The following is a 43,570-nucleotide window of genomic DNA, read 5'->3' on the forward strand; positions in this document are numbered from 1 at the left end:
CGAGCTGCGCTCCCTGACCGGCCACACCCACTGGGTGTGGTCGGTGGGGTTCTCCCCAGACACCACCATGATCGTCTCTGGGGGTGACGACGGCACGGTCCGGCTGTGGGACACCGCCACCGGCCGTGAACTGCGCACCCTGACCGGCCACACCCACTGGGTGTGGTCGGTGGGGTTCTCCCCAGACACCACCATGATCGTCTCTGGGGGTGTCGACGGCACGGTCCGGCTGTGGGACGTCGCGACCGGCCAACAGATCGCGACCGTCATCAGCGTTCGGAACGGGTGGGCGGTGCTGCTGGCGGACGGCCTGTACAAGCTGGTCGGTGAGCCGGCCGGCTCCTTCTGGTGGATGATCAAAAACGTCCGGTTCGAGCCTGGCGAGCTGGACGGCTACGACCCCACCATCCGGCGCCTTCCGCCGGACGCGCCGCTGCCCCTGCCCGCCGACTGACATCCCGTCACGCCCTGGGTAGCTCCGCCCGGCCCACGGCCCTCCCGCCGGGGCGGTATCTTCCGCCCGCGCTGACCGCCGGCCTCCGAGCCCCACGGTAGGAGCCGGCTCAGCTGTACATCAGGGACCCCGGGGTGGCGAGCGGCTCGCCGGTCTCCAGCCACGTCTTCAGACCCGACAGAATCATCGGCCAGCCGCCGTAGAGCTCCTCATTCGCGTCCTCGCGCAACTGGTCATGGGTGACGGTCAGGCGGCACGAGTCGCCGATCGGTTCGATCTCCCAAGTGATTCTGGAGGTGCCCTCACTTTTCACCTCGTCGCTCCAGAGCATGGTTGCGCTCTGGACGAGCCGGCGCGGCGGGTCGATCTCGAGGTTCTCCCCCTCGCCGAGCGGACCGGGAGCGCCCGGAGCACCCATCTCGTAGCGCGAGCCCGGTGTCCAGTCCGAGATGGCCCTTGCACCGAAGTTGTACTTGCTCCTGATCTCGGGATCGGTGATCGCCTCCCACAGCCGCTCCGGGGTGGTGCGGATGTAGATTTCGAAAACCTTCTCCATGGAATTCTCCAGTCGCTGCTTGATGCCACTGAGCGCAGCGGCCCAGGGCTCGGCGTACTTGCTCACCCACCGGTCGTGGACGAGCCGGATCGGGACCGGGTTCAGGAAATGGAGCTTCTCTCGTCCGCGCCGCCTGGTGACCACCAGGCCCGCCTCCTCAAGCTGCTTGAGGTGCTTCATCACGCCGAAACGGGTGATGTCGAACCGCGCCTCGAGCGCGCTCAACGTCTGCCCGTCCTCGCGGAAGAGCTCGTCGAGCAGCGCCCGCCGCGTCGGATCAGCCAGCGCTCTGAACACCGCGTCCACGCCCTCGAAGATAGGTGACCATTTAGTCACCCGTCAACAGATGATCACGCCACGCAGTGGAGCCTTACTGGCCTGACTCGGCTGACTCACACCCCTTCAGCCGCAGGCGTTCATGCGGGCCTGCCCCGCGCCGGCTTCGGCGGGCGGGGCAGGCTGGCGTTGATCGTCAGTGGGCGAGCAGGCGTGTCAGTGGGCGAGCGGGCATCAGTGTGCGAGCAGTGCGTCAAGCTTGGTGAACGAGCTGCTCCAGCCCTCGCGTGTCATGTTTTCCATCTTCTCGGTGAAGGGGCCCTGACGCAGCACCAAGCGGGTCTTGCCGCCCTCATCATGGAACTCCAGGCGCATGTACATCTGGGCGATCCCCTCGAAACCGGGAATACCCTCCACCTCCTCGGTGCCCACGAGGAGCTCGTTCTCGACGACCTCGGTGAACGTCGCGTTGACCGGCGAGCGCATGGTCGGGTCATCGTCGCTGACCATTACCAACCGCTGATAGCCGCCTACCCGGGCGTCGACCTCGACGGTGTCGCGGGGCACAGAAAACCCCACCGGGCCGAACCACTGCGCGATCTGATCGGGGTCGACGAACGCCCGGTAGACGAGCTCCCGGGGCGCGTTGAAGATCCGGGTGATGACCAGTTCGTTGGTTGCCGGGGAATCTGCCATGGCGCTGTTCCTCTCTCGCTTATGTGACTTATGAATGGCTGATGTCTGGGTGATGTCATGTCACTGCTGTTGCTGGTCCTGTTGTTGGTCCTCCGCGGATGGCGCCTGCGCCTGCTGGATGTGTCGAAGGTGCGCGTCGAGCCGCTCGAAGTTTGCATCCCAGAACTGGCGATAGCGCTCCATCCACGTTGTGGCCTCCTGCAACGGCCCGGCGGTGAGAGCGCTCGAGCGCCACTGGGCCGTCCGACTTCGAGAAATCAGCCCAGCCCGCTCGAGCACCTTGAGGTGTCGGGAGATCGCCGGCAGGCTGATCGAGAAGGGCTCAGCAAGCTCCGTGACGGTCGCGTCCCCCTCCGCCAACCGGGCCAGGATCGCCCGCCGGGTCGGGTCCGCCAGCGCCGCGAAGATCGTACTGAGTCGATCAGCTGCCATCGTATTTCACCCTGACGTTAATTAACTGATGGGTTAAACGTAGAACAGGGGCCGCCGCGCCGTCAAGCGCCGGCTGCCCGCGACCGCACGCGCTGATCGGCGTGGACGATCCATGACGGGTGCGCCGACATACGCAAACCGTGACCGTCGTCGACAGAGACCACCGCCGCGACGTCCACCACCGGTGAGCCACCCTGCCAGCTGCTGGCCCGCATACCCAAGGCGGTGCTCGAACGCGCGCTGGAAACAGGCCGCCGCTCTACGTCCAGATCCGCTGCCACCAGGACCACACACGGTCGCTTGCTCGTCGTCGCGTCCTCCTACCCGGTTGGCATACCTACATAATGTAGGTACATTCGGAGAGTGGAGACCATCGGGCTGCGGGAACTGAACCAGAACCCATCGAAAGCGGTGGCACGGGTGCGTGCCGGTGTTTCGATCCTCGTCACAGACCGCGGTAAGCCGATTCTGCGCATGGTGCCCGAAGTCGAAAACCCGGGCACCCTGGCGCAGATGGTCGCCGTCGGCGAAGCCAGGGCGCCTGCCGAGCGAGGCATGCCGGACGTGGTCCCCGATCTGGCACCCGGTGTCGAGAGCCTGGCCGACCTTCTCATCGCCGACCGCGACAGGGAACGACACCGTTGATCTACCTGGACGCCTGCGCCCTGTTGAAGTTCATCAGGCAGGAGAAGGAGACCGAAGCCCTGCGGGCTTGGCGCCGAGCGCTCCCGGACGGAGCCGAGTTGGTCACCAGCGAGCTGGCCACGCTCGAGATCACCCGTACTCTGGTGCGCGCGTGCGCGGACGTCCAACGCGTCCCCTACCTCACTGGGCTGGCCCTGCGCGGCGTGTATGTCGTGGATCTCTCCAGTGCCGTGCTCGCCCGCGCCGTGGCCTACCGGCTCCGGCAGCTGGGATCACTCGACGCGATCCACTTGGCCACCGCTGACCCGTTTCGCACCGAACTGACGGATTTCGTCACCTACGACCAGGAATTGGCGGCGGCTGCCACCGACCTCGGCCTTCCGGTGAGCGCACCATCATGAGGCCGGCTCCGCACCTGATCCTGCGGGACTTGGACACCAGGTCGACATGACGGCCGACGATCTCCTCCAGATCATCACGAAGGTCGACGATCTCGAAGCCAAGAGTCGAGTCGGGCGCCAGCACATACAGCAGGTCGACGTCCGATCCATCGGTGTCCTCACCGCGAGCCACCGAACCGAAGACGGACAGCTCGGCGACACCGTAGCGCCGGCACAGCTCGGCGATCCGGCTGTCACGAAGATCGACAGGCGCGTAGCCATTATCCCCGTCGGACAGCCACAACGGCACGGCTCAGGTCCCGCCTTCGCCCGGCATAGGCAGAATCCTCCAAGCCGCCGGACCCGCACGTATTCCCTATCGGCCGAGTGGAGAACCCGGAGCGGCGCGGCCTGGTCAGGTGAACCGCAGGACCAGATGGCCGCGGCTCCGGGTTGGTCTACCCTGGCTCCGCCAGCGGGTGCGGGCAGATCAGAAGGGGGGACGTCGTGTCCGAGGCGTTGATGAGTACGGCGGTTCGCTTGGGTTCGTCGTTGGACGCGTTGGCGGCATTGGCCGCCCATGTGCGCATAGAGACCGAGAATCTGCCGGCCGATCCGCGGGTACGTGCATTGCTGGCCGACATCGCCGTCGAAATGCTCGGCGAACGCGGCGGGTACGGCGGCGATGCCGCCCCGGTGGTGGGGCTGGCTCGTGCGTTCGTGCGGCAGGCAGCGGAGTTAATCGAAAATCCCGGCCGTGTCGGGAGCTGGGACCAAATCGACGTGCCGCTGCTGCAGAGCATCGGCCGTCTTTCGATGGCGATCTGTGACGCCGTGCGGATCGCTGCGGGCATGCTGCCTGACCTGGGTAGGCGCCTGGCTGCTCCCGGTGCGGACTTCCTTGATGTCGGGACGGGGACCGGCTGGTTGGCGATCGCTATGGCCCGTTCCTATCCCGAGCTGCGCGTAGTGGGTATTGACATATTTGAACCCGCGCTGAACCTGGCCCGCAGCAATATCGAAGCGGAACGCATGACCGGTCGCGTCGAAGTTCGACGACAGGACGTAACTGCCCTCGACAACGAGGCGGGATTCGACGTGATCTGGCTTCCGATGCCGTTCCTGCCTGCGGATGTCGTCCCTGCGGCGCTGGCTGCTGTTTCCGGTGCGTTGCGGCCGGGCGGCTGGCTGCTCGCGGGTACGTTCACCGGCCTTGATGACCGGTTGTCCAGCTTACTGACCGACCTGCGCACCGTTCGCTGCGGCGGCCATCCGTGGCGCTCGGACGAGCTCGTCCCGACGATCGCGGCGGCAGGCTTCAGCGACGTCGCTGAGGTTCCTCGGACTTGGCCGGCGCCTGCCCGCCTCTACGTGGGGCGCCGCCCCTGACCGGCGCGAGGCTCGGATACGAGGGCTGCCGCTGCTGGATCGTCGCCGTCCTGCTGGAACCGGGGCTTGGCCTGGCATGCTCGGGCCGCTGGCGCGGGATTGGGCGGGTCTCGGTTGCTGTGGGCGGCAGGTTCCTTGCCGTTTCCATTTTCCGCATGAAGCGGCCCGACCGTCGCCGCCCAAGTGTGGTTCGACGCCCGAGAACTCCCGCCACCGTCTCAGCGCTGGGCGACCCACCCCGGCTTTCGATCTGCGCGGGTCCCGATGTTCGCCGCCCGCGCGTTGCCCTCGGACTATGATGGCCGCGTCGTATGCTAGTGAGGTTCACCGCATGGTGGACCAGCTCACCCCTGCGCAGCTTGAAGCGCTCTACGTGCTCCTGCACAGCATGATGGGCCGCCTCGGCGGGGCCATCCCGTCCGAGACCGCCGCCGCCGCGGTGGTCGGCGCCGCGTCTCCGTTCGCAGCTGCGGGGCACCGCTTCCCCTTCATCGGAATCATGGATGGTGAGCCCGACCTGGCCGAACGGTCCGCCCAGATCCTCCGCGAGGAGTTGGGGAACCCATCCACGCGATCGTCGCCCGGCGGTTACGGCTTGGGATTGGATAGCGGAAGGCGCCCTGGTGGTGGGCGCCGACTGACGACAACGCGGCCGGGCGGGATGCCGGGGAGCCGCGAGCCGGACAGTCCTGTCCTCGGGCGCTCTTATGCGGTCACGGTGCCGTCGACAGGGTCGGCTTTCTGCGGCGGTGTGCGGTCCTGGGCGGCCTCGTGTTCGTAGCTCTGCCACCGGCCGAGGATGTCGCGCTGCGCGAGCGCCCCAAGCCGGTCGGCCTCCTCGGGGTTGGCCATGCCGAGCCGGGCGAAGCGGGACTCGGTCGCGGCGAACTCGCTGAACGGGATCGACGGCGCCCGGGAATCGAGCGAGAACGGCTGCTCCTCCGTGCGCGGATCGAACCGGTACAGGGGCCAGTAACCGGACCGTACCGCGGCCTTCTGGTGCGCCATGCCGTTGGTCATGTTGATGCCGTGGGCGATGCAGTGGCTGTAGGCGATGATCAGTGACGGGCCGTCCCAGCTGGCCGCCTCGTTGAAGGCCTTCACCGTGTGCGCGTCGTTGGCACCGAGCGCCACCTGGGCGACATACACGTCGCCGTAGGATGCCGCGACGAGGCCGAGGTCCTTCTTGCGGGTCCGCTTGCCGCCGACGGCGAACTTCGCGACGGCTGCCCGCGGCGTCGACTTCGACGCCTGCCCGCCGGTGTTGGAGTATCCCTCGGTGTCGAGGACGAGCACATTGACGTTGCGCCCGGAGGCGAGCACGTGGTCGAGGCCGCCGAAGCCGATGTCGTACGCCCAGCCGTCGCCGCCGACGATCCACACGCTCTTCGCGACGAGGTCGTCGACGAGGGCGTCCAGCCGGGCGCTGTGGTCGACGCCCCCCAGCCGGCGTCGTAGTTCGGCCACCCGGGCCCGCTGGTCGAGGATGCCGGCCTCGGTGGACTGGTCGGCGTCCAGGATCGCGTCGACGAGCTGGTCGCCGAGCAGCGCGCCCTCGGCGCGCAGCAGGCGGCGGGCCTCCCGGGCCCGGGCGTCCAGCGCGAGGCGCATGCCCAGACCGAACTCGGCGTTGTCCTCGAACAGGGAGTTCGCCCAGGCCGGGCCGCGGCCGTCGGCGTTGGTCGTCCACGGTGTGGTGGGCAGGTTCCCGCCGTAGATGGACGAGCAGCCGGTGGCGTTGGCGACCACGATGCGGTCGCCGTACAGCTGGGTGAGCAGCTTCAGGTAGGGCGACTCGCCGCAGCCGGCGCAGGCGCCGGAGAACTCGAACAGCGGTTCCCGCAGCTGCGAACCGCGGACAGTGGTCGCCGAGGCCAGCCCCGGCTCGACCGCCGGCAGGGTCTCGTGAAAGGCCCAGCTGATCCGTTCCTCGTCGAAGCGGGAGGCGGCGTCGACCATGTCGAGGGCCCGGTGGTCGGGCATCTCGCGGCTCTTCGCCGGGCAGGCCTCGATGCAGACACCGCAGCCGGTGCAGTCATCCGGCGCGACCTGGATCGTGAGCCGGTACTCGCCAAGCCGGGGATCCTTCGGGCGGGTGTGGCGGAATGGTGCGGGGGCGTCGGCGAGGCGGGCCGGGTCGAACAGGGTCATCCGGATCGCCGCATGCGGGCAGACGATCGCGCACTTGCCGCAGCTGACACACAGGTCGGGATCCCAGACCGGCAGTTCGCGGGCGATGCCGCGCTTTTCGTACCGGGCCGTGCCCACCGGGAAGGTGCCGTCGGCCGGCAGGGCACTGACCGGGAGCTGGTCACCCTCACCGGCCATGATCCGCGACGTGACCTGCCGGACGAACTCAGGCACGTCGCCGACCAGACGTCGGCGCGCGGTTCCGCTGACCGCACAGCCACGCAGGTCGACCTCGCACAGTGCGTTCAGCGCCGCGTCGATGGCCGCGGCGTTGCGACGCAGCATCTCCTCACCGCGCTTGCGCTGGCTGGCGAGGACGCCCTTCTTCACCGCGGCGACCGCCGCGTCCGCCTCGAACAGGCCGGACAACCACAGGTAGCAGGTCTGCAGCACGGGGCTGACGATCCCGGGGATGCCGGCCGCCGCCGCCACCTGGTCGGCGTCGACGACGAACAGCCGGGCGTCCCTGTCCAGCAGGTGCTGCTGGGCCTCGGTGGGCAGGTGCCTCCACACCTGCTCCGGAGGGTAGGAGGTGTTCAGCAGAACGGTGGCGCCCTGCCCCGCTGCCGCGAACACGTCGACCCGGTCCAGCAGCGACGACTGGTGGCAGCCCACGAACTGGGCGTCGCGGATCAGCCACGGCGCATCGACCGGCCGCGGCGCCAGCCGCAGGTGCGACACCGTCATCGAGCCGGACTTCTTGGAGTCGAACACGAAGTAGGCCTGCGCATGCAGCGAGGTGTGATCGCCCACGATGCCGGCGGTGGTGCGGGTGGCGCCCACAGTGCCGTCGCTGCCGAGCCCGTAGAACACGGCGCGCAGGACGTCGTCCGGTTCGGGGAAGGCCGCCTCGTTCACGGTGAGGGACAGGTGGGTGACGTCGTCGTCGATGCCGACCGTCGTCTCGCGCCGCGGGCGGTCCCGGGTCAGCTCCTCGAACACCGCCGCCGCCATCGCGGGGGTGAACTCCTTCGAGGCCAGCCCGTAGCGGGTGCCGATCACCCGCGGCATGCGCTCGGGTCGTTCCGCGAGCGCTGCCAGGACGTCGAGCCGCAAGGGCTCGCCCAGCGCGCCCGGCTCCTTCGTCCGGTCGAGGACTGCGATCGAACGCACCGTCGGTGGCAGGCAGGCGAGGAACGCCTCACCGTCGAAGGGACGGTACAGCCGGACCTGGACGAACCCGACCCGCTCCCCACGCCCCACCAGCCGGTTGACCGCAACGCGTACCGCCGACCGGCCGGAACCCATGATCACTACGACTCGGTCGGCTTCCGGGTGACCGTGGTACTCGAAGATCCGGTACGTTCGGCCGGTCGCGGCGGCCAACTGGTCCATCGCACGCTGGACGGCCCCCGGGACCGCCGCGTAGTAGGCGTTGGCCGCCTCGCGGCCCTGGAAGAAGGTGTCGGGGTCCTGCGTGGTGCCGCGGATCACCGGATGGTCCGGCGACAGCGCGCGGCGGCGATGGGCGTCGATGGGCCCGTCGGGCAGCAGGCCGGCCAGGGCCGGGTCATCGAGCAGCGTGACCTCGTTCAGCTCGTGCGAGGTGCGGAAGCCGTCGAAGAAGTGCAGGAACGGAACACGGGTGTGCAGCGTGGCCGCATGCGCGACCGCGGCGAGGTCGTGCGCCTCCTGCGGTGACGCCGAGGAGAGCATGGCGAAGCCGGTCGACCTCGCGGCCATCACGTCACTGTGGTCACCGAAGATCGACAGGGCCTGGGTGGCCACGGTCCGGGCGGCCACATGGAGCACCATCGGCGTGAGCTCACCGGCGATCTTGAACATGTTCGGCAGCATCAGCAGGAGCCCCTGCGACGCGGTGAAGGTGGTGGACAGTGCACCCGTCTGCAGAGCACCGTGGACGGCGCCGGCGGCACCGCCCTCGCTCTGTAGCTGGACCACCTCGGGTACCCCGCCCCACAGGTTGGGGCGCCCCGCGGCTGCCCACACGTCGGCGAGTTCGCCCATGCCCGAGGCAGGGGTGATCGGGTAGATGGCGACGACCTCGCTTGCCCGATATGCCACCGAAGCAGCTGCCTCGTTGCCGTCGATTGTCCACTGCTTCATAAACCAAGACTGCACGGGCGCAGGCCCATGCGGCGAAGGAGGTCGTCCCGTCCACCCAGGACGTAGATCATGGCGACTCGACAGTCGAACGTCACGGGCTCGCGGGCTGCCTCACCGCCGTCTCCGGGGCCGGCGGGATCCGCACGGGCCCCGCCGGCCCGTGGATCAACCGCCGGGTCGGCCGTCCGTCTCCGGGCCGGGCATTGCGGGGATGACTCCGTGGTCGGCAGGTAGAGGGCGTGCTCGGCCGCGGTGAGGTCACGGCCGGCGAGGGTGCAGGCCCGGGCTGCCCACGCGGCCATCGACAGCGGCCAGCTCAGGGCCTCGGGCCACCTGCCACGGCCAGCTGGCAACACCCGCAGGAGGGTGGAACGCCGCGCGGCCCTCCCAGCCTCCGGTCAGGCCTGACGCCGCAGCGGTTCGGCTACTCTGCGCTCCCCCACCGGGTACAGACCGGGGGCCGGCGGACATTGAAGATCATCCGAGTGCGCGCATATGAGCGAGTTTATGAACTTGAGATTATACTGAGCCGGCGTTGATCGACTGGTCCCGTGAGTTCGACCTGTGGCTCAGCGGGATCGAGGAGCAAGGCGGCCCGGCGCTGCGCTGGACCACCGCATGCTCGCCGAACTTCAGGATCTAGAGAAGAAGCCGGTCGACGATTCGGCGACGTTCAAGCGCATACGCCAAGCCCGCCGGCACGAACTGTGGCGGGTCAGCCATCCCTTCGACAAGCAGGTCGCTGTACGGATCGTCTGCTGGTTCCCGGACGAGGCGACCGTGGTGATCGCACTTGTCGGCTTCAACAAGGCCACGCACGGCGACGTCTGGTACTCCAGCGCGGCCGTCCGCGGGGAGGTGCTTGTGGACCAGTGGCTTCGCGAGCACAGACAGGAGGGCACATGACTACCAGCCGCAGTACCGAGACGTTCGTCTCCGGCGACGAACGGGTCCGGCGCCTCCGCGAGAGGGCCGACCTCGCCAACCAGGTAGAGTCCGCCCGCGCCCAGATGCGTGACGCGGACCGCGCCCACGCCATGGGACTCTCCGCGATCCGCCGGGCGGCGGATCTCACCCAGACCGAACTTGCCCGGCAACTCGGGGTCAGCCAGGCAGCTGTGGCGAAGACAGAACAGCGGCACGACCTGCTGCTGTCGACCCTGCGAGCCTACCTGGAAGCCATCGGCGGCCACGTGCGGATCGTGGTCACCTTCCAAGGCGGAGGCGAGGTCGAGCTCGACCTCAGCCAGCTGGGGTCGACGCCCTCCAGCGCACAGCCGGCGACAGCCTGACACCAGCGGACGCCACCTTGTCTTCATCAGCGTCGTAGGTCCGATCGGGGTCGGACCAGTTCAGATGGACAGGCAGGCATACCCGTGCCAACGCCTGCCGTATCGGGAGCCGGGGCAGCCGATCCGGCACGGTGAACGGTCGCCCCCGCCCGTCCACCACCACCTCGAACGAAGGCACCGGCACGGCGTCGAGCCGGAAGCCCGCCGCCGCCAGCAGGCGCGTCGCGGTCTCCAACGTCGGTGACTTCACCCCGTGCTCATAGGCCGCCAACGTCGGCCGCGATGTGTGCGCCCGCCGCGCGAGCTCGGCCCCGGACAGGCCCGCCTCCAGCCGTGCCGATTCGATCAGCCGGCCTGCCGGCGAATCCGCCATGCCCCCTCCACTACGACCCTCTCCCTCTCCAGCACGACGCCAAACGCATCCGATGAGATACGCTACTCGGACTTCCGTCCGTCCGCCGGCTCATTCGGCGTGGACTCGTCCTGAGCCCCGCAGCCAGGCGGCCCGAGCAGTCGAAAGATCTCTGTCCAGCGGCGTGGTAAACCTGGCAACCTCGCCGGACTGCCAGGTCCTCGACAAGCGAGACCGAGGCCGTGTCCACGCGCAGCGCACGGCGGAGGTGCCAACCGACCTGGCCGCCGAGAACCAGCTGCGCGAACGCGGTCATCAGCTAGAGTTTCCGAACAGCTCCTATGTCGCTTGCTTCCTTCGGGATGCCTATGGCGCTTTCTGCTCCTACAGTCGACTGGTGAACCGGAGATTCTCATGACAGTAGGGCGGTCTCCAACGGCCAGTGCATCATCCGGGCGTCCGCATCGTGCCAGAACCCCGTGGATCCCAGCATAATGCGGGTGGTGCACCGACCGGTTGAGACCACCCTTCCGTAATAGAAGCGCTTGGGCCCGAGACTTCGTCACCTGCATCGCAGGGATTCTCTGTCACCAGTTCGGGTCGAGGCTGAGCACCGCGTCGCGATCCGCCATCCAGCGGTCGAACTCGTCCATCGTCGTAAAGATCGGCTGGCCTCCGAAAGCTCGGGTCACCTCGGCCAGCTCGACCAGCGCCTGCGCCGGGTCGGCGGTCGCCAGCGTGGCCTGCACCCGCGCCAGCCGTGGCAGCACGATCTCGGCGACGTAGGCGTTGCGCTCCCGGCCCAGCGCCTCGGCGGCGTCACCGAGCGCGGCAGTGGTGGCCACCGCGGTCATGAGCTCGTGTTCGAGGAGCTGGAGGCGGGGCTCGTCGACGCCGTCGGCCCGGGCGGCCACGATCGCGACCTGCAGCCCCTGGACGACCAGGGTGCCGACAGCCTGGCCGACAAGGCCGCCCACAAGAGCACCGACCACCGGTATCGGAATGACGGTCTGCCCGACAGCACCGCAGGCCCAAGCCAGACCAGCCGCAGTCGTAACCGTGGCACTGCGGGCAGCGAACTCGCCGGCGTCGATCCGCCCCCGGGCGAAATCGAACCCGGCATCGGCCACCCCACACGCGGCGCCCGCCATGGCCATCGGCAGTGTGCCGCCACCGAACACCTCGGGCAGCAGCCCGGCCCGAGCCGCGACCCGCACGGTCTGACCAAGACCCGCCATAGCTCCAGACCGGGCAGCGTTACGCGCCGCGCTCCCGGCGACGGTGACGGCAGCGGCCCCCGCCGCCGTCTCCCCCGCCCGAGCCCGCGCCGCCACCGTGGCCGCCCCGACCACGGTTCCGATCAGAGCCCCGCCGGCCGCTCCGGCCAGCCCCGCAGTGACAACCTCGCGCCCGGCAGCCCCCACGACCTGTGTGTTAGCCCAGCGCCCGGGATGCTGTGCCGCCCGGTCCGCCTCACGGCGGCTGATGCCGCGGCTACGCACCGACCCGTGGTGAAGCTCGTCGGTGAGATGAGCTCGGGTATCGCGGTAGTCGTCGAACCGCACCCCTTCCGGCGGCATCCGCAGCCGCCGATCCAGCAGGTTGTCGACGGCGGCACGTTTGTCGGTCGCCACCAGCCGCTGCATGCCGGCGTAGCGGGGCCGGGCCAAGTCGTGCGCCAGGGCGGCCGTCCGGTTGACCAGCTTGGCCTGCGCCTCGGCGACCAGCCGGCCACCGTCGTGGAGGTGAATGTCCGCCGGTGCCGTCTGGGAACCACCAGCGGCCCACTCCGTGACCTGGGCCCGTACCGACGCCCCGGCCCGGATGGCGTTGCGGTTGAACGCCAGCGCGTGCATGACCTCGAACAGATGCCCCGCCCGCTGCGGATTCCCATGGTTCACATACCGCTCGGCAAGCCGCTGGACAGTGGCCCGGGTATCCAGGGTCGCCAACGTCTCCGCGGCCGCCCGCCGGGTAGCGTGATCCACATACGCCCAGACAGCCGCATCCACCCCACCAGGCAACAACCCACCGCCGGGCAGAAACCTGGAGCCGGCGGACTGTTCGTCCTCGCCCGGACTCATGCCGCGGCCGAACCCATGGTGTTCAGCCGCCCCTGGGCGTCGTCCACCACCCGCCCGGACAGGTCCGTCACCATGCCGTCCTCGTCGGTGAGCCTCGCGCTCATCACGGTCACCGCAGTGGTAGCCAGGCCGACGAGCAGCGCAACCAGCCGACGCTGCTCCGGCGTATACGTGGCGTAGTTGTCGTTGGCGTCCAGCAGAACTTCCAACCGGGGCAGCCGGTCCAGCACGGCCGCGTACAGATCGGTAAGAACATCGCGAACCTGCTCGCTACGGACGAGGACAGCCTCCGCCATGGTCTCGGCGAGCCGCAACTCGGCGTCGGCCTCGTCGAGCCTGCCCGCGATCTCCCCCTGATCCTTACGCGCCCTGCGTCCCTGCCACGCCAGGACACCACCGAGAACACCCCCGAACACGAGGACCACCGGCGCCGCCACGATCGCGGTCAACACGGTCGTGCCGGCAGCCACCCCACCGCCACCGGCGGCCAGGGAACCACCACCGAGCCAGGCCAGCGTCGCACTCGTCGCCGCAGCCCCAGACAGCCCGGAGATCGCCACACCGGTCGACGCGGTCGCGAACGCCCCCACCGCAGCCACCGTGGCAGCGCCGGCCCCCGCCCCCGCGGCAACTCCCGCGACCGCGCCGCCGGCCATCGCACCGACCATCTGCGCGGCACTCACCCGGACCTCATGCAGCTCGACATCGGGAAGACCGCTACTGGGCAGGGTGTCGATCGCCGCGAGCTCGGCTAGGTCCACGTTCTTCAGCCGGCCGAACACCTCCCGGAACGGAATCAGCGCACCGTCGTACATCTCCCGGCGGACCTTCTCCAGACGCGTGGTCTCGGCCGCTATCCGCCGGACCAGCCGCTCGTGCCGGGCAGTCAGATCCTCATGCGAACGCTTGTTGCTCGTGGCCAGCCTGACCGCGTCCACCATGGCAATACCCACAGCAGCCCCCGTTGCCGTTTCTGTTCCGCCCCGACCGTCGTGCCCCTGCCCGACCGGGCGGCGGCTGCCACGGCGGTAGGTCTCGATCCACCACGATTCCCCACAACCGGGAACGAGGGAGCACATGGTACGCGGTGGCCGGTCCAGTGCGGAGCGTGGGGCTCGGTCTTTGTCGACTTCCGCCAGGCCCGCAGCGGCGGGGCACGCCCGCTGCGCCGCTTCGGCCTCTGTCGGTTATCAGCGATCGACAGGGCGTAGTGCGGCGCTGTGACACGGAGAGCGAGTGGCGGGAGTCCAGCAGCGACAAGAGAAACAATGCGGTCCGCAACCTGAGGATCCGAGCAGCCTCCCGACCTGGCCGTCGCTCCATAGGGATTGGCTTCGAGCCAAGGTACGGAGCGCCACCATCGATCGCGAACCGTACCGGATCATCCTTCCGGCAGAGCTTCAGGAAACTGCCGGGTAGCAAGGGGACGGTCTCCAGCGGTCAGTGCACCGCCCGTCTCGCATCAGGTGGCAACAGATCCCACCAGCGACGGCGGAACGCGGCCAACGATCGGTTGAGCCCGCTGGCCGTCTCGTCGTCGGTGTCGTTGAGGAACCGCCACATCGTCGATCCTGACAGCACCTGGCCGATCATCGGGGGCAGATACCGTAGGCCTTGAAGGCCGCTCTGTCTCACCATCAGGCAGTTGGGTGCGTGCACGACCGACCTGCGAGCTGGCCGTGGTTGTGCTCCGGGACGAAACCGCCTCGCGCTCATACCTGGGACAGGTCGGCGTACTGGCCGAGCTTTTCGGCCAGCAGCCGGATCAGGAAGATAGTGACGGAGGCGACAAGCTGCTTGCCGTCGTCGGCGCGCTCGAGCTGATCGGCCCACCCGGCGTACGGCACTGCCCGCACGGAAAAGGCGCACCCACCAGGCCGTGGCCTACGCCTCACCCAACCGTTTCGGTCTGCTCAGCCGTGACGAGACCGTGCGTGCTCCCCGACCGAACCGCCCCCGAAGATCACCGCATGCCGGTGGTGAACAGACATCAGTGCACCGTGTACAGGAGAACCGCATACACGGAATCAACGGGAGAGAAGCTGGAAACGGAACCGCTCACGTGTCACCGCGCCAGCTCCCTACCCACCCAGGCCCGCGTGCGAGCGTTACCAGTGCCGGCGTCACCACCCGGGTCACCGTCTCCATCCCGCTGGCCTGGACCTCTTCCAGTGTCCGGACCGCCAGCCGGAGCTGGGCACGCAGGACCGACACCTCCATCGTGCGCAGTACCGCCGGGTCATCCCCCACCGGGAGCCAGGCCGGCCACGGATGCGCCACCACCACCTCCAGCGGTACTCCCAGCAGTACGGCCAACGCCCGCTGGGACAGCTGATCCGGTACGACCCCTCTGTGTTCCCATCGCCATGTCTTCTGCCGCTCCGCCGCCATGTTCGCCGCCCCCATCTGCCGGGCCTGCCGGGCAATCATGCGTGCGAGCTGCTGATAGGACCAGCCGTGCGCCGCTCGGACACGGGCCAGAGGGTGGACAGCTATCGGCTTCTCGCCCCGGGCATCCCGCTCGTCAGGATGTGGTTGTCCCGGACCGCAGGCCGCGTGGTCGACAGCCCCGGTCACCCCCGTCGCTGCCCCCGACGATCCGGTCACCGTCCCGGGCAGCGTCACCGTCGCCACCAGCCGTTCCAGCTCCGCGGCCACCGTGTGGAGCCGCCGCGTCAACGCCGCCGCGCGCCACGGTTCCACCCCGGGCAGCCGGTCGGCCACGGCCGCCAACGTCGCGCAGGCCGTCCGTCCCTGTACCTCCGCGGCCCCGATAGCCAGTTCCAGACGCAGCAGGGATATGTGGCCTGGCCCCACCGCATCCGCCGGTGCCTCTCCGCCGTCCTGTTCACCGCCGCACAGGGCCGTCAGCTCTGTGGCCACCTGCGCCGGCCAGCTGACAACCGAGGGGAATACTGTCGACTCTTCTGTCCCGGATCTGTCCGTCCGTGGCCGTGGCAGTTGTGCTCTCACCACCGGCTCCCGATATCCGCGTTCCCCGCGCATAACCCCTCCAGACACCATAAAGTACGATTATTAATCCGGCGGGCGCCCGGAACGGTAGAAAATATTCTCCATACTGCGGATGGCTACACGACCGGCCCGGATGCCTGCGGAGATTGTGCGCGGCGCGGCCAGTGATACGGCAACAGCTGTGTCTCATGAACCCAGCCGGCGGAGATTATCGCCCCGGGTATAAGCCGGTGTCATAAGCGTGGATGATAGACACCGGGACAGCCCATCGAGTACCAGCACCGCCCGTGACGGCCGGCTATACGGATGCCAGACAACCAGCGATACACAACCCCCTTTCCGCAGCCCATCAGATGGGATTACGCTCACCAGCGCCGCATCATGGCCTTGCTTTGTTCGTGTCCGTCCCATCAGGTCACATACACGGGGAGTCCTGCCTATGCCCGCCGAACCCATGCCACTACCGTTACCGGACCACCTCTGGGACGAGCCGTCCGTCCTGGCCGCGCTCGACGACCGCGACGTCGGCGCCCTGTTCGTGCTGGCGGGCCGATACGGGTGCAGCCAGACACTCCTCGCGTCCCGCTGCGCGATGACACAGGGAGAGGTCAGCCGGATCTGTACCGGTAAACGCCGAGTGGCCGACCTGGAGGTCTTCGTGCGGGTCGCCGACGGCCTGGCCCTGCCGGACCGGGCACGCAACCGGCTCCTCGGCGCTGGCCGTCCCCACCAGCCCACGGGCCTCTCCCCGACACCGGCCCGCCCACGCGGCACCGGCGCGGCCAGGAGCCCGACCCGCAACGGCAGGCGGGCCTACCCTGAGCCCTGGGCGGCCTGCGCGGATGCGCCCCCGGCGGACAACAGCCCAGAAAGGCAGATCCTCATGGCCGCTGACGACACCGTCCAGTTCCTCGTCAACGCCGAACGCGCCGCCCCCTCCCCAGAAATCATGGATCTTCTACACGGTGAGGTCCGCCGGCTGGCCACCGCCTACCCCACCCAGGCAACAGACCTCATTGACCCACTCATCAGTGCCCAGCGCGTTGCCTTCCGCCTCCTCGACGGGCCGGGACTGCCCGGCCCATCCCGTGACCTCTACGTTCTCGCGGCGATCACCTCCGGGCTCCTGGCACGCGCCGGGGTCGATCTCAGCCAGTTCCAGGCAGCCCACCTCAACGCCCGCGCGGCATTGCTGTGCGCCGATCGCGCCGGCCATCCGGGCCTGCGTCTGTGGGTACGGATCGAACAGGCCCGCGCCGCCTACTGGTCCGGGTTCCCCCGCGAAGCCCTGCGCTACCTGTCCCTGGCCCAACCCGACGCGGACACAGTCACCGGGTCGATGCCGACGCAGCTTGCTGTGCAGGAAGCCCGAGCCCACGCGGCCCTCGGTGATACCGCCCAGACGCTGGCCGCGATCGCCCGCGCCCATGATGTCCGAGACCGGGTCCGCGCAGACGACCTCGACGACATCGGTGGAGAACTCACCCATCCTCATGCGGTCCAGCTGTTCATCAGCGCCGACGCACTGTCACAGCTTCCCGACCATGGTGCAGCCGAACGCGCCGCCGCCGAGGCTGTCCGAGCGTTCGAAGCTCCCGACGCCGCCGATGCCAGTTACGGAAGCAGAGCGGGAGCATACATTAATCTTGCTATAGCGCGTATCCGTCAGGGTGAGGTCGACGGTGGCCGGGAAGCGCTGGCACCGGTCCTGAGGATCCCACCAGCACACCGCAACCACGGCATCCGTACCCTCATGCGTCGCATGCATACACACCTGTCAGACCATGCGTGTTCCGCGGCAGCACGCGACACAGCCGCCGACATCGAGGCCTACTGCGCCGTCCCGACGTCAACCCGCCTGCCAGCATGACCGACTGCACCGGGCCGGCCCTGCTCATCACCGCCGTCGGTATGGCACAACGGCCGGTGGGAGGCCGATCCGGCCGATTGATCCAGCGCGGTCCGCGACGTTCAAGGCGGCTCCTGGCCCGAGCGGCTGGACGGCTCCCGCAGCGATCCAGCCGGCATGACGCCCGCGGCCGGCCCGGTTAGCGTGATCACCGAACGGTACGAACGACAGTGGCCATCCGGCAGACCCCACGCCGAACAAGCGGAGACAGCGCCCACCGTCTTCGCAGCTCACAGCAGATGCGGCAGGGTGAAAGAATCATTCCCGCTTGCGGGAACGACGACCCGGCCGACAACAGCGATGATCGTGGTGAACGCTGCCCGCACGTCACAAGAACGGACAGCACCACCGACCAGAAGAGTGACCCGTGACATCCCAACACCCGACCAAGATCGCACGCCCCGGCCGGCCCCCGAGCCGGTCTGGCCGCTCCGCCAGCGAACCCACCGATTCCGATCTACTGATCGTGCACCGCGCCGACCGGCCCGATCCCCCGGGACGCCGGTCTCCTGCCGGCGGCGTCCTACTGGCAGGACCGCGCCGAACAGTGGGCACAGGAAGCCGGGGACCTGCCGTTGCAGGGATACATCCTGTTGAAGAAGAGCCAGCTGGCGTGGGACGAACGCGACGGAGCGCGCATGCTGACCCTGGCCCAGGCCGTCCAGGACGGGCCGTGGACCCTGCCGGCCTCGGTGCGGTCGGAAGCCGCACAGCAGGAAGCCCGCGGTCACGCCTTGACGACGCGGGATCTCGCGGCCGTCGATCGGAAGCTGAACGAGGCACGTGACCTGCTCGCGGCCAGCGTGCACGAGCACGACATGCCGCTGCGGAACATGTCCACGAGCGCACGGGTCGGCTGGATCGCCGAGCGGCTCACCGCCCTCGGCCTCGACCCGACCACCCGCTGACCTGCGTCCCTGGGAGACTGCCCACCATAGCGTATACCAGTGTCATCGACGTCATGCTCCTGTTCGTCCGGGACGACACCGTTCTGCTAGCTTTGCGGTCCGGTACCGGTTTTGCGGACAATTGGTGGAATTTCCCATCGGTTCATTAGGCATGGCAAGCTGTCGGAAGCTTGCGGGGTCGAGTTGAGCGAACCGAGACCGGCTACTGCGTCTGACTCGCGTCGGCTGAGCGCCCCACCTTGTCGGGAGGCCGCCGGGCGGCCTGAGCTTGCGTAGTCTGGCGGGCCATCTGCCTCCTTCGGCGCCCCGTTGGGTACATGGATAGAGCCGGCGGCGTACGAAGTCCACGCTTTGGTTCGATTGAGGTTAGGTGCCATCCACGGCATTCTTGGCAACGGTATCCGCGGATCTCACGGCGGGCGCATGCAACGTTCGCGATCTGCGCTGTCGATCGAGCTTGGAGAGCTATTCGTAGAGCCAGTTTAACGTCCTTGCGTTCACCGAGGCGACGCTTCCCGGTTTTCTTGCAGATTGGAAATCTGTGCGAGTGTCTCGCTGCTCGGTTCTTGGCGCGCAAGCGGCTGTCCTGTCGCGGGCGGTTTCGACGCATGTACTTACACTCTCTGCGAGTAATAATGAGGTAAGCTAGAAGTCGCCGCGGCTCTCAGTTGGTTCAAGTGAGCTGCGGCGACCCTTGCAGGATTTACCTGTGGGCTAGCAGGGCTTTATTCCAGCGATGTAGACGCTGTCCGGGGCGCTGATCCAATCACGGACGGACGAGTTTGCTGGAATGTAGCGGCAAGGCCCGTCCGGATAGCCGACGATAAGCTTTCGGAGATTCGGAGATCGAGCTTGCGCCGGACGCCATAACTGTGGCAGTTGCGAATAGTGTAGGTGTACTGGCCAAAGACCGGTCCGCTGTAGCTTAGTCCACATGGCGGAGCGGCGGATGCAGGTGATGCCGTCACGAGCACCGAGTAAGCAAGTGCAATGCTGACGCCAAGCGAGGCGAACAAGCGCCTCGCTCGCACAGGATTTTGCCTCAGCGAAACTCCGCCACGTGGCGGCACAACTGGTACTGATCCGGCCTTACCCTTCTGCTCTGCTGTGGTTGCTCGCCGTGGAAATGGATAGCGATTGGTCATCTGTCTGCCCTTCGTGTCGCGCCGCGGCTCGGCGTTGGCACGAGCGTGACGGTCCCCAAGGGTTCTCACCAGCATTTATCTGTCCTGAGACATCGCGGGACACCCCGAGATGCCTCAACGAGCCGTTGCCGAACCGAGCCGAGTACTATCCCAAATCAGGAGATGTGATACTGATCACCTGGCGCAACGTAGCGCGATAGGTAAGGAGTAGCTGGTGCCCCGTCCGCCGTCACCTAATGGTGATCTGACACCCGGTATGAATGAAGCGCTGGATCGAATGTGGGAGGCGAAAGAACGGTGCGGACTGTCATACAGGGCGCTCGCAAAAAGGTCCAGTGCGAGTCCGGCAAGCTGGCAGCGTTGGCTGACTGGAGGTCTAGTCATGCCTCTGTTGATGGTAGGAGAGGCAAGAGGCATTCTGATAGGCGGCTTGGAAGGCGAGATGAGGAAGTACCCCGGTGATGAGCATGTCCTTAGGACCCTACGGGAGCTAAAGGTGTCACTAGAGGAGGTGACAGCGCTATGGATTCGACACCAGGGATCTGCTGTTGCAAGAAAGGTGGCGGACGAGCAGCCAAACATCCAGGTTGAAAGTCTGCCGTCAGAATCTGCGGCGTCTCTTCCGAGCGACTGGTTGACCGATGTGGCTGAGGAGCTCGCGGCTGCGGTCAAGAAACAGTGGATCTGGGAGGCTGACAAGCGAGGATTGATACGCCTTCCGGCGATCCCTGTGCGATGGCGTTGGGCGCCTGGCATGACCAGCAAGCTTGAGGTGGTCGTCAATGAATCACACCGACATGCCCTCTTCCCTCCCTTGCCTGGAGTTACGTCGGCCACATCTGCGAGCTTGCAGTCTGGCGGTCTCCAAGAGCTATTCGACGCATATGGTGGGGTAGAGTCAGGCCGGCTTGTCGTCATGGGAAAATACGGCAGCGGAAAATCGGCCTCCGCCATCTTGATGCTGCTCGACGCGTCGACACATCGTGACGGCCTAGACGATGTCCAACGGGCTAAGGTACCAGTGCCAGTATTGCTGACCGCTCATGGATGGGACCCTCGCCACCAGAATCTTTCCCAATGGCTGACCGGCCGACTTGAGAAGGACTATCAATTTCTTCGATCAACACGTGGTGGTCGGAGTGCCGCTGCAAAATTGGTCGAAGATGGTCGGGTTGCACTTTTCCTTGACGGCTTTGACGAGATGTCGTGCGAGCTTCATGCCGACGCATTGGAGGAGATCCGTCGACTGACGACGTTCCGGTTGGTCATACTGAGCCGCGACAGGGAGTTCGCCGCAGCTGTGCACAGGGGCCGCCCTGTAGACGCCGGTGCGGTAGTAGAGCTCTTGCCAATCCCGGCCGGGGACGTCGCTTCTTATCTGGAGACCTGTCAGACCGATCCCATGCCTCCGCAATGGGAGAGAGTTGTCACGTTCCTGAGAGAAAACCCGGAGAGCTTCCTAACGCAGGCACTGGACTCGCCTCTTGTCCTGACACATCTACGAGATGCCATTCAAGAACCCGATGACGCCGACGGCCTCCTAGTCCCAGGGCGGTTCGACAGCCGAGAAGCCGTCGAAGAGCACCTGATGGACCGGTCTATCGACGTCGCCTATAGGCGATTCTCCCGCGATTCTTCTACAGTTGGTCCCGATAAAGCGAGAATCGCGCTAGGATATATTGCCGCCAAGATGAATGAGGAAAATACCCGCGATCTGGCTTGGTGGCAGATGCACCACTGGGCCTCGCCTGTTCCCCGAATTCTTGCGACGGCCATGCTAGGTATGCTGATTGGTTCACCTATAGGTGCTTTGATGTTCGGCCCACTTGGCCAGTACGCGGTGAGAGGGGAGACTGGATCATCGTTTGGAGCCTTGTATCTATCGATAATGTGTTTCATTTTCGGACTAGTGGCAGGACTTGTCTCGGAGGCCCGAGGACGCCGTTCTCATCGGGCGGGCCGATTCAGATTGATCGACCGGTATCTCGGTGAGGCCAACAGCGCGGTCGGCCTTCTGTTCGGACTTGCTGTCACGATGGCAGTCGGCAACCAGTCTAACTACTTCTTCGGCACTTCATCAGGGCTTCTAGCGGGTATCGCAGCCGGGTACGTTGCGAGCGGCGCGCACCAGGACCTGGGATGGATAAACAGGTCTTGGTGGATGACGCTGCGAGCAAGGCTAGATGCCGTAGCAGGAGCGACAGCAGGGTTGCCGATCGGGCTGACGTATGGGTTGACGGATGGATACGTGCACGGTTTTGTAGCCGGCATCGCAAGCATAATCGCCTTCGGTCTCATGGTCGGCTTCGCCCGACCATCCGCTGGTATTCAGGCTGTTACTGATCCCCAGACATCCTGGCTCCGGAACCACGAAAATGCAGTCGCCTTCAGTCTGGCCGCCGGCCTAGCGCTCGGGCTTCCGCTTGGATTGAAAAACGGACTTGCGCACGGTGTAATCCCCGGCATCGTCGCCGGAGTTTGCATCGGAATCGTCGTGGATCTAGGGTGCTTGATCGGGGCATCCGACCGATGGCGGATCACCCTGCTGTTTCTCCAGCTTCGCAGCTACGGGATTCCTTTGAACGGGATGCTTTTTCTGGCGGATGCGCGCCAGAAGAATCTTCTTCGCACCGTCGGGCCGCTATATCAGTTTCGACACCCCAGCCTTCAAGACCGACTCGCCAAGGCGCATCGGCAGCAACGGTCCCATCTAGAGCCTGAAATCTAACGCAGATGGGTGAGTCGGAATGCGCGAAGGTCGTCGCCTAGCGATCGTATATAGAATGATGCCCTACTGGCCCATGGGCCAGCCATGGACAGAGAACACGGATTCATCCTGAATCTGCGCGACGGCTGCGGCCGCGTATTCCACTGCCCGGTCAACCGCTCGATGAGCGCCGACGCCTGCGCGCGCACCGCGTGCAACCGCTCGTCGTGGGCGCGCATCGCCACGTAGAACACCTGTGCCCGGTCGAACTCGGCGCCGGGGAAGTCGCTACGGTCGGCCCACCCCTTCGCCCTGATCGCATCCAGGTCCAGCGGGGTGGCAGGGTCCGGAATCGTCATGCCGGTGACCCTAACGTCACAACCGGCAGCGCCCACACACAGGTCGATCCCAGCGAGAGCCGGCGGACAACGAGGGGAACGAGATGACGGCACCGAATCTCCTGACCGCCCGGACGCTCGCCGGCGGCCTGACCGTCCACCCGATCGGCGTCGGCTGCTGGGCCATCGGCGGACCCGACCACAACCTCGGCCTGCCGATGGGCTGGTCCACCGCCAACGACCACGCCTCCCGTGCCGGGCTGGAACTGGCCTACGCCCTGGGCGCGAACCTGTTCGACACCGCTGACGTCTACGGCCACGGCCACTCCGAACGCCTCCTCGGCCACCTCGTCACCCACGTCGACCGGGACAGTCTCGTACTGTCGTCCAAGGTCGGCTACTTCGCCGGCACCGCCGCCCACGCCTACCTGCCCGCCGCGATGCGCCGCCAGCTGGAGACCAGCCTGGAGAACCTGCGCACCGACCGGCTCGACATCTACTTCTTCCACCACAACGAGTTCGGCCCCGACGACCGCTACCTCGACAGTGCCATCGCCCAGATGCGCGACTTCCAACGCCAGGGCCTGGTGCGCTGCGTCGGGATGCGCGGCCCGCACCGCTACGCCCCCCACCGGCTCACCCAGCCACGATCCGCCCGGCCGGACAAGCACGCCCGGTTCCGCGCCCTGTTCGACCGCATCCGCCCCGACTACCTCGCCGTCCGCCACAACCCGCTGACCCCACCACCGCCCGCCGGCCAGCCGGACATCTTCACCCTCGCCGCCGGCCACCACACCAGCATCCTGATCAACAAGCCGCTCGGCCAGGGCCTGCTCACCGGTAAATACGACCCGCACCGGCCGCCCCGTTTCGGCGACGGGGACCACCGGCAACGCAAACGCTGGTACACCCCTGAGGCACTCGCGGTCGTCGACAGCGGGCTCGCGCCCCTGCGCGACCGGTTCGGCCCGTCGACCCGCGACCTGGTCCGGGTGGCGCTGGCCTACAGCCTCCAGCGCGCCGACAACGCGGCCGTCCTTGTCGGCTTCACCACCCCCGACCAGGTCCACGAGAACCTCACCGCCCTCGACACGCCGCTGTCCGCCGACGACCTCAGCTTCGTCCGGGCCACCGTCGGTCAGCTCCAGCAGGACCTCGACGCCGCCGGTGAGGTCTTCGGCGACGAAACGGCCCCGCCCGCATGAACCCGCAACAATCCTTGTTCCCGAGCCCGACCACGGCGGCTCCCGTGTCCACCACCGAGCTGCGGCTGGTCACGTTCAACGCCCAGCACGCCGCACCCGACCGGGCCCGCCGCCAGGCCGCCTGGCTCGAACAGCAGGCCGACGCCGACCTCGTCGTGCTCACCGAAGTCGGCCACGGGCCCGGCGGCCACGCCCTGCTCGACGCACTCGCCCACCACGGCTACGCCCACATCCACGCCCTGCGGCCGGGCCTGCCCGACTACCGCACGGTCATCGCCTCCCGCCACGTACCCCTCGAACCCGTGCCGACCGGCATCGACGTCCTTGCCCACCGCGCGCCCGCCGTCGACCTGCGGATCGGTGGACAGCGGCTGCGCCTGGTCGGCCTCTACATCCCGTCCCGCGGGCCGGCCGCACGCCGCAACGAGAACAAGCGCGCCTTCCAACACGCCGTCACCCAAGCGCTGCCCCAGCTCCTCGCCAACGTCAACGGACCCGTCGTCGTGACGGGCGACCTCAACGTGCTCGAACCCGGCCACGTCCCGCACTACCCGGTCTTCGGCCGCTGGGAATACGACTTCTACCGCTCCTTCACCCACGCCGGCCTCACCGACGCCTACCGCACCCTGCATCCCGACGCCCCCGGCCACAGCTGGTACGGCCGCGGCGGCAACGGCTACCGCTTCGACCACACCTTCCTCACCCACGACCGGCTCGACCTGACCCGATGCGACTACGTCCACGCCCCCCGCCACGAGGGCCTCAGCGACCATGCCGCGATGGCCGTCGCCGCCGTCGTTCCTCCCCGGTCGGACCCGCCCAGCTGGCCCTCGCCCGGCCGTGAGCCGCCGGCCAGCGGCCCCCACCCGCAGAAGGATCGAGCGCCCGCTGTTGCATCCCCGCGCCGTCTGACAGTGACCAGGTGTGGCGTGTCAGGGGCTCAGTGGGACGACGGTCGCGGTGTCCCATTGGTAGGTCCGGCCGTCGCGGTACAGCCGCACCAGCCGAAGATCTACCACGGAGACCTCGGCCGGGGGCAGGTCACGCAGCCCCGCGACCCGGCGGATGATCGGCTCCGCGGGCGTGCCGCGGTTGCAGTAGGCGATGCCGACGTGCGGACGAAAACGCTGCCTGGCGGCGGGCAGGCCACAGGCGGCGGACACGTCGTCCACGGCGTCCCGCAGTCGGACCAGTGATTCCCAGGGGGTGACGGTGAAGCGGACCGCGCCACTCGATCCGGCCAGCGGTCCGACCCGCAGCCCGAACGCCGGCAGGTCACGGCACCGGTCCGCGACCCGGCGGGTGACCGTGGTAAGGGTGGCGGGGTCGATCTCGTCGGTGAACGCGAGCCGGCGCACGGTGAGGTGCAGCCCGTCGGCGGGCACCGGGTCGAGACAGTCGAGGTCGCGCAGCTGCTGCTGGCAGGTCGCGGCGAGGTCGCGCAGCGCGGCGCTGTCGAACGTCAGGAACCAGTGGAAGCTGCGACGGCCCGGGGTCCAGCCGGGCCGGTCCCAGTGGTCGGTCATCGAGGACAGGACCCGGAAGCGTTCCCAGTCGTCGTGGACCGGGTCGTGCTCGCTCACCGCGGCGCGTCGTGGGCCAGTGCCTGGGACACCTCGGCCAGTTCGGCGACGACGGGCAGGGTCCGCCAGGGTTCGGTGCGTGCGGCGAGGGCGAACGCACGGCCCACGGCCTCCCGCACGCCGTCGCGGTCACCGATGTGGTCACCTTCCTACTGTCCGACCGGGCGAGCTGGGTCAACGGAGCCGCCGACATCGCTGTGGATGGCGCACAAGGCCGACCAAGCGCGAACGGATACTGAATCGGCCCCCCACGGCGGGCGAAATGCTCGGCAGCGTAGTACCTCGCCCGCCGGTGAGGTCAGTACGTCCCTCAGCAGGGCGCTACGCCGGCCGCAACAGGGACGGGCCAGCCGGGGGCTAGGCGTCGGCGGGAGGGACAAGGCGGGACTGGGCGACGACGTCGCCGAAGTCGCGGACGGCGGGCAGTTCTGGCCATCGGCTGGTCATATGCCGCAGCATGTCCCCGACTCTTTGGAGTGCGCCGCGGGTTGGGGTGGCGCCGAGGACGAGCAGGGCCTCTCGGGCGGCTGCGGCGGCTTGTTCCGGGTCGGGGCGGGCTCGGTTGAGAAAAGTCATGCCGACGGCGGTCCAGTTGCCGCTGATCTGGACGTAGTTGTCGGGTCCGCTGGCGAGTTCGAGGTCCAGCCCGGTTCGGGCGTGGCTTTCGGCTTTCTCGCCTTGGCCGAGGTGGGAGAGTGTGATGGCGAGGAAGGCATGCGCGAACGCATCGTCGCCGGGATTCGGGCCTGGCATGTCCCCGCCGTCCCAGACGTGGTCTTGCATCCGCCCGAGCGCTGCATGAGCGTCTTCTGATCGGCCTGCGAGGGCGGCAGCGCGGGCTTCGCAGCCGGCGAGGATCGGCAGGCTGAAGGGGTGGGCTTGCTGACCGGCCTCGTGGGCGATGTCGGCTGCGGTGTCGTAGGCGCCGTTGAAGTAGGCGACGGTGGATCGCATCGCCGCGGCTGATCCGGCTAGGAGGCGGTCGCCGGTGTCGGTAGCGTGCTGGCCGGCGAGGGCGAGGAACTCCCGGGCCGCCTGGTCATTGCCGGTATCGAATCCAAGGGTACCCAGGTAGAACGTCTGCCAGCCGGCGATCCAGGTCAGCCGGTGCCGGACATTGGCGGAGACACGAGTGTCGAGGATCTGCTCGGTGCGCAGCCAGGCCGGTTCGAGTCTTTGCGCGAGTTCGACGTGGGGTGTGGTGCGGTAGGTCCGGGCGATGTGGTGTATCTCGGCCTCATACCGATCGAGGTTGGCGGGGCGTGGGTCGGCGGCGGCGATGCGCTCGGCGAGAGCGGCGGCGACGGTCGCCGAGCTGAGCACCAGCCCGCTGCGTAGAGCATCACGTCGTCTCGTGGGACCCACCTCCCCGTCCGTTTCCACTGTCGCTGCCTGTTCGGGGGCACGTCCAGTCGCACCGGCGCGGGTGGCCGGTGGCGGGGCCCCGATCCCGATCGCGTGGTCCTCGATGGAGGCGTCCTGCCAGAGTGTCAGGAGTTCGCCGTCCGCGCCGAGGGCGCGGTCGAGGTGCTCGACCGTTTCTCGGGTGGGTAGCAGGTGTTCCTTGCCTGACTGGTGGCCGCGTACCGCGGCGGTGGCGGTCGCCCGGTCGAACGTGCGCCATCCGCTCGCGCTCATCGTCCGCGCCAGCGCGGAAAAGCTGAGACTGCGTCGTTTCCGGTAGTCCTCGGCGCGGGCGATGTAACGGGCGCGAGCGGACCGCGGCTGCTGGGGACCATTCCGCACGAAGCTCCACCTCCTGCCGGGCCATGCACGCGGCTGTGTGCCGCACGCACCGCACGGACGCGTGCCCGCGGCACGAACGCCGCGTGCGGCACACAGTCTGTTCCGCGCCTGCGGCGGAGTGTTCCATGACTGCCACGCAGCGGGAATAGGTCGGCTCGGTTTCCTTCCGACTCGGCCGCGACTTCTCCCGCCGCCGCGCAGCCTGCCCCGCTGCTGACGAGGTCCGGCGGGGCAGGCGGCCTTCCTGTCCCACCTCACCAAGGGGACGCGTGGGCCCCTCAAGGAGCGCGACAAGGAAAAGCGCGACAAGGAAATGGGGAAGGCGATGGTTCTGGTGCGGCCGTTTCCCGATGCCCTGCACGTCTGTACGTACGACGTGCGAGGCAGATACGTGGACAGCGGAATGATCAAACCGGCTCGGATGAGCGGTATCGTCGAGCACACTCACCAGTTGCTGGCCGGTCTCGTCCGGGAGCATCCCGAGACCAGGATCGCGATCACGCAGACCGGCGGAAGGCTGTCGGCCGCCGCGTGTCCGGTACGGCCGTTACAGATTCCCGACGGGCCGATAGTCCAGTGGCGATCCGTTGCGACGGGCTTCCCGCAGTATCTGCGTCGCGAGGCGACCGGCGGCAAGGACCCGGCGCTGGTCCAGCTGTACTACGAGGAGCGGATCGACGACCCGGCGAACCCGGTGTGGCTGGCGCTCGCCGAGCAGTACACGGCGGCGGTGCGCGCGGCCGGGACGGCGCATCTGCTGGTGCAGGGGCTCAATCCGCTCGTCGCCGTGCTGAAGGCCGAGCGGTTCGGTGTGCTCGCCGCGGCGGGCTTGGATTGGCTGAATGTCACCGCCGTCGTGCACGACACGGCCAGCGCAGGCCGCCGGCTCGGCTACGTCGCGAGCCGGATCGACCAGACCGGCCTGACACTGAAACTGATCGCCGTGTCGGGGATGATCCGCCAAGGGCTGATCGACGCCGGTGTCCCCGCCGGGACGGTCACCACGGTTCTCAACGGTTTGGACGCCGACGAGTTCGGGCGGCGCATCGACGGCGCCCGCGGGGTGTTCCCGCGGGTCGCGGCTCGCAACTGCGTCCCGCTGGACGGTCGGGTCGTGCTGGTGTCGGCCCGCCGGGTGCCGTGGAAGGGCCACCAGGACGTCATCGAGGCCGCCGGCATCCTGCGAAACCAGGGCCGGGCGGGCGGCATCCGTGTGGTGATCAACGGTGCGGGGATGTCAGACAGCCGCTGGCCCTCCTACGACCACGACCTCGCCGCGCAGATCAACCGGCGTGGGCTGAACGGGACGGTGGTGCTGCTCGACGAGCTGGACCCCACCGAGGTCGCGTCCTGCTACACCGCCGCCGACGTCGCTGTGCTCGCCTCACGGGAGCCTGAGCCGTTCGGCTATGCCAACATCGAGGCGATGCTGGCCGGCGTGCCGGTCATCACGACGAATCACGGCGGGCCGGCCGAGTACATCGAGGACGGGGTGTCTGGGCTGTTGGTGCCGCCCAGTCAGCCAGCCGCGATCGCGCAGGCGCTGGACCGGCTCCTGCACGACAGCGCCCTGCACGGCGGGCTGGCCTCCGCGGGGCGGGCCGCGGCACGGCGTCTGAACTTGCGCGCGATGGCCGACGCCTACATGGATCTGATCACCCGACAGGCTCCGGCCGATACCTTCGCCGGGGCGGGTTCGCGATGACGTTCGTTCTGGGAGTGAACGCCGGAACCGGGACCTACCACGATCCGAGCGCCTGCCTGACCGACGGCGACGGCGCCGTTCTCGCCTTCGTGGAGGAGGAACGGCTCACCCGGACCCGGCACGCCCGCGGTGTGCGGATGCCCTCGCTGTCGGTCCGCCGATGCCTGAACCTGGCCGCCGTTACCGCCGGGGACATCGATGTGGTCGCCGTCGGCTGGGACGAGCCGCGGATGAGCAGCCGCGCCGGGCAGCCCTGGCGGTTCGACAGCCCCCGCGTGTTCTTGACCGCACTCGGGTTCCGCGGGCCTCGCTGGCCGGATCTGCACTTCGTGCCGCATCACCGCGCGCACGCGGCATCGGCGTTTCATGCCAGCGGGTACGACCGGGCTGCCGTCCTCGTGCTCGACGGCAACGGCGAAGACGAAAACACCTCGATCTACCGGGCGCGGCGCGGAGGCCCGCTCGTCCGGGTGGAGTCCTGGCCGCAGGTCTACAGCGTCGGGCACATGTACGAGGCGGTGAGCGCGTGGCTGGGCCTGGGGCGTCACGGCGCCGGGCGGACGATGGGGCTGGCGGCCTACGACGCCGGCAACGTACCGATCGATCCCGGCTGGCTCGTCCCCGACGGCGACCGGCTGGTCTGCGTGCTGGGCAGCGACCCGGGCCAGGACTACGACGTGCTCAAGGGCCGCTGGCACGAGCGGGTCGTCGCGTTCGCCGGCATGGACCGGCCAACCGAGCCTCCCGCATCCCTCGACGCCGACCCGGTGGCCGTCCGCGTCGCCGGTGCCGCCCAACTCACCGTCCAGACGGTCGTGCGCTGGCTCGCCGAACGCGCTCGTTCGCTGACGGGAATCGACGAGCTGTGTATAGCCGGAGGCGTAGGGCTCAACTGCGCCGTCAACGGCCGGCTACCCGGCCTGCTCTATGTCCCGCCGGTTCCCCACGACGCAGGCGTCGCGCTGGGCGCTGCATGGTCACTGACACCACCCACGCGTCCGGCGATCTTCTCCGCATACACTGGCGGCTATCCCGAAAAACGTCCGGATGGCCTCACCGGCGTGATCGTGCGCGACGTCGATGTCGACAGCGTCGCGGGCCTTCTGCTCGATGGCCGGGTTGTCGGTGTGTGCCGCGGACGAAGCGAGGCCGGGCCGCGGGCGCTGTGCCACCGATCGTTCCTCGCCAGCCCGGTCTCGGCGCGGATGCGGCAGCGGATGAACGTGCTCAAACGCCGGGAGCTGTGGCGGCCGTTCGGTCCGGTCACCAACGCCGACCCTGGCCTCTGGTGGTCGTCCGTGGGACACCTGGACCGCTACATGGTCGGCGCAGCCCGGCTCACCGAGCTGGGAGCCGCCGAGCTGCCTGCGATCGCCCACGTCGACGGCACCACCCGCCCGCAGCGCCTTCGCGACGCCGACGAACCGTTCGTCGCCGCCGTGCTCGACGAGATCGCCTGCCGAGGGCACCCGCCGGTTCTGCTGAACACATCCTTCAACGGGCCCGGTGAGCCACTGGTCGACTCCGCAGCCGAAGCACTGGACTGCGCCCGTCGTCTCGGCGCTGACGCGGTGGTCACCGACACCGCGCTTCTGCTTCTCGACTCGGTGAAGACCAGCCGACGATGACGTTGCGGACACGCCCCTCGGCCCGCTACCAGCGGGTTGGCGACGGCGAACACAGCGAGGTGTTCCGCCGACCGGGCAGCCGGTGGTGCATCCAGCTGTTCACCGTCGACTGCCCCGAGCTGACCGTTTCCAAGGTCAGCGACGAATACCACTATCTGAGACAGGTGTACGCGGCCCTGCCCGAACTCCTTCCCACACAGCGCCTGTTCGTTCCCCACCCAGCTGCCCACATCTCCGAAACCCTGCTGGTCAAGCAATGGGTGGACGTCGACACGACCCGGCCACTCAACCGCACCCGCCCCACAGACCTGCCACCGGCCGGCGTTGACGATCTGCTTCAGTTCATCCGCATCACCCGCGGGCTCCTCGACCGGGCCGTCAGCGAGCCCACGCTGCTCCCCGACATCATCGACACCCGCTTCCAGAACCTCGCCGTCAACACCGGCGGACGGCTCCGGCTCCTCGACACCAACCGCCTGATCAACACGGTGGCGTTGCGGACGCTGCCCCCCGGCCAGACCCTCGACCCCGACCGGCGCCCCATCCACGCCCGCCTGCTGCGCCGCCTGATGTACCTCCAGGCACACTTCGCCGGCGCCACCCGACGCAACCTCGCCGACGACCCGGTCTACCGGCGATACCTCAGCCCGGCTGCCTTACACCGGCTGTTCGACGAGAGCACCGCGGACGGGGAACCGATATGACCATCCGACGCCACCGCTACACCCCTGCCGACCGCCAGCGCCTGCACCGCGAGCCAGACGCCGGCCGACCGGGCGCGCCATTCGTCCTCGACCACTCCCGGGTTGTGCACTCGGTGGCGTTACGTGCCCTGGCGGGCAAGCCGCAAGCCCTCGACGTCGAGGAAGGCCGCAGCGCGCGTACCCGCCTGTCTCACTCCCTCGAAGTCGCCCGCATCGCCCGCGCGATCGGCAGCCCGCTCAGGGCCGACTCCTGGCTGCTGGAGACCGCCGGTCTCGCCCACGATCTCGGGCATCCCCCGTTCGGACACAACGGCGAGACCGCGCTCGACGAGATCGCTCGGCCCGTCGGCGGCTTCAACGCCAACGCGCAGACGCTGCGGATCCTCACCCGCCTCGAACCCGGAGCCCCAACTGCACCCGCCGGGCTGAACCTCACCCGCGCGACCCTCGACGCGACCTGCAAGTACCCCTGGCCACGCCGCCCCGGCGACCACCACTTCGGCGTCTACGACGACGACCTGCCCGTCCTCGCCTGGATTCGGGACCACCACACCGAACGGGCCGTCAGCTTCGAGGCGCAGATCGTCGACTGGGCCGACGACGTCGCCAATGCCGTCGCCGACCTCGACGACGGCATCCGGGCACGGCTCCTACATCCCAACCTGCTCGCCGACCGCGGCGAACGCGCCGCCCTCGCCCGCCTCGCCGCCGACCGCATCACAAGCCAGCCGGCCGCCGACGTCGAAACCGCCGCGTCCGAACTGGCGCGCCGCCCGGCAATAACGGGTCTTCTCCGCGACGGCTACGACGGCAGCTCCGACGCCGAGGCCACACTGCGCCACCTGACCGAATCGCTCACTGAGCACTACATAACCGAAACCGTGACTCAGGACCGGTCGCAATCCGGTCGCCGCAGCCGACACCGGCGACGCCTCGCCATCCCGGCGCAAGCCCACGCGGAGGTCGCCTGGCTACGAGCCCTCACCCTGCACCACATCCTGCGAGCATCCGCACGCCGCGACCGCCGACACCAACAGCGACAGACACTCCTCGAGCTCGCCGACGCGCTGCTCGCAGCCGCCCCGCACGCCCTCGACCCGCCGTCCGCACACGCCTGGGCGACGGCCGACGATGACCCTGCCCGCCTCCGGATCGTCGTCGACCACATCGCCGGGCTCACCGACGCCGGCGCCCGCGCCCGCCACCGCACTCTGCTCGCACGCCCATCCGGACACGGCCCATGAACCTTTCCACCGAATGAGGAAGCAGCCTGACACGCCCGACCGACCAACCGAAAACGCAATGCCACCCGCTACGGACTCTGCGACACTGTCGCCCGACTCACCGACGAGCACAAAGGATCTTCATGCTGCGCATCGCCGTTCCGAACAAGGGCTCTCTCTCCACTCCGGCGACGACGATGCTCCACGCGGCCGGCTACCCGACCCGCACCGACACCAAGGAACTCGTCGTTGTCGACAAGCACAACCAGATCGAGTTCTTCTACCTGCGGCCCCGCGACATCGCCGTCTACGTCGGTTCCGGGCGCCTCGACGTCGGGATCACCGGACGCGACCTGCTCATCGACTCCGCCGCAGCAGCCGAGGAAATCCTGCCCCTCGGCTTCGCACGGTCGACCTTCTACTTCGCCGGCACACCCGGCGCAGGCACATCAGTCAGCGACCTCGCCGGCACCTCGATCGCCACCTCCTACCCCGGGATCGTCGCCAAGTACCTCGCCGAACACGGCGTACAGCCCGGACAGATCGTCCGTCTCGACGGCGCCGTCGAAACGTCACTGCGACTCGGGGTCGCCAACGTCATCGCCGACGTCGTTGAAACCGGCACGACGCTCGCCCGCCTCGGCCTCACGACCATCGGCGAGCCGATCATGACTTCCGAAGCGGTCGTCATCCGCCCCCACGCCCCCAAGCCAGACGCCGACAAGGCAACCCGGCGGTTCGTCCGCAGGCTGCGCAGCGTCCAGGTAGCTCGCGACTTCGTCATGATCGACTATGACATCCCCGCAGCGGTCCTCGACCAGGCGGTAGCGATCACGCCGGGGCTGGAATCGCCCACCGTCGCACCCCTGCACCGCGAAGGCTGGCTCGCCGTACGCGCCCTGGTCCCCACCGATCAGACCCAGCCCGTCATGGACGCGCTCGAAGCCATCGGCGCCCGCGCCATCCTCGCAACCCCGATCCGCGCGTTCCGCCACTGACGCCACCGAACCGACCGCGTCGCCAACCGACAGCCACAGCGCCACGCGTAGTTGAGAGATAACCGATATCAGACGGCGTGGACGTGCCTGGCGCCCTGTTGGGACACACTCTCGCGGGCGCCGATCCGTGCAGCCCCCTCGCTCAGCTCCTCGCCGAGGATCTCGACGTCCGTCTCGCCCTTGAGACACGAAGCCTCATCGAGGACACCCAAGATCCTGAGAACACGGCGGAGACCGACCGGCACGACGACGACCCCGGCCCACACGGACAGGCACCGAGCCTCACCGGCCGCATGCCCCAGCAGCGGCCCTACGGCCCGCTTCCCATCGAAAAAAATCCACCCCGGTCGACCGAGGCCAACCGGGGTTCGAACATGGCAACTCTGGTGGAGGTGAGGGGACTCGAACCCCTGGCCTCCTCCGTGCGAGGGAGGCGCTCTACCAGGCTGAGCTACACCCCCTGGAGCTCCTGCAGCTTACCGCAGACCTGGACGGGCGTGACGAGCAGGCCCAGCCACACTCCATGCGATCTCCATAAGATCATGATCTCGTGCGGCGCTGGGAGATATCGGCGCAGGAGCAGCCGCGCATCAGTCGAATCGAGCCGGGATCAGCCGCGGCTCACCCACCCTCGCGCGGGGCAGCCGCGCAACAGCCAGGCCGACATCAACGCCAACACCGGCAGCCGCGTCCGCCTCGGCCATCAGCCGGGCGAACAGCTTCGCGGCCTCCCCCGGCCGCAGCAGACCGGCCTCGTGACCACGCCAGCCGCGTTCCCGACCGCCGTCGAAGACGACCTGGTGATCGGGAACATCCTCACGCTCGAAGAACAAACGAGCACGGCCGAAAACAGCCCCGCCGTCGGGGGCAGCGCCGGGGCGCGCCGGACCGCTGTCGATGACGTCACCATCGCTGTCCGCATCCAATGCGGAACAGATCCGCTTCTCAAACGCCCGTCCCCCCCAGGACGAATAATCAGCTGGATGATTCATCCAGAGCGACAGCCCCTCCTCCGGGGTCCATGTCGGGTCCCAGTACGGGAACTGCCACATCGCGCGACCGGGACGAAACACGGACAGCGTCATCCGCACGCCGCGACAGCGCAGATGGAAGCCGAACCCGTCCGGACGCAGCCCGCGCAGTTCCACCGGCACCCCGCAGCTGGCTGGGCAGAGCCGAAAGCCAGCGGCCCGCAAGTGCGCGGTCCACTCGTCGAACGTCCACTCGTCGAACGTCCACTCCCAGCCAGCCAGATCGCCGGAGATCCCGGCACACTGACCACTAAGGTCATAACTCATTGTGACGCCCCTTTGCGTTCACATCGGCAATGACTGGCGGATGCCATCCGAATGGCAAACAAATAACAAACAGATGACGAATTAAGAAACAAAAAAGAGAAAAATAAACGATGCCAGCCGGGACGGCCCCACGGCGACCACGGATCACATGCCCGAGTGAGCCTCAGGCGAGCATCTGGGGACGCATCGCCCACATGCCGTTTGATCTACACAAGCCAGCCGGAAGCAACCGGGCCTCTCCGACGATGACCCCTCGCGCGCGACCGAATGAACAGGCCAGGGACGCCGGACGGTAGTGCGGACGTCAGCGCACGCGAGGGCACCGACAACAGGCCCCCGCGCGGACGCACGTCACAGCCCCGGGGAACAGCCGGAAGCATGTGGTGATGTTGACGTGACGCTGGTGGCGGACGCACGTCACAGCCCCGGAGAACAGCCCGGAGATACGCGGCGCGCGGATGGTCACGCACCCATTATGCACAGGCTGTACGTGCCGCTGTCGAGACGGCCAACAGGCCACGCACAACTGCGACCATCGCCCGCCGCAGGGCTGCCGGAGGTCCCGGACCAAGCGCCGGGGTGCCCAAGCGGGGCCGCCAACGGGCTGTTCCGAGTCAGCCGAAAGTGGACACTTCGATGATGGGCAGGCCCGCGTTTCTGGCCTTGTCCACCAGATCGTCGGTCACCGACGCGCGGTGCGAAACGACCGGACGCAATACCAGCGCGACGATGCCCTCGGCGGGTGTTCGCCGCAGCTGTACGGCGCGCGCGAGCAGGCGGGTGTTCGTGCGGTGGTACACCGTGTCGTCCTCGACCTCACCGAGGATCTCCAGCTCACACGGCTTCAACGAGCCGATCAGCTGGTCGTACCGGGCGCACCAGAAAGATCCACGGCCATGGACCGACGTCCGCCGAAACGTGTCGACATCAAACGGCAGCACCACCCGCACGCCAAGCCCTGCCGACCGCGCGGCGGCCAACACCACCAGGTCAGCTCCGGAGGCAGCCGCGCCGATCAACAGCCGTGGGCGCAGCTTCGCGAGGGCGGCCTTGGTCCGCCGTTCGACATCAGGCAGATCACGTTCGCGAAAGCGAGGCGGTTCGGTATCTCGGTTGTCGATCTGGACGCCACCAAAAACAGCGATCACCGACATCATCAGTGGCCCATCACGATGTGGATTTTGGCACACATCCATCCGCCGTACGACTGGAGCACCTTTTTCAACCGTCGATCAGGCGGGCGCCCGGCAGCCGAGTCGTCAGCTGCCGACCGCGTGCCGTCGCCACAGCTCGTCTGGTTCGTCCGGATCCTCGGTTCCCACCTCGGGCTGCTGCGAGTCGGCCGTCGGCGCCGGCCCCGCGGTCAGCCCACCGTGCGCCCCCGGCGGATTGACCTGCACCCGCCCCGGCTTGGAGGAGTTCGGCCGAGCCCCCGCCGCCCGGCCCGCCGAACGCCCGCCGCCGGTGGACCCGGCCTCCTGGCTGGAATCCCACTCGGCATCGGCCCAGCCCGCGTCCTCGTTCCCGTCGGCCTCGAATCCAGCGTCGACGGTCGCGGCGTGGGAGTAACCGAAGTAAGCGGCGTCCGCGGAGTCGCCAGCGGCACCAGCCACGGTCCGCGCGGCCCCCTCGATGTCTCCCCCGACGCCCTCCTCGGTGGCCATCGCGCTGCCGACGAGCCCGTCGACCGGACGGACATCCCCGCCGACGCCAACGCCAACGCCGCCGCCCTGATTGCCGACGACCGCGCCTTCGACGACACGCGATTGCCGGCTGACGCCGGCTGCCCCGGCGCGTGCCGCGGCAGCCGCCGCGATCTGGGTGAGGTCGACCGTCTCCGCGGCGGCAGTCATCAGATCATCGCTGATATCGGCGTCGCGATGGACCGCGACGGGGTCGGAGAGCCGGAACGGTTCGCTGCCGGCCGCCCATGGCCCGGCCGCGCTGCCGGTGGCACTGGGGCGAGCGGTCTGACGGCCGTAGCGGGCAGCCCGCTCCGCCGCGATCCGGCGGTCCAGCGCCAGGCGGGAGGCTCGCAGGCGTTGGTCCGCTCGGGCGGTCCGGCGCAGGTGGACTACGTAGCCGACGAACGCGACATCCGCCAGGAGCTGAGGAAAGATCCATAGACCACGCAACAACCCGGTGAGCAACGCGGTCATCAGTACCGCGACAAAAATGATCAACAATCGCCGGCGGCGGAGCCGAACCAGCGCCAGCCGCTGCGCGTCGGCCTTCCGCCGCGACGCGGGCGTTGCATACCGTCCGGTTCCAGCGCCCTTTCCAGCCGGACCGCGACCAGGCATAGCGTGACCGGATGCGCTGGCGCCAGGGGGATGGCTCTCCGCCGGGAAAACGGGACGCGCGGGTCGGGAAGCCGGGTCGGCACCCTGCCGGGAAGCGCCTGGCCGCATCGCGGACCCCCTGCCCGACCACGGCACCCCCCGCAACGCGAGGACTCGCATGGCCATCGTGAAACGTTCAGCTGAGCGCTGTTCCAGCGTGTTGTCATGGTGCCTCAACCACATGGGGATTAGCACGAAACCCCAGACCGCGACGATCGCGAGCCAGATGAGCGCGCTCATGGCCGCGGATGTGGAAGGCGGCGCCATGCCGCGAACCCGCAACAGCCCGCACGCGGCTCGGACGCCGCAGACTGCCGCGCAGGCCAGCTGACCATGGACGGTGGCCTTCCTGCCGACTCGGATATCGATGATGACGCCGGCCGGCTCGGACCTCGCAGCCAGCCATGCCGAAATGCGGTGAGGCCCAAGCGACGCGATCATGAAAAGTCTCACGCAGCCAGCGGTGTTAAGGAACGTTAGTGAGGGAATACCGTCTGGTCACCGACCTGAAGCCCGCGTGTCGCACTATCGCGATGCGTACCACGTTTACATTCGGCAACATCGCAGTCACCGTAAGACAGCAGTAAGGCCAGTCACCTTTATGACGGCTCGCCCCCACAGCACAAAAGGATCTTAATGGACCGACAAACCGTGACAACCTCATCCTCCAGGTGGTCACCATCACACGCAACAGCACGCAAGAGCAATCGTGTGACTACCTGAAGTCAAGAAACGATATCCGACTGGTTACTCTCAGCTCTGTGACGCGCGGATGCCACGCCAGCGATTCAGTAACCCTTCTGGGGCGTCCTCCACAGTGACGGCATAGCTGATGTGGTCCCGGTAAGCTCCCCCGATCGCCAGATAGCGCCGGTGGAACCCCTCCTCTCGGAAGCCGAGCTTTTCCACCACCCGGCGGCTGGCCGTGTTCTCGGGGCGGACGTGCGCCTCCACCCGGTGCAGTGCCGCCGCGGCGAAACAGTGGTCCACCACCAGCGCCACCGCGGTCGGGGTGATACCGCGCCCGGCATACCCGCGGTCAACCCAGTAGCCGACATGCCCGCTGTTCAGCGCACCACGAACAATCGTGGAGACGGTGACCTGCCCCACCAGCCGCCCCTGAAACGTCATCGCGAACGGCAGCGCCGTGCCAAGACGCGCCTGTTGACGCAGCCGCCGCACCATCCGGTTGTAGACCCCTATGGTCTGGCGCTGCGCCCACGCGTCCGCCGTGACAGGCATCATCGCCGGGGTCGCCTCCCACGGCACGAGCCAGTCACCGTTACGCACCCGGATATCGACCCAGGTAACAGCCTCACGCAACCGCAGCGGACGTACCCCGACCGCTCCGTCAGCCAGACTTGCCGGCCACCCGGGTGCCCTCATCCCGCCCCTCCCGGCTCCCGGTCCGCGGCGCCCGGATCGGCGTAAAAATGATCACCACCGCCGCGTATCTGGGCTATGGCATGCCCGACGACCCCAGCCAGCACGTCCACGCCGTCCGCGACACCGCCCGCCGAGCCCGGCAGGTTCACCACCAGCGTGTCGCCCCGGACACCGACGATGCCGCGGGAAAGAACCGCGGTCGGGATCTTCGCCCGCCCGGCGTCGCGCAGTGCGGCGGCGAGCCCGGGCACTTCTCGGTCGATCACCTGCCGGGTCGCCTCCGGTGTGACGTCCCTGGGCGCGAGGCCGGTACCACCGGTGGTGACAATCAGGTGGATGTCCGCCGCGACGGCCGCCTCCAGCGCGGTCACGATCGCCGACCGGTCGTCGGGGACGACGACCACGTCGTCGACGGAAAAACCGATCAGGCGGAGCGCCCTGGCGGCTGACGGACCGGAACGGTCAACGTAACTGCCCGCGTACACCCGATCAGAAATGGTAATCACCCGGGCACGGCTGCCCGCCGGCACCCCCGACGCGTGGCTCATCGGATGACGCCGTCCGGCCCATCCGCATCCGGGGAACGGTGCCAGTCACCAGAACGCCCGCCGGTCTTGGCCAGCAGCCGGATGCCGGTGAGCGTCGCGGCCGGATCAACCGCCTTGACCATGTCGTGCAGGGCGAGCCCAGCCACCGCGACCGCGGTCAACGCCTCCATCTCCACGCCGGTGCGGTCCGTCGTCCGGGTGGTTGCGGTGATCTCGACACCATGATCATAAACGGTCAGCTCAACCTGGACCCCTGACAGCGCGATCGGATGACACAGCGGGATGAGCTCAGGTGTGCGCTTGGCACCCATGATGCCGGCCAGCCGGGCGACAGCGAGCGCGTCTCCCTTGGGCACACCGGCGCCACGAAGCAGGCCGACGACGGCCGGCGCGACCCGCAGGCACCCCTGGGCGACAGCCGTCCGCGCTGTCACCTCCTTGGCCGAGACGTCGACCATGCGTGCGGCACCGGCGGCATCCACATGGGTCAGCCCCGGCTCGCTCACGCCCGCGCCCGCGGCTGGACCGGGCCCACGACCGCCCGGTCACCACCGCGCTCCGGATCGCCGGGCTCCGGGTCACTGAACTCCGGATCACCGAACTCCGGCAGGTCACCGCCGAGATACAGCGCTGTCAGCTCCGTCCCCGCGGGCACGTCGGCGCTGTCCTCCGGGACGATCAGCAACGCGTCCGCGACCGCCAGGGCCGACATCTGATGCGAGCCCTGAACGCCCACCACGTGGGCGACCGGCGGCCGTCCGGCATCAGACGCGGCCAACCGGGCCCGCAGATAGGAGCGTCTGCCGCGGGGCGAGCGCAGCTCGTGGGCGGTGGTGACCACCAGCGTCGGGCGCCGCACGGACGCAAGTCCCCGCAGCCGCAGCAAGGCGGGCCGGACGAACAGCTCGAACGACACCAGCGCGCTGACCGGGTTGCCCGGCAACGTGAACACCGGCACCCCGTCGATCACGCCGAACCCCTGCGGCATCCCGGGCCGCATGGCCACCGACTCGAAACGGACCTTCCCCGGCCCAGCGAGAACCTGTTTCACCACGTCGAAGGCGCCCACGCTCACCCCGCCAGTAGTGATCACCACATCGGTCCCGGCCAGGATGTCGGCGAAGACCGCGGCGAACGCGGCCGGGGAGTCCGGGACACCGGCAAGCCGCCGTACGTCCGCGCCCGCCTCGCGCGCCGCCGCCGCCACCGCGTGGCTGTTCGAGTCGACGATCTGCCCCGGGCCGAGGGGCTCCCCCACTTCGACCAGCTCGCTGCCGGTCGACAGCACCGCGGCTCGGGGACGGGGATGCACAACCGGCGTCGCCACGTTGAGCGCGGCCAGCAGGCCGAGCTGGGCCGCGCCGAGCAGCCGCCCGGCGGGCAGGACCAGATCGCCCACGGCCACGTCCTCGCCAGCGCGGCGGATGTGCTGACCGGGTACGGGCGCACGCGTCACGGTCACCCGGTCCATCCGGCCGTCGGTCCACTCAAGCTGGACGACGGTGTCGGCGCCGGGCGGCAGCGGCGCGCCTGTCATGATCCGCGCCGCGGTGCCGCGCGCCACCGGCGACGGTGTGCCCGCCGCCGCCGGGATATCCCCGGTGACCGGCAGGGTGACCGGCCGATCGGGGCTGGCGCCGACGACGTCCGCGGCGTGCACGGCGTATCCGTCCATGGCCGAGTTGTCGAACCCGGGCAGGGCGGAAGCCGCGTGCAGGCCCGCCGCGAGCACGCAGCCGTGGGCGGACCGCAGCGGCAACGGCCGTGGTGGCAGCGGGACGATCGCGTCGAGGATGCCGGCGACATGCTCGTCCACCGATTTCATCACCGAGCAGGCTCAGCCTTGGGCCCCCCGGAAGAGACGTACTCCTCCAACCACGGGTACAGCTCCGCGCCGATGTCCGACCGCTCACAGGCGAGCCTGATCACGGCCTTGAGATAGTCCACCCGGTCGCCGGTGTCATACCGACGCCCGGTGAAGACCACTCCGTGGACGGGCTCACCAGCATCGTCACCGAGCGTCGCGAGCGTCCGCAGTGCGTCGGTGAGCTGGATCTCGTTCCCGCGGCCGGGTGGTGTCTCCCGCAGCACGGCAAAGATCGACGGCGACAGGATGTACCGGCCGATGATCGCGAGATTGCTGGGCGCCTCGGCGACCGGCGGCTTCTCCACCAGGTCCCGGATGCGGACCGTCTGGTAACCGGCGGCCGGCGCATCCCCGGCGGGGGTTGTGACGGGCGCCGGGTCAACCGTCGCGACCCCGTACAGGGAGACAAGATCCTCAGGTACCTCCATCAGGGCCACGACGCTTCCCCCGAAACGCTGCCGCACCGCGAGCATCTCCACCAGCAGCGGGTCACGCTCGTCGATCAGGTCGTCGCCGAGCAGCACGGCGAACGGCTCGTGACCGACGTGCGCGGCCGCGCACAGCACCGCGTGCCCGAGCCCGCGCGGCGCCTGCTGCCGGACGGAGTGCACCTCGGCGAATCCGGCGGACGCGCGGACCCTGTCCAGGCGGGCCGTGTCGCCCTTGCGTTCCAGGGCGGCCTCCAGCTCGGCCTCCCGGTCGAAATGATCCTCTATCGCCTTCTTGGTGCGGCTCGTAACAAGCAGGACGTCTCGCAGACCAGCACGCGACGCCTCCTCCACCACATACTCGATGGCCGGCCGGTCGACGACCGGCAGCATCTCCTTGGGAAGGGACTTGGTCGCGGGCAGGAACCGGGTGCCCAGCCCCGCAGCCGGAATCACCGCCTTCGTTACTGACATGGCGAAACCATAACCGCATGCCGGGCGGAGGGTCACCGCGGCGCGGTCGCGCCGGGTGGGCACAAGGCCTCCCGGTTCCCCCACCCACCACCGCCGGGGGTACGGATCGTGACGACCGCGCCGGCAGCCAGCTCAAGGCTCGTCTTGGGCGCCAGCGCGACACCGTCCACCTCGTTACGGCCCATCCCGCCCGGCCCACCGCCAGCGGCGCCCGGTGGCGCATGCCGACGGCGATCGGTGAGCAGCGACAGGGTCGCCGGTTCCAGCACCCGGATCGACCGCACCAGCCCAGCGCCACCGGGGTGCAGCCCCGGCCCGGATGTGGCCGGGTCCAGCTCGTAGCGTTCGACCCGCATCGGGTACTCCAGCTCCAGCGCCTCGATCGGAGTGTTCAGAGTGTTGGTCATCCCGACGTGCACACCGGACGGCCCCGGTCCGCGTGAGGACGCGCCCTGGCCGCCGCCCAACGTCTCGTAGTACGTCCACCCACGCCCACCGATGACCACATTGTTCATCGTGCCCTGGCCCTGCGCGGGCAGGCCCGCGGGCGAGCCCGCCGTTGCCGGCTGGGCTGCGACGGCCTGGGCGAGAGCCGTGAGCACCGTGTCCGCGATCCGCTGGGAGGTCTCGACGTTGCCGGCGACCACCGCCGACGGCCGGCGCGCGTCCACCAGCGACCCGGGCTCGGTCAGCACCGTGAGCGGCGCGTAGGTGCCGTCGTTGGCCGGGACGTCGTCGGGCAGCAGCACCCGCAACGCGAAACAGCAGGCCGATCGGGTGACCGCGCGCGGGCAGTTCACGTTGCCGGGTACCGCCGCCGCCGTTCCCGCGAAGTCGACGGTCAGCGCGTCCCCCTCGATCGTCACGGTCACCCGGATCGGGATGTCGTCGTCCCCCGCGCCGTCACCCTCGACCTCGCCGACAGCGGTGTACCGGCCGGCCGGCAGGCTCGCGATCACTGCTCGGCTCCGCCGTTCGCCATAGGCCAGCACCTCGGCGAAAGCCGCCAGCACCACGGACAGGCCCCGACGTTCGACTAGCCCGGCCAGGCGGATGCCGGCGAGCCGGTTCGCGGCGGCCTGCGCGCGCAGGTCGCCCCGCCGCAGCTCGGGGGTCCGGGAGTTCGCACAGATCAGCTCAAGGATGTCGGCCTGCCACACACCGTCGGCGACAAGCCGCACCGGTGGGATGATGAGGCCCTCCGCGTAGATCTCCCGCGAGTCGGCCGGCATCGACCCGGGCCGCATCCCGCCCACGTCCGAATGGTGCGCGCGGGTCGCGGCATAGGCGATGATCTCACCCTCCGCCGCCAGCGGCGAGACGAGGGTGATGTCGGGCAGATGGTTCCCCCCGGCGAACGGGTCGTTGAGCACCCACACGTCACCGGGCGCGGCACCGCGCTCGGACACGGCACGCACCGACTCGTACATCGCGCCGAGGTGCACCGGAACATGGGCGGCCTGGGCGACCATCCGCCCAGCCGCGTCGAACAGGGCGGCGGAGCAGTCCCGGCGTTCCTTGATGTTGGACGAGTAGGCGCTGCGGACCAGCAGGGTCCCCGTCTCCTCGGCGATACCGGCCAGCGCGCTCGCCAGCACCGACAACGTCACCGGATCCATCTCGTCCTCCGTTCGGCTCGCCG

42 protein-coding genes, 1 tRNA gene and 2 pseudogenes are annotated in these 43,570 nt (G+C 68.5%); 17 read left to right on the plus strand and 28 right to left on the minus strand.

Annotated features, from left to right (window positions below; genetic code table 11):
* The coding region (locus MJ797_RS03535) for a WD40 repeat domain-containing protein (RefSeq protein ID WP_374581343.1) at positions 1-454 on the plus strand (454 nt) is incomplete at its 5' end.
* A 109-nt stretch (positions 455-563) separates the two neighbouring features.
* Here the strand turns inward: MJ797_RS03535 and MJ797_RS03540 are convergent.
* The 3 genes from MJ797_RS03540 to MJ797_RS03550 form a co-directional block, all read right to left on the minus strand.
* Positions 564-1,316, minus strand: coding sequence for an ArsR/SmtB family transcription factor (locus tag MJ797_RS03540; RefSeq protein WP_374581379.1), 753 nt, complete (start codon positions 1,314-1,316; stop codon positions 564-566).
* Between the two features lie 204 nt (positions 1,317-1,520).
* Complete coding sequence (locus MJ797_RS03545) at positions 1,521-1,982, minus strand: SRPBCC domain-containing protein (RefSeq protein ID WP_239331790.1); 462 nt, start codon at positions 1,980-1,982, stop codon at positions 1,521-1,523.
* Positions 1,983-2,042: 60 nt separating this feature from the next.
* Positions 2,043-2,414, minus strand: a complete 372-nt coding sequence (locus MJ797_RS03550) for a helix-turn-helix transcriptional regulator (RefSeq protein WP_239331792.1) — start codon at positions 2,412-2,414, stop codon at positions 2,043-2,045.
* Positions 2,415-2,777: 363 nt separating this feature from the next.
* Here MJ797_RS03550 and MJ797_RS03555 point away from each other — a divergent pair, with 363 nt between their 5' ends.
* Both MJ797_RS03555 and MJ797_RS03560 read left to right on the plus strand, forming a co-directional pair.
* Positions 2,778-3,059, plus strand: coding sequence for a type II toxin-antitoxin system Phd/YefM family antitoxin (locus tag MJ797_RS03555; protein ID WP_239331793.1), 282 nt, complete (start codon positions 2,778-2,780; stop codon positions 3,057-3,059).
* Positions 3,056-3,460, plus strand: a complete 405-nt coding sequence (locus MJ797_RS03560; RefSeq protein ID WP_239331794.1) for a type II toxin-antitoxin system VapC family toxin — start codon at positions 3,056-3,058, stop codon at positions 3,458-3,460. The genes MJ797_RS03555 and MJ797_RS03560 overlap by 4 nt, the downstream gene beginning before the upstream one ends.
* On the opposite strand, the gene MJ797_RS03565 is transcribed toward MJ797_RS03560, so the two are convergent.
* Positions 3,393-3,749 carry a nucleotidyltransferase family protein gene (locus tag MJ797_RS03565; RefSeq protein WP_239331795.1) on the minus strand — a complete coding sequence of 119 codons (357 nt, stop codon included), beginning with the start codon at positions 3,747-3,749 and terminating at the stop codon, positions 3,393-3,395. The two genes, MJ797_RS03560 and MJ797_RS03565, sit on opposite strands and share 68 nt — an antisense overlap.
* 197 nt (positions 3,750-3,946) lie before the next feature.
* Here MJ797_RS03565 and MJ797_RS03570 point away from each other — a divergent pair, with 197 nt between their 5' ends.
* Positions 3,947-4,828, plus strand: a complete 882-nt coding sequence (locus MJ797_RS03570) for a cyclopropane-fatty-acyl-phospholipid synthase family protein (protein ID WP_239331796.1) — start codon at positions 3,947-3,949, stop codon at positions 4,826-4,828.
* 705 nt (positions 4,829-5,533) lie between these two features.
* Here the strand turns inward: MJ797_RS03570 and nifJ are convergent.
* Together nifJ and MJ797_RS03580 are read right to left on the minus strand one after the other, a co-directional pair.
* Positions 5,534-9,085: a pyruvate:ferredoxin (flavodoxin) oxidoreductase gene (nifJ, locus tag MJ797_RS03575; protein WP_239331797.1), complete on the minus strand. Its 3,552-nt coding sequence runs from the start codon at positions 9,083-9,085 to the stop codon at positions 5,534-5,536.
* Complete coding sequence (locus MJ797_RS03580; RefSeq protein ID WP_239331798.1) at positions 9,082-9,387, minus strand: hypothetical protein; 306 nt, start codon at positions 9,385-9,387, stop codon at positions 9,082-9,084. The genes nifJ and MJ797_RS03580 overlap by 4 nt, the downstream gene beginning before the upstream one ends.
* Before the next feature lie 316 nt (positions 9,388-9,703).
* Here MJ797_RS03580 and MJ797_RS03585 point away from each other — a divergent pair, with 316 nt between their 5' ends.
* Together MJ797_RS03585 and MJ797_RS03590 are read left to right on the plus strand one after the other, a co-directional pair.
* Complete coding sequence (locus tag MJ797_RS03585; protein ID WP_239331799.1) at positions 9,704-9,991, plus strand: hypothetical protein; 288 nt, start codon at positions 9,704-9,706, stop codon at positions 9,989-9,991.
* On the plus strand, positions 9,988-10,377 hold the full coding sequence (locus MJ797_RS03590) for a helix-turn-helix domain-containing protein (RefSeq protein WP_239331800.1): 390 nt from the start codon (positions 9,988-9,990) through the stop codon (positions 10,375-10,377). Before MJ797_RS03585 ends, MJ797_RS03590 begins: the two co-directional genes overlap by 4 nt.
* Here the strand turns inward: MJ797_RS03590 and MJ797_RS03595 are convergent.
* From MJ797_RS03595 to MJ797_RS03620, 6 genes and pseudogenes are all read right to left on the minus strand, one after another.
* Positions 10,328-10,750: a helix-turn-helix transcriptional regulator gene (locus MJ797_RS03595; protein ID WP_239331802.1), complete on the minus strand. Its 423-nt coding sequence runs from the start codon at positions 10,748-10,750 to the stop codon at positions 10,328-10,330. The genes MJ797_RS03590 and MJ797_RS03595 overlap by 50 nt on opposite strands.
* 566 nt (positions 10,751-11,316) lie before the next feature.
* Entirely contained in the window at positions 11,317-12,813 is a 1,497-nt protein-coding gene (locus tag MJ797_RS03600; protein ID WP_239331804.1) for a hypothetical protein, read from the minus strand.
* Entirely contained in the window at positions 12,810-13,766 is a 957-nt protein-coding gene (locus tag MJ797_RS03605; RefSeq protein ID WP_239331806.1) for a hypothetical protein, read from the minus strand. Before MJ797_RS03605 ends, MJ797_RS03600 begins: the two co-directional genes overlap by 4 nt.
* A gap of 487 nt (positions 13,767-14,253) precedes the next feature.
* Positions 14,254-14,406 (minus strand): hypothetical protein, encoded by a 153-nt coding sequence (locus MJ797_RS03610; RefSeq protein ID WP_239331808.1) that lies wholly within the window; start codon positions 14,404-14,406, stop codon positions 14,254-14,256.
* A 119-nt stretch (positions 14,407-14,525) separates the two neighbouring features.
* Positions 14,526-14,669, minus strand: coding sequence for a hypothetical protein (locus MJ797_RS03615; RefSeq protein WP_239331810.1), 144 nt, complete (start codon positions 14,667-14,669; stop codon positions 14,526-14,528).
* A 385-nt stretch (positions 14,670-15,054) separates the two neighbouring features.
* Positions 15,055-15,309 (minus strand): annotated as a pseudogene (locus MJ797_RS03620) (transcriptional regulator); the annotation flags it as partial.
* A 916-nt stretch (positions 15,310-16,225) separates the two neighbouring features.
* Here MJ797_RS03620 and MJ797_RS03625 point away from each other — a divergent pair.
* Positions 16,226-17,656, plus strand: a complete 1,431-nt coding sequence (locus tag MJ797_RS03625) for a helix-turn-helix domain-containing protein (protein ID WP_239331812.1) — start codon at positions 16,226-16,228, stop codon at positions 17,654-17,656.
* 269 nt (positions 17,657-17,925) lie between these two features.
* Here MJ797_RS03625 and MJ797_RS03630 read toward each other — a convergent pair whose 3' ends face one another.
* The gene (locus MJ797_RS03630) at positions 17,926-18,069 is read right to left on the minus strand and encodes a hypothetical protein (RefSeq protein WP_239331814.1); all 144 of its coding nucleotides are present in this window, start codon (positions 18,067-18,069) and stop codon (positions 17,926-17,928) included.
* Positions 18,070-18,288: 219 nt separating this feature from the next.
* On the opposite strand from MJ797_RS03630, the gene MJ797_RS03635 reads away from it, so the two are divergent.
* Entirely contained in the window at positions 18,289-18,603 is a 315-nt protein-coding gene (locus tag MJ797_RS03635) for a hypothetical protein (protein ID WP_239331816.1), read from the plus strand.
* Between the two features lie 1,527 nt (positions 18,604-20,130).
* On the plus strand, positions 20,131-22,476 hold the full coding sequence (locus MJ797_RS03640; protein ID WP_239331818.1) for a hypothetical protein: 2,346 nt from the start codon (positions 20,131-20,133) through the stop codon (positions 22,474-22,476).
* Here the strand turns inward: MJ797_RS03640 and MJ797_RS03645 are convergent.
* Positions 22,473-22,814, minus strand: coding sequence for a hypothetical protein (locus MJ797_RS03645; protein ID WP_239331820.1), 342 nt, complete (start codon positions 22,812-22,814; stop codon positions 22,473-22,475). The two genes, MJ797_RS03640 and MJ797_RS03645, sit on opposite strands and share 4 nt — an antisense overlap.
* A gap of 83 nt (positions 22,815-22,897) precedes the next feature.
* Between MJ797_RS03645 and MJ797_RS03650 the strand changes: the two genes are divergently transcribed.
* Both MJ797_RS03650 and MJ797_RS03655 read left to right on the plus strand, forming a co-directional pair.
* On the plus strand, positions 22,898-23,998 hold the full coding sequence (locus tag MJ797_RS03650) for an aldo/keto reductase (protein WP_239331822.1): 1,101 nt from the start codon (positions 22,898-22,900) through the stop codon (positions 23,996-23,998).
* A pseudogene (locus MJ797_RS03655) lies at positions 23,995-24,711 on the plus strand (endonuclease/exonuclease/phosphatase family protein); the annotation flags it as partial. The gene MJ797_RS03650 and the pseudogene MJ797_RS03655, both read left to right, overlap by 4 nt.
* Positions 24,712-24,930: 219 nt before the next feature.
* Here the strand turns inward: MJ797_RS03655 and MJ797_RS03660 are convergent.
* The 3 genes from MJ797_RS03660 to MJ797_RS03665 all read right to left on the minus strand — a co-directional run bounded on the left by MJ797_RS03660 (position 24,931) and on the right by MJ797_RS03665 (position 27,327).
* Positions 24,931-25,581 carry a 2'-5' RNA ligase family protein gene (locus MJ797_RS03660; RefSeq protein WP_239331824.1) on the minus strand — a complete coding sequence of 217 codons (651 nt, stop codon included), beginning with the start codon at positions 25,579-25,581 and terminating at the stop codon, positions 24,931-24,933.
* Positions 25,578-25,700 (minus strand): hypothetical protein, encoded by a 123-nt coding sequence (locus MJ797_RS26925; protein WP_255738265.1) that lies wholly within the window; start codon positions 25,698-25,700, stop codon positions 25,578-25,580. The genes MJ797_RS03660 and MJ797_RS26925 overlap by 4 nt, the downstream gene beginning before the upstream one ends.
* Before the next feature lie 238 nt (positions 25,701-25,938).
* On the minus strand, positions 25,939-27,327 hold the full coding sequence (locus tag MJ797_RS03665; RefSeq protein ID WP_239331826.1) for an XRE family transcriptional regulator: 1,389 nt from the start codon (positions 27,325-27,327) through the stop codon (positions 25,939-25,941).
* A gap of 325 nt (positions 27,328-27,652) precedes the next feature.
* On the opposite strand from MJ797_RS03665, the gene MJ797_RS03670 reads away from it, so the two are divergent.
* The 5 genes from MJ797_RS03670 (at position 27,653) to hisG (ending at position 33,585) form a co-directional block, all read left to right on the plus strand.
* Complete coding sequence (locus MJ797_RS03670) at positions 27,653-29,032, plus strand: glycosyltransferase family 4 protein (protein ID WP_239331828.1); 1,380 nt, start codon at positions 27,653-27,655, stop codon at positions 29,030-29,032.
* Positions 29,029-30,660 carry a carbamoyltransferase C-terminal domain-containing protein gene (locus MJ797_RS03675; protein ID WP_239331830.1) on the plus strand — a complete coding sequence of 544 codons (1,632 nt, stop codon included), beginning with the start codon at positions 29,029-29,031 and terminating at the stop codon, positions 30,658-30,660. The genes MJ797_RS03670 and MJ797_RS03675 overlap by 4 nt, the downstream gene beginning before the upstream one ends.
* A complete protein-coding gene (locus tag MJ797_RS03680; protein ID WP_239331832.1) occupies positions 30,657-31,364 on the plus strand; it encodes a hypothetical protein in 708 nt (235 codons plus the stop codon). The genes MJ797_RS03675 and MJ797_RS03680 overlap by 4 nt, the downstream gene beginning before the upstream one ends.
* On the plus strand, positions 31,361-32,608 hold the full coding sequence (locus MJ797_RS03685; RefSeq protein WP_239331834.1) for a deoxyguanosinetriphosphate triphosphohydrolase: 1,248 nt from the start codon (positions 31,361-31,363) through the stop codon (positions 32,606-32,608). The genes MJ797_RS03680 and MJ797_RS03685 overlap by 4 nt, the downstream gene beginning before the upstream one ends.
* 122 nt (positions 32,609-32,730) lie before the next feature.
* On the plus strand, positions 32,731-33,585 hold the full coding sequence (gene hisG / locus MJ797_RS03690; RefSeq protein ID WP_239331836.1) for an ATP phosphoribosyltransferase: 855 nt from the start codon (positions 32,731-32,733) through the stop codon (positions 33,583-33,585).
* A 68-nt stretch (positions 33,586-33,653) separates the two neighbouring features.
* Here the strand turns inward: hisG and MJ797_RS03695 are convergent, their stop codons facing one another.
* From MJ797_RS03695 to MJ797_RS03715, 5 genes are all read right to left on the minus strand, one after another.
* The gene (locus tag MJ797_RS03695) at positions 33,654-33,851 is read right to left on the minus strand and encodes a hypothetical protein (RefSeq protein ID WP_239331838.1); all 198 of its coding nucleotides are present in this window, start codon (positions 33,849-33,851) and stop codon (positions 33,654-33,656) included.
* Between the two features lie 118 nt (positions 33,852-33,969).
* Positions 33,970-34,046 (minus strand) — tRNA-Ala (locus MJ797_RS03700).
* A gap of 129 nt (positions 34,047-34,175) precedes the next feature.
* Positions 34,176-34,883, minus strand: coding sequence for a hypothetical protein (locus tag MJ797_RS03705; protein WP_239331840.1), 708 nt, complete (start codon positions 34,881-34,883; stop codon positions 34,176-34,178).
* A 614-nt stretch (positions 34,884-35,497) separates the two neighbouring features.
* On the minus strand, positions 35,498-36,040 hold the full coding sequence (locus tag MJ797_RS03710; protein WP_239331842.1) for a hypothetical protein: 543 nt from the start codon (positions 36,038-36,040) through the stop codon (positions 35,498-35,500).
* 102 nt (positions 36,041-36,142) lie between these two features.
* Positions 36,143-37,186 carry a hypothetical protein gene (locus MJ797_RS03715; protein ID WP_239331844.1) on the minus strand — a complete coding sequence of 348 codons (1,044 nt, stop codon included), beginning with the start codon at positions 37,184-37,186 and terminating at the stop codon, positions 36,143-36,145.
* Positions 37,187-37,343: 157 nt separating this feature from the next.
* Between MJ797_RS03715 and MJ797_RS03720 the strand changes: the two genes are divergently transcribed.
* Positions 37,344-37,556 carry a hypothetical protein gene (locus MJ797_RS03720; protein WP_239331846.1) on the plus strand — a complete coding sequence of 71 codons (213 nt, stop codon included), beginning with the start codon at positions 37,344-37,346 and terminating at the stop codon, positions 37,554-37,556.
* 422 nt (positions 37,557-37,978) lie between these two features.
* Here the strand turns inward: MJ797_RS03720 and MJ797_RS03725 are convergent, their stop codons facing one another.
* Genes MJ797_RS03725 through MJ797_RS03750 form a run of 6 tightly spaced genes read right to left on the minus strand, consistent with a single transcriptional unit; the run spans position 37,979 to position 43,547 of the window.
* Positions 37,979-38,611 carry a GNAT family N-acetyltransferase gene (locus MJ797_RS03725; RefSeq protein WP_239331848.1) on the minus strand — a complete coding sequence of 211 codons (633 nt, stop codon included), beginning with the start codon at positions 38,609-38,611 and terminating at the stop codon, positions 37,979-37,981.
* Positions 38,608-39,159, minus strand: coding sequence for a molybdenum cofactor biosynthesis protein B (locus MJ797_RS03730; protein WP_239331850.1), 552 nt, complete (start codon positions 39,157-39,159; stop codon positions 38,608-38,610). The genes MJ797_RS03725 and MJ797_RS03730 overlap by 4 nt, the downstream gene beginning before the upstream one ends.
* Complete coding sequence (gene moaC, locus MJ797_RS03735) at positions 39,156-39,665, minus strand: cyclic pyranopterin monophosphate synthase MoaC (protein ID WP_239331852.1); 510 nt, start codon at positions 39,663-39,665, stop codon at positions 39,156-39,158. Before moaC ends, MJ797_RS03730 begins: the two co-directional genes overlap by 4 nt.
* A complete protein-coding gene (glp, locus tag MJ797_RS03740; RefSeq protein WP_239331854.1) occupies positions 39,662-40,984 on the minus strand; it encodes a gephyrin-like molybdotransferase Glp in 1,323 nt (440 codons plus the stop codon). Before glp ends, moaC begins: the two co-directional genes overlap by 4 nt.
* A complete protein-coding gene (locus tag MJ797_RS03745) occupies positions 40,984-41,928 on the minus strand; it encodes a UTP--glucose-1-phosphate uridylyltransferase (RefSeq protein ID WP_239331856.1) in 945 nt (314 codons plus the stop codon). The genes glp and MJ797_RS03745 overlap by 1 nt, the downstream gene beginning before the upstream one ends.
* 32 nt (positions 41,929-41,960) lie before the next feature.
* A complete protein-coding gene (locus tag MJ797_RS03750; protein WP_239331958.1) occupies positions 41,961-43,547 on the minus strand; it encodes a hydantoinase B/oxoprolinase family protein in 1,587 nt (528 codons plus the stop codon).
* Between the last annotated feature and the right edge of the window lie 23 nt (positions 43,548-43,570).

Source organism: Protofrankia sp. CiP3 (genome assembly GCF_917627345.1).
GTDB lineage: Bacteria > Actinomycetota > Actinomycetes > Frankiales > Frankiaceae > Protofrankia.

Bases quoted from the DNA above. Each gene is read 5' to 3' on its own strand.
- MJ797_RS03545 (WP_239331790.1), bottom strand. From the start codon at position 1,982: ATGGCAGATTCCCCGGCAACCAACGAACTGGTCATCACCCGGATCTTC.
- MJ797_RS03550 (WP_239331792.1), bottom strand. From the start codon at position 2,414: ATGGCAGCTGATCGACTCAGTACGATCTTCGCGGCGCTGGCGGACCCG.
- nifJ (WP_239331797.1), bottom strand. From the start codon at position 9,085: ATGAAGCAGTGGACAATCGACGGCAACGAGGCAGCTGCTTCGGTGGCA.
- MJ797_RS03580 (WP_239331798.1), bottom strand. From the start codon at position 9,387: ATGGCCGCGTGGGCAGCCCGGGCCTGCACCCTCGCCGGCCGTGACCTC.
- MJ797_RS03585 (WP_239331799.1), top strand. From the start codon at position 9,704: ATGCTCGCCGAACTTCAGGATCTAGAGAAGAAGCCGGTCGACGATTCG.
- MJ797_RS03590 (WP_239331800.1), top strand. From the start codon at position 9,988: ATGACTACCAGCCGCAGTACCGAGACGTTCGTCTCCGGCGACGAACGG.
- MJ797_RS03595 (WP_239331802.1), bottom strand. From the start codon at position 10,750: ATGGCGGATTCGCCGGCAGGCCGGCTGATCGAATCGGCACGGCTGGAG.
- MJ797_RS03600 (WP_239331804.1), bottom strand. From the start codon at position 12,813: ATGAGTCCGGGCGAGGACGAACAGTCCGCCGGCTCCAGGTTTCTGCCC.
- MJ797_RS03610 (WP_239331808.1), bottom strand. From the start codon at position 14,406: ATGATCGGCCAGGTGCTGTCAGGATCGACGATGTGGCGGTTCCTCAAC.
- MJ797_RS03625 (WP_239331812.1), top strand. From the start codon at position 16,226: ATGCCCGCCGAACCCATGCCACTACCGTTACCGGACCACCTCTGGGAC.
- MJ797_RS03630 (WP_239331814.1), bottom strand. From the start codon at position 18,069: ATGTCACGGGTCACTCTTCTGGTCGGTGGTGCTGTCCGTTCTTGTGAC.
- MJ797_RS03640 (WP_239331818.1), top strand. From the start codon at position 20,131: ATGCCTCTGTTGATGGTAGGAGAGGCAAGAGGCATTCTGATAGGCGGC.
- MJ797_RS03645 (WP_239331820.1), bottom strand. From the start codon at position 22,814: ATGACGATTCCGGACCCTGCCACCCCGCTGGACCTGGATGCGATCAGG.
- MJ797_RS03650 (WP_239331822.1), top strand. From the start codon at position 22,898: ATGACGGCACCGAATCTCCTGACCGCCCGGACGCTCGCCGGCGGCCTG.
- MJ797_RS03670 (WP_239331828.1), top strand. From the start codon at position 27,653: ATGGTTCTGGTGCGGCCGTTTCCCGATGCCCTGCACGTCTGTACGTAC.
- MJ797_RS03675 (WP_239331830.1), top strand. From the start codon at position 29,029: ATGACGTTCGTTCTGGGAGTGAACGCCGGAACCGGGACCTACCACGAT.
- MJ797_RS03680 (WP_239331832.1), top strand. From the start codon at position 30,657: ATGACGTTGCGGACACGCCCCTCGGCCCGCTACCAGCGGGTTGGCGAC.
- MJ797_RS03685 (WP_239331834.1), top strand. From the start codon at position 31,361: ATGACCATCCGACGCCACCGCTACACCCCTGCCGACCGCCAGCGCCTG.
- hisG (WP_239331836.1), top strand. From the start codon at position 32,731: ATGCTGCGCATCGCCGTTCCGAACAAGGGCTCTCTCTCCACTCCGGCG.
- MJ797_RS03705 (WP_239331840.1), bottom strand. From the start codon at position 34,883: ATGAGTTATGACCTTAGTGGTCAGTGTGCCGGGATCTCCGGCGATCTG.
- MJ797_RS03710 (WP_239331842.1), bottom strand. From the start codon at position 36,040: ATGATGTCGGTGATCGCTGTTTTTGGTGGCGTCCAGATCGACAACCGA.
- MJ797_RS03715 (WP_239331844.1), bottom strand. From the start codon at position 37,186: ATGCCTGGTCGCGGTCCGGCTGGAAAGGGCGCTGGAACCGGACGGTAT.
- MJ797_RS03720 (WP_239331846.1), top strand. From the start codon at position 37,344: ATGGCCATCGTGAAACGTTCAGCTGAGCGCTGTTCCAGCGTGTTGTCA.
- MJ797_RS03725 (WP_239331848.1), bottom strand. From the start codon at position 38,611: ATGAGGGCACCCGGGTGGCCGGCAAGTCTGGCTGACGGAGCGGTCGGG.
- MJ797_RS03730 (WP_239331850.1), bottom strand. From the start codon at position 39,159: ATGAGCCACGCGTCGGGGGTGCCGGCGGGCAGCCGTGCCCGGGTGATT.
- glp (WP_239331854.1), bottom strand. From the start codon at position 40,984: ATGAAATCGGTGGACGAGCATGTCGCCGGCATCCTCGACGCGATCGTC.
- MJ797_RS03745 (WP_239331856.1), bottom strand. From the start codon at position 41,928: ATGTCAGTAACGAAGGCGGTGATTCCGGCTGCGGGGCTGGGCACCCGG.
- MJ797_RS03750 (WP_239331958.1), bottom strand. From the start codon at position 43,547: ATGGATCCGGTGACGTTGTCGGTGCTGGCGAGCGCGCTGGCCGGTATC.